This is a genomic window from Methanomethylovorans sp., assembly GCF_041447285.1.
Taxonomy (GTDB): Archaea; Halobacteriota; Methanosarcinia; order Methanosarcinales; family Methanosarcinaceae; genus Methanomethylovorans.
Window position 1 is genome coordinate 57,672 of sequence record NZ_JBGMEB010000014.1, and the last position, 57,671, is coordinate 115,342.

General features: G+C 40.7%; 50 protein-coding genes and 2 tRNA genes (2 of these 52 cut by a window edge). 33 read left to right on the plus strand and 19 right to left on the minus strand.

What is annotated here, in order from left to right; translation table 11 throughout:
• The 3 genes from ACC612_RS08745 to ACC612_RS08755 all read left to right on the plus strand — a co-directional run.
• Positions 1-468: the 3' portion of a YihY/virulence factor BrkB family protein gene (locus ACC612_RS08745; RefSeq protein ID WP_371854145.1), read on the plus strand. Its footprint begins 396 nt before the window's first position; 468 of the gene's 864 nt are visible here — the last part of the coding sequence; its start codon lies beyond the left edge, outside the window; the stop codon is at positions 466-468.
• 113 nt (positions 469-581) lie between these two features.
• Positions 582-947: a VOC family protein gene (locus ACC612_RS08750; RefSeq protein WP_371854146.1), complete on the plus strand. Its 366-nt coding sequence runs from the start codon at positions 582-584 to the stop codon at positions 945-947.
• A gap of 40 nt (positions 948-987) precedes the next feature.
• Positions 988-1,311 (plus strand): cupin domain-containing protein, encoded by a 324-nt coding sequence (locus ACC612_RS08755; RefSeq protein ID WP_371854147.1) that lies wholly within the window; start codon positions 988-990, stop codon positions 1,309-1,311.
• 38 nt (positions 1,312-1,349) lie between these two features.
• Here ACC612_RS08755 and ACC612_RS08760 read toward each other — a convergent pair whose 3' ends face one another.
• From ACC612_RS08760 to modA, 6 genes are all read right to left on the minus strand, one after another.
• A complete protein-coding gene (locus tag ACC612_RS08760; protein WP_371854148.1) occupies positions 1,350-2,270 on the minus strand; it encodes a S16 family serine protease in 921 nt (306 codons plus the stop codon).
• Positions 2,271-2,723: 453 nt separating this feature from the next.
• Complete coding sequence (locus tag ACC612_RS08765; RefSeq protein ID WP_371854149.1) at positions 2,724-3,500, minus strand: ABC transporter ATP-binding protein; 777 nt, start codon at positions 3,498-3,500, stop codon at positions 2,724-2,726.
• On the minus strand, positions 3,491-4,510 hold the full coding sequence (locus ACC612_RS08770) for a FecCD family ABC transporter permease (RefSeq protein WP_371854150.1): 1,020 nt from the start codon (positions 4,508-4,510) through the stop codon (positions 3,491-3,493). The genes ACC612_RS08765 and ACC612_RS08770 overlap by 10 nt, the downstream gene beginning before the upstream one ends.
• Positions 4,503-6,275: a radical SAM protein gene (locus ACC612_RS08775; protein ID WP_371854151.1), complete on the minus strand. Its 1,773-nt coding sequence runs from the start codon at positions 6,273-6,275 to the stop codon at positions 4,503-4,505. Before ACC612_RS08775 ends, ACC612_RS08770 begins: the two co-directional genes overlap by 8 nt.
• Before the next feature lie 2 nt (positions 6,276-6,277).
• Positions 6,278-6,904 carry a class I SAM-dependent methyltransferase gene (locus tag ACC612_RS08780; RefSeq protein WP_371854152.1) on the minus strand — a complete coding sequence of 209 codons (627 nt, stop codon included), beginning with the start codon at positions 6,902-6,904 and terminating at the stop codon, positions 6,278-6,280.
• A gap of 2 nt (positions 6,905-6,906) precedes the next feature.
• Positions 6,907-8,916 carry a molybdate ABC transporter substrate-binding protein gene (modA, locus tag ACC612_RS08785; protein WP_371854153.1) on the minus strand — a complete coding sequence of 670 codons (2,010 nt, stop codon included), beginning with the start codon at positions 8,914-8,916 and terminating at the stop codon, positions 6,907-6,909.
• Positions 8,917-9,260: 344 nt separating this feature from the next.
• Between modA and larB the strand changes: the two genes are divergently transcribed.
• The 3 genes from larB (at position 9,261) to ACC612_RS08800 (ending at position 12,554) form a co-directional block, all read left to right on the plus strand.
• Positions 9,261-10,055, plus strand: coding sequence for a nickel pincer cofactor biosynthesis protein LarB (larB, locus tag ACC612_RS08790; protein WP_371854154.1), 795 nt, complete (start codon positions 9,261-9,263; stop codon positions 10,053-10,055).
• Positions 10,052-11,251 (plus strand): nickel pincer cofactor biosynthesis protein LarC, encoded by a 1,200-nt coding sequence (gene larC / locus ACC612_RS08795; protein WP_371854155.1) that lies wholly within the window; start codon positions 10,052-10,054, stop codon positions 11,249-11,251. Before larB ends, larC begins: the two co-directional genes overlap by 4 nt.
• 142 nt (positions 11,252-11,393) lie before the next feature.
• A complete protein-coding gene (locus tag ACC612_RS08800) occupies positions 11,394-12,554 on the plus strand; it encodes a Coenzyme F420 hydrogenase/dehydrogenase, beta subunit C-terminal domain (protein ID WP_371854156.1) in 1,161 nt (386 codons plus the stop codon).
• A gap of 52 nt (positions 12,555-12,606) precedes the next feature.
• On the opposite strand, the gene ACC612_RS08805 is transcribed toward ACC612_RS08800, so the two are convergent.
• The gene (locus tag ACC612_RS08805) at positions 12,607-13,554 is read right to left on the minus strand and encodes a DUF475 domain-containing protein (RefSeq protein ID WP_371854157.1); all 948 of its coding nucleotides are present in this window, start codon (positions 13,552-13,554) and stop codon (positions 12,607-12,609) included.
• Between the two features lie 152 nt (positions 13,555-13,706).
• On the opposite strand from ACC612_RS08805, the gene ACC612_RS08810 reads away from it, so the two are divergent.
• The 6 genes from ACC612_RS08810 to ACC612_RS08835 all read left to right on the plus strand — a co-directional run bounded on the left by ACC612_RS08810 (position 13,707) and on the right by ACC612_RS08835 (position 18,881).
• Positions 13,707-13,778: transfer RNA gene (locus tag ACC612_RS08810), tRNA-Cys, on the plus strand.
• Between the two features lie 31 nt (positions 13,779-13,809).
• A complete protein-coding gene (gene pscS, locus ACC612_RS08815) occupies positions 13,810-15,186 on the plus strand; it encodes an O-phospho-L-seryl-tRNA:Cys-tRNA synthase (protein WP_371854158.1) in 1,377 nt (458 codons plus the stop codon).
• Positions 15,187-15,188: 2 nt separating this feature from the next.
• A complete protein-coding gene (locus ACC612_RS08820; protein ID WP_371854159.1) occupies positions 15,189-16,484 on the plus strand; it encodes an O-acetylhomoserine aminocarboxypropyltransferase/cysteine synthase family protein in 1,296 nt (431 codons plus the stop codon).
• 3 nt (positions 16,485-16,487) lie between these two features.
• Entirely contained in the window at positions 16,488-17,972 is a 1,485-nt protein-coding gene (locus tag ACC612_RS08825; protein WP_371854160.1) for a homoserine O-acetyltransferase, read from the plus strand.
• A 16-nt stretch (positions 17,973-17,988) separates the two neighbouring features.
• Positions 17,989-18,183, plus strand: coding sequence for a MoaD/ThiS family protein (locus tag ACC612_RS08830; protein WP_371854161.1), 195 nt, complete (start codon positions 17,989-17,991; stop codon positions 18,181-18,183).
• A 134-nt stretch (positions 18,184-18,317) separates the two neighbouring features.
• Entirely contained in the window at positions 18,318-18,881 is a 564-nt protein-coding gene (locus ACC612_RS08835; protein WP_371854162.1) for a hypothetical protein, read from the plus strand.
• Between the two features lie 55 nt (positions 18,882-18,936).
• On the opposite strand, the gene nadA is transcribed toward ACC612_RS08835, so the two are convergent.
• Positions 18,937-19,848 carry a quinolinate synthase NadA gene (gene nadA, locus ACC612_RS08840; protein ID WP_371854227.1) on the minus strand — a complete coding sequence of 304 codons (912 nt, stop codon included), beginning with the start codon at positions 19,846-19,848 and terminating at the stop codon, positions 18,937-18,939.
• A 139-nt stretch (positions 19,849-19,987) separates the two neighbouring features.
• Here nadA and thiM point away from each other — a divergent pair, with 139 nt between their 5' ends.
• The 11 genes from thiM (at position 19,988) to ACC612_RS08895 (ending at position 36,442) form a co-directional block, all read left to right on the plus strand.
• Positions 19,988-20,773 carry a hydroxyethylthiazole kinase gene (thiM, locus tag ACC612_RS08845; RefSeq protein WP_371854163.1) on the plus strand — a complete coding sequence of 262 codons (786 nt, stop codon included), beginning with the start codon at positions 19,988-19,990 and terminating at the stop codon, positions 20,771-20,773.
• 18 nt (positions 20,774-20,791) lie between these two features.
• A complete protein-coding gene (thiE, locus tag ACC612_RS08850; RefSeq protein ID WP_371854164.1) occupies positions 20,792-21,445 on the plus strand; it encodes a thiamine phosphate synthase in 654 nt (217 codons plus the stop codon).
• Positions 21,446-21,580: 135 nt separating this feature from the next.
• Positions 21,581-22,333, plus strand: a complete 753-nt coding sequence (locus ACC612_RS08855; RefSeq protein ID WP_371854165.1) for a ThiF family adenylyltransferase — start codon at positions 21,581-21,583, stop codon at positions 22,331-22,333.
• Positions 22,334-22,712: 379 nt separating this feature from the next.
• Positions 22,713-25,073: a CoB-CoM heterodisulfide reductase HdrA2 gene (hdrA2, locus tag ACC612_RS08860; RefSeq protein ID WP_371854166.1), complete on the plus strand. Its 2,361-nt coding sequence runs from the start codon at positions 22,713-22,715 to the stop codon at positions 25,071-25,073.
• Positions 25,063-26,388, plus strand: coding sequence for a 4Fe-4S binding protein (locus tag ACC612_RS08865; RefSeq protein ID WP_371854167.1), 1,326 nt, complete (start codon positions 25,063-25,065; stop codon positions 26,386-26,388). The genes hdrA2 and ACC612_RS08865 overlap by 11 nt, the downstream gene beginning before the upstream one ends.
• A 70-nt stretch (positions 26,389-26,458) precedes the next feature.
• Positions 26,459-28,372, plus strand: a complete 1,914-nt coding sequence (gene gatE, locus ACC612_RS08870; protein ID WP_371854168.1) for a Glu-tRNA(Gln) amidotransferase subunit GatE — start codon at positions 26,459-26,461, stop codon at positions 28,370-28,372.
• Between the two features lie 718 nt (positions 28,373-29,090).
• Entirely contained in the window at positions 29,091-29,717 is a 627-nt protein-coding gene (locus ACC612_RS08875) for a cysteine hydrolase (RefSeq protein ID WP_371854169.1), read from the plus strand.
• 166 nt (positions 29,718-29,883) lie between these two features.
• Positions 29,884-30,606: a hypothetical protein gene (locus ACC612_RS08880; RefSeq protein ID WP_371854170.1), complete on the plus strand. Its 723-nt coding sequence runs from the start codon at positions 29,884-29,886 to the stop codon at positions 30,604-30,606.
• 270 nt (positions 30,607-30,876) lie between these two features.
• Positions 30,877-31,974, plus strand: coding sequence for a glutamine-hydrolyzing carbamoyl-phosphate synthase small subunit (carA, locus tag ACC612_RS08885; RefSeq protein WP_371854171.1), 1,098 nt, complete (start codon positions 30,877-30,879; stop codon positions 31,972-31,974).
• The gene (gene carB, locus ACC612_RS08890) at positions 31,974-35,201 is read left to right on the plus strand and encodes a carbamoyl-phosphate synthase large subunit (protein WP_371854172.1); all 3,228 of its coding nucleotides are present in this window, start codon (positions 31,974-31,976) and stop codon (positions 35,199-35,201) included. The genes carA and carB overlap by 1 nt, the downstream gene beginning before the upstream one ends.
• A gap of 59 nt (positions 35,202-35,260) precedes the next feature.
• On the plus strand, positions 35,261-36,442 hold the full coding sequence (locus ACC612_RS08895; protein ID WP_371854173.1) for an argininosuccinate synthase: 1,182 nt from the start codon (positions 35,261-35,263) through the stop codon (positions 36,440-36,442).
• Between the two features lie 184 nt (positions 36,443-36,626).
• On the opposite strand, the gene ACC612_RS08900 is transcribed toward ACC612_RS08895, so the two are convergent.
• The 4 genes from ACC612_RS08900 to ACC612_RS08915 form a co-directional block, all read right to left on the minus strand.
• Complete coding sequence (locus ACC612_RS08900; protein WP_371854174.1) at positions 36,627-37,853, minus strand: hypothetical protein; 1,227 nt, start codon at positions 37,851-37,853, stop codon at positions 36,627-36,629.
• Between the two features lie 286 nt (positions 37,854-38,139).
• Positions 38,140-38,358: a dihydrofolate reductase family protein gene (locus ACC612_RS08905; RefSeq protein WP_371854228.1), complete on the minus strand. Its 219-nt coding sequence runs from the start codon at positions 38,356-38,358 to the stop codon at positions 38,140-38,142.
• Positions 38,359-38,665: 307 nt separating this feature from the next.
• Positions 38,666-39,025, minus strand: coding sequence for a dihydrofolate reductase family protein (locus ACC612_RS08910; RefSeq protein ID WP_371854175.1), 360 nt, complete (start codon positions 39,023-39,025; stop codon positions 38,666-38,668).
• Positions 39,026-39,298: 273 nt separating this feature from the next.
• A complete protein-coding gene (locus ACC612_RS08915) occupies positions 39,299-39,436 on the minus strand; it encodes a hypothetical protein (protein ID WP_371854176.1) in 138 nt (45 codons plus the stop codon).
• Between the two features lie 158 nt (positions 39,437-39,594).
• Between ACC612_RS08915 and ACC612_RS08920 the strand changes: the two genes are divergently transcribed.
• Entirely contained in the window at positions 39,595-39,807 is a 213-nt protein-coding gene (locus ACC612_RS08920; RefSeq protein WP_371854177.1) for a hypothetical protein, read from the plus strand.
• A 6-nt stretch (positions 39,808-39,813) separates the two neighbouring features.
• Here the strand turns inward: ACC612_RS08920 and ACC612_RS08925 are convergent, their stop codons facing one another.
• The 3 genes from ACC612_RS08925 to ACC612_RS08935 form a co-directional block, all read right to left on the minus strand.
• Positions 39,814-41,622, minus strand: coding sequence for an ATP-binding protein (locus tag ACC612_RS08925; protein ID WP_371854178.1), 1,809 nt, complete (start codon positions 41,620-41,622; stop codon positions 39,814-39,816).
• A gap of 228 nt (positions 41,623-41,850) precedes the next feature.
• Entirely contained in the window at positions 41,851-42,399 is a 549-nt protein-coding gene (locus ACC612_RS08930; RefSeq protein ID WP_371854179.1) for a pyruvoyl-dependent arginine decarboxylase, read from the minus strand.
• Between the two features lie 165 nt (positions 42,400-42,564).
• The gene (locus ACC612_RS08935; RefSeq protein WP_371854180.1) at positions 42,565-43,248 is read right to left on the minus strand and encodes a hypothetical protein; all 684 of its coding nucleotides are present in this window, start codon (positions 43,246-43,248) and stop codon (positions 42,565-42,567) included.
• Between the two features lie 427 nt (positions 43,249-43,675).
• On the opposite strand from ACC612_RS08935, the gene ACC612_RS08940 reads away from it, so the two are divergent.
• The 5 genes from ACC612_RS08940 (at position 43,676) to ACC612_RS08960 (ending at position 50,578) form a co-directional block, all read left to right on the plus strand.
• Positions 43,676-46,447, plus strand: a complete 2,772-nt coding sequence (locus ACC612_RS08940; protein ID WP_371854181.1) for a PAS domain S-box protein — start codon at positions 43,676-43,678, stop codon at positions 46,445-46,447.
• Positions 46,448-46,485: 38 nt separating this feature from the next.
• Positions 46,486-47,250: a methanol--corrinoid protein MtaC gene (gene mtaC / locus ACC612_RS08945; protein ID WP_371854182.1), complete on the plus strand. Its 765-nt coding sequence runs from the start codon at positions 46,486-46,488 to the stop codon at positions 47,248-47,250.
• Positions 47,251-47,881: 631 nt separating this feature from the next.
• Positions 47,882-48,646, plus strand: coding sequence for a methanol--corrinoid protein MtaC (gene mtaC, locus ACC612_RS08950; RefSeq protein WP_371854183.1), 765 nt, complete (start codon positions 47,882-47,884; stop codon positions 48,644-48,646).
• A 14-nt stretch (positions 48,647-48,660) separates the two neighbouring features.
• Entirely contained in the window at positions 48,661-50,040 is a 1,380-nt protein-coding gene (mtaB, locus tag ACC612_RS08955) for a methanol--corrinoid protein co-methyltransferase MtaB (protein ID WP_371854184.1), read from the plus strand.
• 352 nt (positions 50,041-50,392) lie between these two features.
• Entirely contained in the window at positions 50,393-50,578 is a 186-nt protein-coding gene (locus tag ACC612_RS08960; protein WP_371854185.1) for a hypothetical protein, read from the plus strand.
• Between the two features lie 451 nt (positions 50,579-51,029).
• On the opposite strand, the gene ACC612_RS08965 is transcribed toward ACC612_RS08960, so the two are convergent.
• From ACC612_RS08965 to ACC612_RS08980, 4 genes are all read right to left on the minus strand, one after another.
• Positions 51,030-51,326, minus strand: a complete 297-nt coding sequence (locus ACC612_RS08965) for a hypothetical protein (protein WP_371854186.1) — start codon at positions 51,324-51,326, stop codon at positions 51,030-51,032.
• A 379-nt stretch (positions 51,327-51,705) separates the two neighbouring features.
• A tRNA-Gln gene (locus tag ACC612_RS08970) sits at positions 51,706-51,778 on the minus strand.
• Positions 51,779-51,831: 53 nt separating this feature from the next.
• Positions 51,832-52,233: a hypothetical protein gene (locus tag ACC612_RS08975; RefSeq protein ID WP_371854187.1), complete on the minus strand. Its 402-nt coding sequence runs from the start codon at positions 52,231-52,233 to the stop codon at positions 51,832-51,834.
• Positions 52,234-52,249: 16 nt separating this feature from the next.
• A complete protein-coding gene (locus tag ACC612_RS08980; protein WP_371854188.1) occupies positions 52,250-52,576 on the minus strand; it encodes a DUF2551 domain-containing protein in 327 nt (108 codons plus the stop codon).
• A gap of 174 nt (positions 52,577-52,750) precedes the next feature.
• Here ACC612_RS08980 and ACC612_RS08985 point away from each other — a divergent pair, with 174 nt between their 5' ends.
• From ACC612_RS08985 to ACC612_RS09000, 4 genes are all read left to right on the plus strand, one after another.
• Positions 52,751-53,266: a hypothetical protein gene (locus ACC612_RS08985; protein ID WP_371854189.1), complete on the plus strand. Its 516-nt coding sequence runs from the start codon at positions 52,751-52,753 to the stop codon at positions 53,264-53,266.
• A 1,490-nt stretch (positions 53,267-54,756) separates the two neighbouring features.
• A complete protein-coding gene (locus ACC612_RS08990; RefSeq protein ID WP_371854190.1) occupies positions 54,757-55,893 on the plus strand; it encodes an MFS transporter in 1,137 nt (378 codons plus the stop codon).
• 196 nt (positions 55,894-56,089) lie between these two features.
• Positions 56,090-57,427, plus strand: a complete 1,338-nt coding sequence (locus tag ACC612_RS08995; protein WP_371854191.1) for a sulfatase-like hydrolase/transferase — start codon at positions 56,090-56,092, stop codon at positions 57,425-57,427.
• A 61-nt stretch (positions 57,428-57,488) separates the two neighbouring features.
• A protein-coding gene (locus ACC612_RS09000; protein ID WP_371854192.1) for a metallophosphoesterase crosses the window boundary here: on the plus strand, positions 57,489-57,671 show its 5' end (the start). It continues 660 nt past the right edge of the window; only the first 183 of its 843 coding nucleotides appear in the window; its start codon is at positions 57,489-57,491; its stop codon lies off the right edge, out of view.

The following is a 57,671-nucleotide window of genomic DNA, read 5'->3' on the forward strand; positions in this document are numbered from 1 at the left end:
TTTCTGGAAGATACGTTATTTTCACTGATAACGGTAGTTGTTTTTGGCGGGCTCATCATGGTGAGTACCGTATTGGAAGCCCTGATGCTCACAAGTTCAAGGTTGTTGCACACCTTTCTTCCATTTTCAGGAATTATTCAATATGCTGGAACTGTTACAGCCTTTATAGTCCTTGTGATGCTCTTCGTTTTTATATATCTTGTACTGCCGGATGTTGATGTGACTCTGATGTGTGCAATTGCAGGTTCTACAGTGACTGCTTTTTTGATAACTATAGGGAAATATGCTGTTGTATTCTACATGAAATATAGCGATCTTACTTCTGTCTATGGTATCATTGGCTCTGTGATCGGTCTGTTATTGTGGATATATTACAGTTCCATTGTGATAACCATTGGAGCAGAGTTCACTAAAGTTTATTCCCAATACTTGTCAGATATAAATGTAAATCATACGATGACTTCATAGAGGGGTTATACCAAATAGCTGTCAAATCCAGTTCTCAAAATTCCACTTTTATATCATTTGTATAGGCATAAACTTAAATCATTTTATATGTAACATTAATCTGGAGTGGTTTCATGCCAACAATAGTTCATCTGGATATTCCGGCAGATGATCCGGAAAGAGCAAGCAAGTTCTATTCAAAGCTTTTTGATTGGAACATCGAACTGAATCCTGAATTTGAGTACTATTTGGTCAATACCAAGGGACTGGATGGTGCAGATGGTCCGGGAGGAGGTATTGGAAAGAGGCAGGGAGATCAGAAGATCACAGCTTATGTAGGTGTACCGTCTGTTGACGAATATATCACAAAAGTGGAGGCATTGGGAGGAAAGGCCATTGTTCCAAAGATGGCTGTTCCAGGAATGGGTTACCTTGCAGTTTGTCTGGATACGGAAAATAATACTTTTGGTCTGTGGGAAGATAATCCGGAAGCAAAGTGAACAGTAAGGTTAATACTTCAAGTGAACCCTTTTATATCCCATGTTCTGCAAAAGTGATTCCAATGGTTATCGGGAAGTGCTTCCTGGGATATACATGAAAACAGTTGTCTACGGGGAAAGTACCTTGATGACCGAGTTCAGGTTGAATAAAGGAAGCATCCTGCCTGCACATGAACATATGCATGAGCAGACAGGTTATCTTGTTTCAGGAAAGATGATCTTATCCATAGATAACGACTCTTACGAAGTGGTGCCCGGAGACTCGTGGAATATTCCAGGCGGTGTCCTGCACTGTGCTGAAATCCTTGAAGATTCAGTGGCTATCGAAGTCTTTTCACCCCGCAGGGATGAATATATCCAGTAACTATTACCCAAATCTCTTTTTAGCATGGAGTATGCTCTTTAATTAACAAAGGCATACTGCATGACATCTTCTATGGAATCAACATACTCTACGCGAATTCCTATATTTTCTTCAATATAAGGTTTTGCATCAATGATCTCTGGTATTCTCTCAACAAAGGAAAAGCCACCAATCTTCTTTTCGACATAAGTATATTGCACGAGCTCGCTGTTCTCTCTCGGCAGCAGGAATAGTTGCTTGCCACCATCCTTTGCAGCCTGTGCTTTCTCCAGTACTCCACCAATTGCACCTATGTGACCGTACTGATCGATAGTTCCTGTCAGAGTAACACTATCATTCAATTGCTCGTGATTTATAGCTGATATCATGAGCAATGTCATCAGTGCACCTGCACTGGGTCCGTCAACTTCCGGTATTTCTCCTACAGCAGTTATGCTGAATATGGTATCGCTGGACATAAGATTCACATCTGTCAGATTCTGTGCCACGAAAACTGCTGTGTTGGCTGCATCCTGAAACACTACTCCCATGAGCGGTTTTGTTTCAACAAGCACCCTGCCTTTGCCCGGATTCAATTCCACTGAAATATTCATCAGTGATCCTTCTTCAGTTACTATCTGCCGGATAAAAGGCCCGTCAATAACATTTTCTACTCTCTGGTATACAGCAGGAGCCTGAAGGCTCGCATGTCCTTCATATTCATCTGCAGACATGCCAGCGCTGCTTCCCAATTCGTTCAATTGCTGTCGATAAAAATCGATCTGGGAAGCATATGACTGAAGAGAGACATTATCCTGGCTTATCTGTGCATTCAGATCTTCGTTTTTTTCTTCCAGAGAATTGATACGTTCCTGCAACAGTTGTACCTGATCATCATTTACTGGTTGTTCTACTGCAAGCAGGTAGAGATTTGCACTGATCGATATGATCAAAAGGAAAATTAAAATCCCTTTGCGCATGGTAATGCATACTGTGTTTTCCAGTATATACCCTTTACTTTTGATTGTTAGTATTATGTTTTTCAATAGTTGGACAAATCTCATCATAATGATGACTTCCATATATACTATTTAGGATATATTTTTATAGTTGAATAACGAAGGATGACTTGTTCAGGAGCCATAAGGTGGCAACTGCACAAAAGAAAAAAGAAACATTGAATTGATCGTTGTAATAGTGGTATGATAAAATAAAATCATTTATGAAAAACGAAGAGGTGGAATAAATGATTGCAAAGACAATTAAGTATGGAGTATACGGTTGCATAATTGCTGCAGCAATAGTCTATGCTCAGTTCAATAACAAGTAAAGTGAGATCAGTGGGGGACTCACAATACTTTTTAATTATGACTTCCTTTTCAGCCATTGAATAGTTAAAACAAAGTAAATTATTCATTCAATAGCGCTCTTTTTCACATATAAGGCACGCATACTTTTCTTTTTATATCCTCCATTTCTCTTACAGCTACTTTTACTCCATATAAAGAGGACATTATCTGGCTATTCACAACTGTTTTAACTTCGCCGACAGCAACAAGTTTATTTTCAGTCAGTGCAGCAGCGCTGTTGCCAACTAAAAAAGCATGATCTGGCATGTGAGTATTCATCAGAATGGACATCCCCTTTGCTGCAAGTTTCTGCACCGTTTCCAGAACAAGTATCTGATTCCCAAAATCAAGATGTGCTGTAGGTTCATCCAATAAGAGTAAAGCAGGTTGTTGGGCAAGAGCCCGTGCAATAAGCACAATCTGTCGCTGCCCACCACTAAGGCTGGAAACTGTCCTGTCCGCCAGGTCTTCAACACCCACCATTGAAAGTGCTTCTCTTGCTATATCCATGTCTTTATTATTAGGTGATGAGAACAATGGAATATGGGGTGTTCGCCCCATCACTACAAAATCCAGTACTGTAAATGGAAAAATCACCTCATTTTGTTGAGGTACATATCCTATGCTCCTGGCAATCTCCATTGCTCCAAGAGATGCTGTATCTTCTCCCATTATACGCACCGAACCTGCAGCAGGCTTGAAGATTCCTGCAATACATTTAATTAATGTGGATTTTCCTGCTCCGTTAGGACCAAGGATGCACATAACATCTCCTTTTTTAAGGGAGAAAGATACATTCTCAAAAACAGGTCCATTACCATAGGAATAAGCAAGTGAATCAACTTCCAGCATCAATTCCATCCCATGCGCCCCCTTTTTAAAAGATATGCAAACAATGGAGCCCCCACTAGAGAGGTTATTATTCCCAGAGGAATCTCTGTTAATGTCACGGTTCTTGCAAGATCGTCGACAATTAACATGAAAGATGCACCTATAGCCATACTCATTGGCGTTAATCTATTGTAGTTGGGACCGACTATCATCCTTGAAATATGCGGCACTACAAGTCCGACCCATCCAATAACTCCACTAATGCTAACTGCTGCCGAGGTCACAAGTGTTGCACAGATTATGATTATCAAACGCATATTTTTTACGTTGACTCCCAAAGCTCTGGCTTCTTCATCACCTAGCGACAGGATATTAATGCGCCATCTTAGCAGTAGCAGCACCAGACTCCCAATGAACATGGGAACTATTATCCAGGCAATGTCTTTGTACCTTATATCGACCAGACTTCCCATTAACCAGAAAACAATTGCAGGAAGCTGATCATATGGATCAGCTACATATTTTGCAAGCGATATTAAAGCTGTGAATATGGCTCCTACTATCATTCCTGAAAGAACAAATACCAGAGTACCATTTCCTTTGCTTGCTTTACTCATACTAACAGCAGTAAACATTGCCATAAGTCCAAACCCAAAAGAAGATAACTGTATCACAAGGTGATTTCCACACAATAGTATCCCCAAACATGCACCAAAGCCTGCACCAGACCCCACCCCCAGAATATATGGTGATACCAAGGGATTTCGGAAAACACCCTGGAATGATGCACCTGCTATGGAAAGCGAAGATCCTACCAGTAAAGCTGCGATTATTCTTGGAAATCTCACATTGAATAATACTGTGTGGTCTGTAGACTTTGGAACGGCAGTACCAAACAATAGAGAACTAAAACTTCTAATACTGTCATCCACCACATGAGATGCCGGTACATGATACCTTCCAACAAAAAGGGAAATTACAAGTAACACGATGGGTAATAAATAAATGGCTAAAGTACCATAACGCCTGCTGTCAGGCATAAGTGCACCCCATTATTTTCCTGGGCCAGCCTTGAGATGATGGCCTATGGAATGACCTGTTTGGGCTAGCATCTTCATAATTCATATCGTAGAAGCGCCTGTAGAATTCATTCGCTTCTTTTTTAATATCAATACCCAGTTTTCCGGGATACATTTTATCGGTTATGTAAAGTAGACCCAGTATCCAGCGTGGACTTCCAAAATCCCAGGAAGGTGGTATTTCATAGATCCGTTGTTCCAATACAGCATCTGCTTGAATTCCATTTTGCTGACATAAATAATAGAATTCATTGAAGGGACGGGACAGAAAACCGGAAATGAAAATGGTTTTAGGATTATTTTCATTGATAAACTCAGGCTTTATATTTACGCCAGGCTTGCCTTCTTTCTGGATCAATTTATTGATACTCTCTCCACCGGCAAATGTTACAAGATTATTCTCCATCCTTCCTGCATTAAGTGCAAAAAGGGGAGATCCCATGCAGTAATATACCTTATGTCCTTGGTTATTTTTTGCAATATCCTGGACTATTTCTATACGTTCCCTGATAAAGGATGAAAGCTGTTTTCCTTGTTCTTGTGTACCTGCTTTTTCATATATAAGATGAATGAAATCAAGATAAGAGTATGGCTGTTGTATAAGGTGATGTATCTTCATCAGCGTATCACTGTCCGAAATTTCCTTCCATACTTCCAGCATCTTTCTTTCATCTAGTATTCCCATGCAGGTAAGCACCGCATGTACCATACCAAAGGCCCGGCTTATGCGGTAACCACCCATGAACCCTGACTCACTGAAACTTTCCCTGGCAGTAGATCCTGTAAGTGGAGCAGAATATCCACAGTTGCAGGTATAATTTGTCCAGGGTTTCAACAGCTTGGATCCCATAGGTCCGTAAAACTCTCTTTCTGCTAATAAATTTCCACACCCGGGACAATATGTATGCAGCATTTCTGTACCAGGGGAATTGAACAGATAAACATGAGCGATATGTTCTTTCAAGACCTTGCATAGTTTTTCAGCTTCCCCTACAGAAGGTTCGAGTTCCAGGGGTGCATCCCCGAAGGGAATGAATCTCATAATCTGTACGGGGACTTCAGGAGATATTGCCGAAATAGCCTTTGCAACTTGCAGCACATCATCTTCTTTTCTTCGGGAATACACTACAGAAGTCTCTACATGTACGCCCATATCAAGCAGTCTGGCAATATTGCGGAATACTGGCTCGGAAGAAAAGGCTCCGCAATCTCGGTAACTGGTATTGGAATACCCTTTAATTCCGACATTCACAAAATCCACAAAATTTCCCAGTTCCTGTATAGTATTATCTGTAAAATAACAATTAGTAGAACAACCCACAAGTAGATTATGTTCTTTTGCAAGGACAGCTAATTCCTTAAATAGATAGTAATTAGCAGCAGGTTCATTGAGAGTTGATACAACACCCAGACATTTTTCTTTCAATGCTTTTGACACTACCTGAGAAGGACTGAGTTTAGGCCAACCCAGAGACCTGTTGGATGCCAGCAGTCTTGCTACACATCCCGGACATTCAAAATTGCAACCGGTGCTGAAAACCTGCAGGAATTTTCCATTTGGATAAAAATGAAGCATAGGAACGGTTTCTATAGAAATTGGATAAGCTCCCATGTATCCAATATCAGTGTCTTGAATTATATTTTTTCCATCAATCCGATAAGTTCCACATTTTCCGGAGCTATGCTTACTGATATCACAACCAATTTCACAAATATTACACTTCATTTTTATTCTCCCTTCCTTATTACCACCCAGAATCCAGAATCATCATGTACCGTATGGAAGGCAAGACCGGTATCTCTCCCGGCTTTCTGAATGGTCCGGATATTTTCAGGGCTTAAGCGTTCTTTTGAACTATTTTGCCATTCAGGATCAATGGCAAGCATTTTTTCAGCTATTTGTTCTTTCAGTTCTCTTGTACCGAATCCACCGCCTATCCATGCCTGTCCGTTTGGAGCAAGGATACGGGCAATTTCCCTGAAAGCAATGGGAAGATCTTTCCAGAAAAATACTGATCCACGGCTTACAATAAGATTCGCACAATTATCGTCAAAAGGAAGTAGATGCACATCTGCAAGCACAGGAAAAAGTTTATCGGATACGCCATGACGAATAGCTTTTTCTTTTGATAGGGTACACATTTTTTCTGAAAAATCGATACCATACACCTGCATATCCGTAAGCTCAGCAATTGATATTCCCAGAGATGCGATACCACATCCCATGTCCATACATATTCCTTCTTTTACCCTGCTTTCTTTAATTATGTAGTCTGCAATAACGGGATAAATGGGAGCAAAAATATGCTCCGCAATATAAGGAAATCCCGGGGAATTACTTTTATTCCCATTCATATTTATGCCTCAGTTTCAGGATACAACAACGAGTTGAGTTCCTCTTCAGTGAGATCGTAGTGGAAGAAATCCGAATAGAACTCACTTGTCAGGCTCTCAAGGTCCATATCTGAAAACTGATCAGGATACAGTACTTTTGCAGTCCAGGCAGTTCCCAGGATCAGATGTGCTCCCTGTGGCCTGTCTATCCAGCACATGGGATTCTGAGGTGCAAGATATACTCGCTTGTTTGCTACTGCATCTATATTTGCCCAGAGCGGATCAGAATATACAGAGTTGTAGAACTGAGGATTGGGTGTCAGTATCACTTCAGGGTTCCATGCTATGACATTTTCCATGGAAACTGCTGTCATACCATTTCCTGGGGTAAGGGTGCAGTTTGCAACATTTATACCACCGCAGATGTCTATGACCTGAGAATGCTGCGAACCTGAAGGATCTGTCGCAAGTCCCTTTGGACCTTCTGCATAGTATACATGTACTCTCTGGTCCTCTGGAATGTCCTTTATTGTATTGTTGATCTCAGTAAGGACAGAATCGCGGAAGTCTATAAGTTTATCTGCCTGGTCCTCACAGTCAAGTAAAGTGCCCATAAATTCAATAGTTGGTTCAGATTTTAGTACATAGACTGTGGACCCGGAAACAGCTACCACGGGAATGCTGCCAAAGCTTTCCTGCCTGGGCAGGATCGTATCGTTCAGGTCACCCTGTGTATTATATCCTTCTATTACGATATCAGGGTTTAAACTGATCATGGTTTCGTAGTTTCCGGTCTCTGTACCGTACCAGCCTCCGATCACCGGCAGGTTAAGATATTTGTCGTCCATCAAAGTGTGGTCATAACTATTTACAAAGTTCCATCCTGCAAGCTTGTCAGGCGCAAGCATGTATACAAGAATGGTTGATGGCGGGGATGTGGCTATAACAGAATCGATGTGTTCCGGGACCGTTAACTCTCTGCCTACCATATCGGTTATCTGATTAGTTCCGTTTTGTGTTTCAGTAACGAAACCATATTGCTCCAGTATGGGTTGACCTTTTTCTCCTGTAACGAAATCTATGAACAGCTGTGAATCTTCCTTATGTTGTGTTGATGAAACTACAGCTATTGGATACGTGATCGGTGTGGTTACAGGAACTGAAGTAACGACTTCAATTGAACCGCTCTTTGCAGATGATGCGTCCGTACTGAAAACAAATCCTGCTTCAGCTTCTCCTGTTTCAACATAGACCAGTGCCTGTTTAACATTCTCTGCTAAAATTGTCTTATTTGAAACACTATCCCACAGTCCTGCATTTGTCAGCGCTTCTTTTGCATATTTTCCAGCAGGAACGGAATCAGGGTTTCCAATCGAGATCTTCTCCACTTCGGGATTTGTAAGATCCTGCATGCCTGTAAGTCCGAGTACATTTCCCTTTTGAGTTATCATTACCAGTGAGTTCTTGGCGAAATCCTCTCTGGTATCGTTATATACGAACCCATTGGACGCAAGCTTATCCATCTGGTCCTCAGCTGCTGAAGCAAATACATCAACAGGTGCTCCTCCTTCTATCTGTGTACGAAGTGTACCCGATGCTCCGAAGTTACAAACGACATCTATATCCGGATTCTCTGTCTCGAATTCTTTTTCTATGTTTGTGAATGCCTCAGTAAGACTTGCGGCAGCGGATACAGTTATAGTTTCTTTAGAAGAACTGTCACTCTTCTTCGAAGAGCTGCCACCACTTGAATAATGTGTATAACTAGATGTCGTATTGGTAGTGTTGAGAGAATAAGCAGATGTGGTGTTGTTTGTTGTAGTATTGACGGAATAAATATTAGCATTCTCATTGATTTCGTTGGTACCAATGTCTTCCTGTACACTCATCATTTTACTGTTATTATCATTTTCTGCCACTTGGTCAGAGCCTGATTTGCTTTCATCTACTGAATTGCTATCCACACAGCCACTTAAAAAGACTGCAGCCACCAGCATAATGGCTATGAATACAATTTTGATTTTTTGATTCATATCGTTTCCACCTTTACAGCAGTCTGCATCGAATGGGTTAAGACGACATTCTGCGTCCTACACAACCAGTTGATTTATCACATTCTAAAAGCATAGAATGTTACAACATGGAGCGACAAAAAATCAGAACTTTTATACCCTTTTTCCATTCATTGCAATATCTGTTAGACTTTTACTGTTTTTAGCGTTATGTTTGAACAAACATATTGCTATAAAAAACTATCTTGTTTTTAAGGAGTAGTGCAAAGTATGAAATAAGAGTCATCGTGTGGATTTTTTTGAAGTTTTAGTCTTAGTTACTGGGAAAGCATCTTAAACTTTTACTCCAATATTCGGGTGTGAACATGGACCTAAGAGACATCCTGCTTAAGATAAAAAACAACGAAACAGATATTGATGCTGCTGAATCTTTTATACGTAGCATGGGTTACGTGCCTGTATCCGACATTGCCAAGATCGATACGTGTAGAAGTAATCGTACGGGTATAATGGAAGCTATCCTTGCGGAAGGCAAGGAGCCAGAAGATGTGGTTAGGATAGCGCAAGCACATGTAACTGCATGTGGCAGGGTGCTCATTACACGTCTTAATGAAATTAATGTAAAGCTACTCGAAGATGCCTTTAGCCCCGAAGAGCTGCAATGGGGAAAATATAAGAAAACAGTGGTTGCACATAATGGCACACCTGCACCAAAAACAGGAGGTATGGTCGCGATTATCTCTGCTGGAACTGCTGATATTGCAGTTGCCGAAGAAGCACGTATAGTAGCTTCAGAAATGGGATGTGAGACTATTGCCATCTATGATGTGGGTGTAGCGGGTTTTCACAGACTTGTAGGAGAGATGCTCAAGCTTCAGGAACATAAGCCGGATTCCATTGTAGTGGCTGCTGGCAGGGAAGGCACATTACCTACGGTTGTGTCAGGGCTTGTAGATGTACCGGTCATTGGTTTACCTGTATCTACCGGTTATGGAGCTGGAGCTAAAGGTGAGGCTGCACTGCTTTCTATGCTGCAGTCATGTTCTGTGCTTTCGGTAGTGAACATTGATGCAGGATTCGTTGCAGGTGCTTTTGCTGCAAGGATTGCTAACAATGCTGCTAAGGCGCGTGGTGGAAAAACTGAGGAGATAAAGACATGAGATCAATTATATTTGATGCTTTTTCAGGTGCTTCTGGAGATATGATCCTTGGAACCCTTATTTCTCTGGGAGCAGACAGAGAAAAAGTACGTGAGATCATCGAGTCCTCAGTGGACGTATCAGTAAGGATTGGCGAGGCGAACAAAAGAGGCATTTCTGCGGTAGATGTGCATATAGATGTAGATCATGAAGAACATGAGCGTCATTATCATGAATTGGTTGATATCGTTAAGAATGCAGGTCTGTCTCCAAAGGTCGAACACAGTGCTCTGGCTATTTTTGAGATAATGGCTAAAGCTGAGTCAAAGGTACATGATAAATCTCTTGATGAACTGCATTTTCATGAAGTTGGCCAGAACGATGCTTTAGCTGATGTCATAGGATCCTGTTTTGCTATGCACGAGATAGGTGCTGATGCAATATACTGCCTACCCATTAATGTTGGAGGGGGCAGAGTAAAGGCAGCTCATGGTTCTATGCCTGTACCGGCCCCTGCTACCCTTGAGATCTTACAGCAGACAGGTCTGACCTTCTATGGCTTTGGAAAACGGGAACTTCTCACACCCACTGGGGCTGCTATTCTTGGTCATTTTGCCAAACCGATTGAGAATTTGCCTAGGGGAAAGGTTCTATCTATAGGATATGGTGCAGGAGATGCGGACACCGAGGATCCTAATGTACTGCGCAGCACTCTTATAGATACAGAAGGCGATTTGTCCAGGGATTCCATTGAGGTGTTGGAAACAAATGTGGATGATGTGACTGGAGAAGTGCTGGGTAATCTCTTTGAAAAATTGCTTTCTATCGGTGCCAGGGATGTTGCTATTGTTCCTGCGACTATGAAAAAAGGGCGCACCGGGCATATTATTAAAGTTATCACCAAACCCGAACATAGTGCAAATATTGCACGTGAGATCATGCGGGAAACAGGCACTCTGGGAATTCGTGTGATCCCTACAAAACATCGTTATACAGCCGACAGGCGGATGGATAACGTTAGAATAGTCATACGTGGAAAAGCATATGACATCCCTGTGAAAATCGCTGAAGACGCTAGCGGGGAAATTTTGCATATTTCCGCAGAATACGAAGACTGCAAGAGGGTTGCAAAAGAATGGAATTTGCCGCTCAAGGATATCATAAGAAAAGTGGAAGAGGAAGCCTGGAATATTCATGGGCCTGAAGATATGTTCTGAATATAGCATTATTGATAATTAAAATTATTATCAATTTAAATAATTGTTAATTAAAATAAAAATTAAATATTAGTGCAGCCATTTCAGACCTGCAGATATCACTGATCGAAAAACATCAGGCATCATCATGCAGGTGAATAAGATGCTGACAAGTGCAGATTGTAAACATGTTCCTTTGAGGGACATAGATATTATAAGAGAACGTAGGAGAATAGATCTTAATATGAGTCCGATTTCCTACAACCACTCGATGGATAAGGTCGAAAGGAATGCTATCCGTCTTAAGCGCTCTTTGCAAGAGAAAGAGAAAATCTCTTTTGCAAAACTACGCAATGATATCATCAAGCCCGGAATATGCACATTGTGCGGTGCCTGTGCCTCAACATGTGAATCTATTTCTTTAGATGAAGGAGAACCTAAGCTGACGGGGAAATGTACTGCATGTGGTGTATGCTACAATCAGTGTCCCAGAACAATTACTACAGAAGATGGCTTAATAGGTGCCCTGCGTGAAGCCTATGCAGCCCAGTCCAACCTCAAAGAGATAAAGGGACAGGATGGGGGAGTAGTAACTGCTATGCTTGCATATGGCCTTGAGGAAGGTCTGATCGATTGTGCTGTGGTTACTGCAAGCTCTGAAGAAGAGCCATGGAAACCGGTATCAATTGTGGCAAGAACCTATGATGACCTTCTGCAGTCTTCAGGTAGTATATATAGTCACAGTATGACAATGGATGCCCTGATGAGCGCTATTCGCCAGGGTATGAGCAGTATCGCTTTTGTTGGCCCAAGCTGCAACATAGATGCTGTTTATAAGATGCAAAAAAGCCCCCGTGGTTTCCTGCACATGTTTATGAGGGCAAAGATACTCAAACTGGGTCTATTCTGCATGGACAGTTTTGATTACGGAGGCCTGAAGCAGTTTATTGAGGGCAAGAATATGCGCCTTGGGGACATCGAAGCAATGAAGATCAGAAAAGGTCGCCTCGAGGTTACAACAGCAGCTTCAAAAGAAAGCTTTGATCTTCAGGAACTTGATGCTTTCCGTAGCAGCTCATGCAAATATTGCACTGATATGGCTTCTGAAAATACAGACATCTCTTTTGGAGGTGTCGGAACTCCAGATGGCTGGACATCCGTGCTGACCCGCTCATCCATTGGATATGAGATATTCAATGAAGCTGCAGATTGTGGTTATATCAATGCAAGAGTAATAGAAGAAGAGGAAATGCAAAGGATCCTTAACCTTGCAAAGATGAAGAAAGTACAGATGTATGCTCTGCATCGCAGGCAACAAGGCTGACATTTTTTAGTCAGCCTCTTTGTTTACTTTGATTCTATTTCTGAACTATGTTTTAATTCTGTTTTAATAAGCAACTGGAATCTATTTCAGGAGTAGTTAGTTCCTTGTTTGATTTATAGAAGAAATAGCCCACTATCAAAAATGTTGCCATGGGGGACAGGTATGAGGGAATATGATGTCCAAAACCGTCCATGATCATAAACAGACCAAGGAATAATATAGAATACATTGCTCCGTTCTTTAGATACATATATTTCTGGATCCTATCAATGTTACCTATTGTTAGTTCTCTGACTACAAAGGCTCCAAGTCCGTTCCCGATGATTATCAGTGGCACTGAGAGGGTAAATGCAAAAGCTCCGATAACACCGTCTATAGAGAATGTTGCATCAATAATTTCCAGATAGAATATCTTGCTCAGATCTGACATGTTTTTTTGTACAAGGTCCATTTCGCTTTTTTCTGCATTCTCCTTGAAGCCGTGAGTGATGAAAAAGGCTGTTGAACCGAGTACTGCACTGAAAGCAACAAGGTAGTTAATTTTCAGGCTATACCAGACGATGATAGATAGTATTATTGATACAATTGCAAAGAACCATACACCTTTTTTCATGAAATAAGGCTCTCCACACAACCCGAAATTCTTCTTTTCCAGGAACAGCCAATGAAGGAATAGAAACAGTAGAAACACTCCACCGCCCATTAACAATGCAGGAGCCGCAGTTTCTATTGCTTCTAATACTTTAGGGTCATTACTGAATGTTGCAGTAAGAGCACCAATTGGTCCTAAAGAGGGTGTGCTTGCCCAGACTATAACCCAAGGTAATAGTCCACGGATCACAAAAACCGCAAAAACTAGGCCCCATATAAGAAACCATTTGCGTGCTCTCTCTCCCATTGTAGATAATACCTGTGCATTGATGATGGCATTATCTATACTACTGATGGTTTCAAATAGGCATAAACCACCAATTGTCATGATCATTGATAAAATATCCATGTTTTGTAGATTTACTCTTTATTTATTAAGATATGCCTCTCTTGTTCAGGTTTATGCTGTTTTGATGATAATATTCTGTAATCTTACGACACCTTTAAATACAAATATTGTAATTTAGAATTGCCAATTCACAATTGTGAATTAGCTTGTATGCTGAGATGGCGGAACGGCTACGCAATGGACTGCAGATCCATTTCATCCCGGTTCGAATCCGGGTCTCAGCTTTGGTTTAATCGACCTCTCGCAGTTAATCGAATGATAAATATGGATCTACGCACACAGAAAACATTTGAGGCTCTATTTACCCTTGAGGATATCAGGGAAAGACTCAGGCAGAGGCTTCCCAATACCACAGGTCCGGAAGATGAACGTATTATCCGTGAAGGTGTTAGCAAAGTAAGGACGATATTAGATGATCTTGAAGCCGGTACCGGCACTCCGCAGATTAGGAAAATAGCAGGGACCATTGACATACGGTCCCGTGAGGAGAACTACATCAATATCCAGCCGATACAGGCAGCTGGCAGGCTTACGCCTGAAGCACGCAAGGCACTCATAGCCTATGGAGATGGCTATTCCACATGTGATGCCTGCCGCAAACCTTTCAGGCTGGACAAGATCAGCAGTCCGCCTATTGCTCCATTTCATGAACAACTTGCCAGTTTCCTGAACATGGACGCTGCACGTGTAGTTCCAGGTGCTAGGCGCGGCTTTCAGGCAGTTGCATCCACACTGGTAGGTAAAGGCGATCCGGTGATAGTTTCAGCTCTGGCCCATTACACAGAGTTTTTGGCAGTTGAAGAAGCAGGAGGAATAGTAAGAGAAGTCCCTCTCAACGAGCAAAATCTTGTGACCGCAGATGCCACTGCAGAGAAAATAGAGGCTGTCAGGCGAGAAACAGGCAAACTGCCAGTGTTGGTGATGATGGATCACTTCGATTATCAGTATGCCAACGAGCATGATGTGAAAAGTATAGCAAAAGTTGCTCATCAGTACGACATTCCCTTCCTGTACAACGGGGCATATACCGTAGGCGTTATGCCAGTTGATGGGAAGGAGATTGATGCTGATTTCGTAGTAGGGTCAGGCCATAAAAGCATGGCATCGCCTGCACCATCGGGTGTGCTGGCAACCACCAGTGAATGGGCTCCCAGGATATTCCGGACCACGCAGATGGTGGGCGATATCACTCAGCGCAAGTTCGGTGTAAAGGAGGTTGAGATGCTTGGCTGTACGCTGATGGGTTCGACATTGCTGGGTATGATGGCATCATTCCCTACTGTAAAGGAGAGAGTGAACCACTGGGAAGAAGAAGTAAAAAAATCAAATTACTTCATCGATGGATTGCTCTCCATAGAAGGCAGCAACGTAGCTTCCGAGTACCCACGTAAGCATACGTTGTCCAAGGTTGATACCACGCACAGCTTTGATATGATCGCTCAACGTCATAAACGCAGGGGATTCTTCCTTTCGGATGAACTTTCAGAAAGAGGCATAATAGGGGAATTCGCCGGAGCTACACGTGTATGGAAACTGAACACATACGGACTTTCCTGGGAAAAAGTCCGTTACCTTACAGAAACATTTCAGGATATAGCTGACAAATATGAACTTCAGGTAAAAAGGGGTTAATTATGACAACACAAAATTACAGGTTAGGAACACTTGCACTACATGCCGGACAGAAACCTGATCCGACAACAGGAGCACGTGCTGTACCAATATATCAGACAACATCTTATGTATTCAAGGATAGCGAGCATGCTGCTAACCTTTTCGCTTTAAAGGAGCTTGGCAACATCTACACTCGTATCATGAATCCAACAACGGATGTGTTAGAACAGCGCATTGCAGCCATTGAAGGCGGCACAGGTGCCCTTGCCGTTGCATCCGGTTCAGCAGCTATAACCTATGCCCTGCTGGCTATCACTCAGCCAGGTGACGAGATAGTATCAGGTAATAATCTATACGGAGGGACATACGAACTTCTCAACTACACTTTCCCTAAACTGGGAAGAAAATCTATCTTTGTGGATTCCAGCGATACTGAAGCCTTTAGGCATGCCATAACAGAAAAAACTAGAGCTATCTACATTGAGTCTGTAGGCAATCCCAAGCTGGATATTCCCGATTTCAGGGCAATTGCGGACATTGCCCATGCAGCCGGAGTACCTCTTGTAGTGGACAATACGACTGCTGTTGGACTTGTAAAGCCTATTGAACACGGAGCTGATATTGTTGTACACTCTGCAACAAAGTTCATCGGAGGGCACGGCACCACCATAGGCGGTTCAATAGTGGATTCCGGAAAGTTCGCCTGGAACAACGGTAAATTCCCGGAACTAACGGAACCAGATCCCAGTTATCACGGTCTGAGATATTGGGACACTTTCTCCAACTTCCCAGGACTTGGAAATGTAGCTTTTATATTCAAAGTAAGGCTGCAGCTTCTAAGAGATACAGGTGCGGCAATCTCACCATTTAACTCGTTCCTGTTACTACAGGGGCTTGAAACGCTACATTTAAGGATACAACGACACTCTGAGAATGCTTCAAGGGTGGCTGAGTATCTATCCGGCCATCCGAAGGTATCATGGGTGAACTATCCGGGTTTACCAGATCATCCAAGCCATGAGCTTGCATCCAGATATCTTAAGGGAGGATATGGTGCACTGCTGGGTTTTGGTATAAAGGGTGGTGCAGAAGCAGGAAATAGGTTCATCAATCATCTTAAACTGTTCTCACATCTTGCGAACATAGGTGATTCCAAGAGCCTGGTAATCCAACCGGCTACTACTACTCATCAGCAGCTGACTCCTGAAGAACAGATAGCAACAGGTGTCACACCGGATTATATTCGTCTCTCCATAGGTATCGAGGATATTGAAGACATAATCGAAGACCTTGAGCAGGCTCTTGAAAAGGTGTGATATATGCAAAGATCGGTCGGCATAACAAAAACGGAACACTTAACATTTAATGAGCCATTGATCCTTGAAAGTTGTTCATCCCTTGGTCCGGTTACGATAGCTTATGAGACCTATGGCAGGCTTAACAAGCAAAAGAGTAATGCAATTCTTATTTGCCATGCATTTTCAGGAAATGCTCATGCTGCGGGTTATCATGCTGGTGAAGACCGTCCCGGATGGTGGGATACAGTAATAGGACCTGGAAAGGCATTGGATACAGATGATTATTTTATCATTAGTTCCAACATTCTTGGAGGATGCAACGGGACAACAGGTCCTTCGTCCATTAACCCGAAAACCGGTGGAAAATATGGTCTATCGTTTCCTATCATCACAGTTGGAGACATAGTCAATCTGCAAAAAAGGCTTGTTGACCATTTTGGCATACAACAGCTTCTGGCTGTGGTGGGTGGATCCATGGGTGGCATGCAGGCTTTGCAGTGGTCGGTTTCCTATCCGGAAATGGTACGTAAAGTTGTTGCAATAGCAACAACGGCCAGATCTACTCCCCAGCAGATAGCTTTTAATGAAGTGGGTAGGCAGGCTATCATGGCCGACCCAAAGTGGAACAAAGGAGAATACTCCAACGGCACAATTCCGGAACGCGGCCTGGCACTTGCAAGAATGATCGGGCATATTACCTATCTTTCGGATGCCTCCATGCACAACAAATTTGGCCGCAATCTGCAGAACAAAGAGGTAATAGGATATGATTTCTCAACTGAGTTCCAGGTTCAAAGTTATCTGCATCATCAGGGAGAATCATTTACCAAGCGTTTTGATGCTAATTCTTATCTGTATATCACAAAGGCCATCGATTACTTTGACCTTAGCATCAATGGCTCCTTGTCTGCTGCATTTTCAAAGGCAGGGCCGACCTTTCTGGTGATATCGGTAACTTCTGACTGGCTTTACCCTCCATATCAGTCTGAAGAGATCGTAAGTGCGTTGACTGCCAATGATATTGAGGTCCAGTACTGTGAGATACGTTCGAACTATGGACACGATGCTTTCTTGCTGGAATCAGGCCAGCTGAACTATATGATCAGCCAGTTTCTTGACAGATTGCTGGTGCGTGATGTGATGAAGGACAGCCAGACAATTAGTGAGCACTCTTCTATGAACGATGCTGCCAGGATCATGATAGAAAATGGGGTGAACCATCTGCCTGTCATCGGAGAAGCTGGAAAGCTTGCGGGTATAGTTACTTCGTGGGATATAGCTAAGGCTGTAGCCTGTGGATATCAGAGCCTTGACCAGATCATTTCCCGTCATGTATTTACTGCAACCCCTGAAGAATCGATTGCAAAGGTTGCCAAGCTCATGGAGGAAAAGGCGATTTCAGCTCTTCCTGTAGTTGATGAAAATAATCAGCTCGTGGGGATTGTCTCAAGCGACAGCCTGAGCACATTGCTCGGAAGATGCACGAATCCAAAGAAACACAAATGAAACTAAAAGTGATGTCATGAAAGTCAAATTACCTTCTGGCGAATCCGAAGAGATAGAAATAGAATCTACCCGGCTAGATATTCTGCTGCATCAACTGGGAATTAATCAAAGTTCAGTGATCGTGATAATGAACAATCAGATAATTCCCGAAGATACAACCCTGTGCAATGAGAATGAGCTGCAGATAATCCGGGTTGTTTATGGCGGGTGAAAACACCGTTCTGTGTTCTATTTTTAAGAAAGGAAACTTCATATTGAAAGGTATGTTTATGCATGATTAAATACATTTAAACAATAACAGCTTTATATATAAAAATATTCATAGCTGTATGTATAAGGTGTTTTATGTTAAATGAATCGTTAACTGAATCTTTTTTGAAAGAAGGATTTTCACTTGTCTCTTCACTTTTGTACATAATTGTGGGTGCGTTAGTTGGTTATTACGTGTCTGATAAACAGTGGAAAAATCAAAGATCTGAACAAATGAAAAGTCTTGCTACAGGTTTTTATCATGAAATAACAGAGATTGAGAAAATCATAGATCCTATTATAAAGAAAGAGAATCCAGATTCACACTATAACCCAGGCAAGTTACAGAGTATTATTGGTCCTAAGCAAATTGACTTAGATAAATTCCAATTATACGATCAATTAGGCTTATACTTTCAATTTAGAAAAGAAATTTATATTTTTAATAACCTTATAGTCAAAGATCTTTTAAATTTTTATGATAATTTGCTTTCAGCAGACGAATTTTATAAGATTTATTGTAATTCATTTCCTGGAAAACCAGGAACCACTACTGTATATGATGCTCAGGATAGATTTTTTTTACATTTGCATGAAGCACAAAAGGCAGGGCTAAGCTTGAAAGAAAGTCTTAAATTTTATGTTACATTTGATAACTAAATATCCCTCAGTTCTCCTGAACATTTACTTTTGGATAAAAGGGTATAACCCCCTTTCACACTTCCAGCATCCTTTCTATCGCCTTGCGTGCCCTGTTTGCTACATCTTCGGGTACAGTTATTCTGGGTTGGAGTAATTCCAGTGACTCACAGACTTTAGTTAGATCGGTTCGTTTCATGTTGGTGCATATCGCCTGGGAAGATAATGGATAACATATCTTCTCAGGACATTGTTTTTTCAATCCGTGCAGGATTCCTATCTCTGTGCCTATGATGAATTCTTCTTCCGGTGCTGAACAGACATGTTTGATCATGCCTGATGTGGAAGATACCATATCCGCCATATCGATTACTTCCGGTCTGCATTCGGGATGGACAAGCAATTTTGCATCCGGGTGCGCCCTGCGTGCTTTTAGTACATCTTCAGGTCTGATCCTGTCATGCACAAAGCAATATCCCTGCCAGGGCAGGATCTCTTTGGAAGAGAAACGAGCAACATAACTTGCTAGGTTTTTGTCAGGCAAAAAAATGACCTGTTCTTGATCAAGTGATTCTACGACCTGAATAGCATTTGAGGATGTGCAACATATATCGCTCTCTGCTTTTACTTCTGCAGTGGTGTTCACGTAGCTGACCACAGCAGCATCAGGGAATCTTCTTCTAAGCATGCGCACTTCATCTGCTCTTATCATTGCAGCCATGGGACAGCATGCTTCAATGGAAGGTAAAAGTACGGTTTTTCCGGGGTTCAGGATACAGGCTGTTTCAGCCATGAAATCAACACCGCAAAAAACAATTACATCGCATTCAATTGACTTTGCAGCTCGTGCAAGTTCGAGTGAATCACCTACTATATCAGCTATGTCCTGTACTTCAGGGATCTGGTAATTATGTGCCAGAATCATTGCATTTCGTTTTTGTTTCAATTGTAAGATTCTGTCCTGTAGTTTTTCAGTCATATTCATCAGAGTCACAACCTTTTTGTATTCACAATTGTTAATTCAAGTATATTTCACTATTGTGAACTTTGCTTTTCAATATAGAGTCGTCAATTTAAACTGACATTAATGTACTAGGAACGCCTTAAGCGTGTAACGAGGAGTAATAATGCAGAAACCTCTGAAAAAAATAAAGGAAACAAAACCACTGATACACCATATCACAAACTGGGTTACGATCTATGATTGCGCAAATATCACACGTACCTTCGGTGCTCTGCCTGTAATGGCCCATGCACCTGACGAGTGTGCTGATATGACACGCATCTCATCTGCCCTTGTGATTAACATAGGGACATTAACAAATGAGCTGATCGATGCAATGATCCTTTCTGCGAAAGCTGCAAACGAGAAAAAGATACCTGTAGTTCTCGATGCAGTTGGTGTGGGTGCAACAAGGTTCAGAGATTACATGGCTGCAAAGATCATAGATTCTGTTCATGTTGATATAATCAAAGGCAATTATTCCGAGATCGCAAAACTTGCAGGAGAAAAAGCGCAGACAAAGGGTGTCGAGGCAACTTCCATCAATGCAGACCCTAAACAGATTGCAAAAGAGCTTGCAATAGAGAAATCCTGTACTGTTGTCATGACCGGAAAAGAAGATATTATAAGCGATGGCAAAAAGACATTCGTTGTCAAGAACGGCCATGAACAAATGGGGTCCATTGTTGGAACAGGATGCATGGCTGCTTCAGTGATAGGTTCATTTGCTGCCGTTAATCCTGATCACTGCGATGCTTCAAAAGATGCACTATGCTATTTTGGGATCGCAGGTGAACTTGCAGCTGCGATCTCACGTGGGCCGGGAAGCTTCAAGGTAAACTTATATGATGAAGCATTCAATCTCTCTGATGAGAAAGCAGAAGAAATGATGAATTTAGAAGAATGCTGAATTAATCGAGGAAGACCTATGGTCACTAAAAAGGAACTGCTAATGGAGATCGACTTTTATCTTGTGACTGACTCCGGTCTATCAAAAAAAGGAACGTTGTCCGATGTGCAGGATGCAGTCGTATCCGGGTGTAAAATTGTGCAGTACAGAGAGAAAAAGAAGAGCACAAAAGAGATGATAGCAGAAGCATTGCAGATTAAGGCAATATGCGGTGATGATGCTATATTCCTGGTGAATGACAGAATAGATGTTGCTCTGGCTGTGGATGCAGATGGGGTGCACATTGGGCAGGACGATATGCCAATAGATGTTGCAAGAGAAATCCTTGGCGCAGACAAGATCATAGGTCTTACTGTACATGACATCCATGAAGCTATAGAAGCTGAAAATAATGGTGCCGATTACGTCGGGCTTAGCCCTATATTCGACACAGCCACTAAAAGTGATGCAGGAAAGGGCATTGGCACTGGAAGGATAATGGATGTTAAAAATGCTATCAGTATTCCTATAGTTGCTATCGGTGGAATAAACAAAAAGAACTGCAGGGATGTAATTGAAAATGGTGCTGATAGCCTTGTCGCAATATCCGCAGTGGTATGCAGTGATGATGTGCAACGTGAAACAAAAGAGTTCATTGCTACTATCAGAGAGACTCTTGATCGTATCTCTTGATCGTATCTCTTGATCGTATCTCCTGACACTATCCGATACTAACCACAAAGTTTAAGTCATTGAGTTGTATTCACGATTGTGAAGCAAATGCAGTACTATTGGAGTATGCAAGTAATTTGAAAGAGGAGTGAAATCTTGCTTAGTGAACGGGAATTGCAGCGGTACCAACGTCAGATTATGATGTTCAATGAAGAAGGGCAGGAACGTTTGAAAAGATCCCGTGTATTCATTGCAGGCGGAGGTGGATTAGGTTGCCCCATAGCGCTTTACCTTGCAGTTGCCGGTGTTGGTTGCATTGATATTGCAGACAGAGATGTTGTGGAGCAGACGAATCTGAACCGTCAGGTGCTGCACTGGGAAAAGGACATTGGAAAACCGAAGGTTCTCTCAATCGAAGAAAAACTAAGAGACATAAACCCTGATATCAATGTAATTGCCAGGCATGTGACCATCACTGAAGATAACGTCTTGGAACTTGTCAAGGACGCTGACATCATTGTGGATGCATTGGATAATTTCTCTGCAAGGTATCTACTCAATAATGCAGCTCTGCAGACCAGTATTCCTCTCGTGCACGGAGGTATCAGGGGTTTTGATGGTCAGGTAATGACTGTCATTCCAGGTAAAACTGCTTGTTTAAACTGTGTTTTTCCACATACGCCTCCTGAAGAGGTGTTTCCTGTCATCGGTGTGACCCCTGGTATAATTGGGATGCTTCAGGCAAACGAAGTGCTCAAATGTCTTCTCAGAATCGGAGAACCTCTGGAAGGCCGGTTACTCGTGTGGGACGGGCTCAATAGCAGAATGGATACTTTTGCAGTCAAGCGCAGGGATAACTGTGAAGCTTGCGGGGATCCGACAGACAATTCATCTACAGATCCTGATTGACTTCTTCTTCTTCTTTTATATGGTAATTTATCAATTCACAAGAGTTCCAGTGGAAATAAAGGGGTATTATATTTTTAATGCTTATAAAAACATACTTTTTATTGCTAAATGCCAACTCTCATAATTCTATGTTATATTTGATTTGCAGTGGTATTTGGAATAAGCATACTTTTTGTAGTTGCTCTTTCTGATTCTTCTGTTATTCATATTTACAGTTAGCAATGGTCTGAACCTACCAATTTGGTAGAAATTGGTAGGTTTTGGTAGTTCATTCTTCAGGAAACCCGTGGTTTACATAAAAATTCCGTTTCTCTGTATTCTCTCCATATCCAAAACTATATCTTCAGTAAAATCATCAAGTCTTAGCGGAGCCATCAAGATGCGCATAGGGGTTTATATTTGTCATTGCGGGCTGAACATCGCGCACGTAATCAATGTGCATAGCCTGCAGGAGAAGGTCAGCAAGCTAAAAAATGTGGTGCTTGTGAAAGACCTGCAATTTATGTGCTCGGATTCCGGTCAGGATTCCATAGTTGAAGATATAAAAGAACACGATCTAAATCATATTCTAGTGGCGGCATGCTCTCCAAAGCTGCATGAACCCACTTTCAGAAGAGTGCTGCAAAAGGCCGGGCTTAACCCGTATATGATGGAAATGGTGAATATAAGGGAACAATGTTCCTGGGTTCACATGGAAGAGCCACAGCTCGCCACTCAGAAAGCCTTCGATCTCATACGCATGGGTATCGCACGTTTGAAATTACTGGACCCGCTACAGATCAAGAAAGTGCCTGCAAACAAGGATGTAATGATCATAGGAGCTGGTGTTGCAGGTATAGAAGCTGCTCTTACCCTTGCTGACAGTGGTTATCATGTGCACGTTATAGAAAAGGAGCCAACTATCGGCGGAAAGATGGCATTGCTTAATGAGGTATTTCCCACCAACGACTGCTCCATATGCGTATTAGCGCCCAAAATGACCGATGTGCAGCAGCATCCGTCTATAAACCTCATGACCATGTCTGAGGTTTCTGAGGTTCGGGGATTTGCAGGCAATTTTGAGGTAACAGTAAAAACAAAGCCCAGATATGTAAAAGAAGATCTCTGCAAGGGCTGTGTGGACGAATGTTCAAGAGTATGTCCTGTAGAAATCGCCAACCGTTTTGATATGGGTATGGGAAAAACTAAGGCAATAAACATGCCAATACCCCAGGCTGTGCCCCAGGTAGCTTACATAGATAATGATTATTGTGTGGGCTGTGGCCTGTGCCTGCAGGCTTGCCCTGCAGATGCCATTGATTATAACATGAAGGAAAAGGCATCTTCCTTCAAAGTAGGTGCCATTATCCTTGCCAACGGCTACAAGCTATTTGATGCGACACGCAAGGAAGAATACGGCTATGGTGTCTATCCTGATGTCATAACTAACATGGAACTGGAACGCCTGCTCAATGCATCCGGACCCACAAGAGGAAAAGTGCTTGTGCCTTCCACCAGAGAAGTACCTCGAAAAGTGGCTTTCATCCAGTGTGTAGGTTCAAGGGACGAAACTGTCGGTAACCCATATTGTTCACGGATATGTTGCATGTCCGCTATGAAGAATGCCCAGTTACTAAAAGAAAGGTATCATGATATTGAGATCGTTATCCATTATATCGATATACGGGCTGCAGGCGAGATGTATGAGGAATATTATATCCGTTCCCAATCAATGGGCATCGATTTCATCCGGGGAAAAGTAGCTGAGGTGCAAAGGGATATCAATGGAAAGCTGTTCCTGAGGTTCGAGGATACATTAAGTTCTGAGGTATGTGAAGAACAATATGATCTTGTTGTACTTTCCACAGGTATGGAAGCCCCCGATGATGCAGATAAAACCGCCAGGGTCCTAAATATTTCCCGTCGTGCGGACCGTTTCTTTGCTATTGCCCATCCAAAGATGAGACCCGTGGATTCCCATGTGAAAGGAATATATATAGCAGGCTGTGCTTCCGGTCCAAAGGAGATACAAGCCGCCATCGCTCAGGGAATAGCAGCTTCAGCCAAAACCATGCAATTACTCTCCAGAGGTGAACTGGAAACTGATCCCCAGAGCGCTCATATTGATGAGGAGAAGTGCATTGGGTGCCAGATATGTCAGGATGTGTGCCAGTTCGGGAAAATAAAGATCTACAATGGAAAGGCAACGGTGGATGAGGTTTCATGTCACGGATGCGGTGCATGCAGTGCATCCTGTCCAACAAATGCCATCTGGATGCGTAACAGCACTGATGAACAGATACTCGCCCAGGTGCGTGCAGCCACAGAAGTGAAATCGGAATTCCCCCTCATTGTGGCATTCCTCTGCAACTGGTGCAGCTATACATGCGCTGATCTTGCAGGTGTTTCAAGGATACAGTATCCCACCAACATAAGAGCTATCAGGGTCATGTGCGCAGGACGTGTGGATCCGGAGTTCGTGCTTGAGGCTCTCAAAGGTGGAGCCGATGGTGTGCTGGTAGCAGGGTGCAGGCTTGGTGAATGTCACTACATATTTGCCAACTACAATGCAAAAAAGAGGATGGAATTGCTTCAGGGAGTGCTTGAGGACATTGGCATCAACCCCCATCGTCTGAAAGTGGAATGGATATCAGCAGCCGAGGGTGAAAGGTTTGCTAAATCCATTGAGGCTTTCGTGGATGAGCTTAAGGAGATGGGGCCCATAGGTTCAGAACTGCTGGAGGAGAAAAATGACAGATGAGGGTAATGGCAAGTCCATGTCCATGGAAAAGGAAATGGATGTTGATGGCACTCATTTTATCTATCGGCAGGTAAGTGATCGATCCAGAAAGATACTGGACTATGATTACAAGCGATGTATTGGCTGTGGTATCTGCGTAGGTCTTTGTCCCACAAAGGCTTTGGAACTTGGCCCGATGAAAGAGATTGCCACAGGGCTGGATGTGCCTCCCGTAATTATGGAACTTGATAAATGCACTTTCTGTTCCATGTGTGTCCAGTTCTGTCCCATGCATGCATATTCTATGACTGAGGAGGGAAATTTCCCCACAGATGAGGCTTTTCCTCAATACGATTCTTTCGTGAGGACGAACGAAAAGTGTCTGCCGTGTACCTTATGTGAGGCAGCATGTCCTGAAGATGCTATCAAGCTTGAACTGGATATGCCTACTAAAGCAGAGGTATCTCCTTTTAAGGAAGGCATGGAAGGACAAATTGAAGTTGACACTGAAAAATGTAACATGTGTGGTCTATGTGCCCGGTTCTGCGATGCATTCCTGCTTATAGACAGAGAAAAGACTCCCACAGATGTCTGGCCTTTTGAGCAGTTGCTGGTAGATGAGGATAAATGTGATTACTGTACTCTATGTCAGGATATTTGTCCTGAGGATGCTATTCGTGTGGTAGGCGAGAAAAGAGGGGAAGCTCCTCGTGTTGCTGGCAGGGTACTGATAGATGATAAAAAATGCACTCTTTGTACCTGGTGCAAGATAGTATGTCCTTATAGTGCAATGGATATTAAGAAACCCTTTGAGGGCAAGATCACGCTCATAGCTCCTAATGTGAGCAAATGTGATCCGCAGGGTTGTCATGGTTGCTTTAATGTCTGTCCATCCCACTTGTGGTATGTGTCTAAAGACGGTAAGATTGCCATGCAAGAAAAAATGTGTACCTATTGCGGTGCCTGTGTGAATGCCTGCCCGAAAGATGTGATGCATGTAGAAAGACACTTAGTGCACCACACGGAGATCGTTAATAGTCCCTGGGCTAATCAGTGGAAAGATGCCATTGATTCCATGATCACAGGAAAACGTCTCCATCCGGATGTATCCCGTACACTTGAAGTAGAACCTGAGCCACCTAGAGAACATGTGGATATAGAACCTCCTATAATAGACGGTAACCTTCTGGAACTTGCAAAAGCACGGCTTGAAAAGGTTGCGCCTGCTTTTAGAATCGCTCCTATTAGAAGAATGGTGGAAAAGTCCGAAGAGGTTGAATCTGTGCGGAATCAAATAAGGGAACAGATACTTAAGAACAATAATAGGGAACAATAATTAATACTTGCCTTACTATACGGTCAGAAAGTTGTAGACAAGATCACATTCCTGAAGGGGATTATTTCTCATGGCTGATAACATAGCTGATAAATTAGATTACAGAGCTCTTGGTTTGAAATGCGGACTTGAGATCCACCAGCAGCTGGACTCAAAGCAAAAATTATTCTGCAGATGCCCCACGATCATACGGGATATAAAAGAATCAACTTCTGAGTTTTTCAGATTCCTGCGACCCACAGCCAGTGAGATGGGAGAGACTGACAGGGCTGCCCTGGAACAGTCTAAGCTTAACCGCAAATACTGTTACAAAGCCTATGATTCCACATGCCTTGTGGAAAATGATGATGAGCCGCCTACTGAGGTCAATCCGGAAGCCCTTGACATAGCCCTTGTGATTACGAAACTATTACACATGGAGCCTGTCGATCAGATGCATGTAATGCGTAAGATAGTAGTTGATGGTTCCAATACTAGTGGTTTTCAGCGTACTGCTTTCCTTGCAAAAGGTGGTTATCTGGAAACTTCCCAAGGACATGTGGGTGTGGATGTGCTGTGTCTGGAAGAAGAAGCTTGCCAGAAAATAGAGGATAAGGGAGATGTGGTGATATATTCCCTGGACAGGCTGGGTATCCCTCTTGTGGAAATAGGCACTGCACCGGATATTATATCTCCTGCACATGCGAAGGAAACAGCACAGCAGATAGGCATGCTGCTGCGTTCTACGGGCAAGGTTAAACGTGGTCTTGGTACTATCCGTCAGGATGTTAATATTTCAATAGCAAAAGGTGCCAGAGTTGAACTAAAAGGTGTTCAGGCTCTGGATATCCTTGAGCTGCTTGTGGAAAGGGAAGTAGAGCGTCAGGTAAATCTGCTTGATATAAGGGACGCACTGCTCTCAAAAAATGCATCAGTACATGATGTTATATTTGATGTGACAAACGTCTTTGAAAAGACCACATCCAAGGTTATACAGAAATCCTTGAAGAAAGGCAAGGTGCTTGCTATATTGCTTCCAGGGTTTGCAGGATTCGTTGGCAGGGAAGTGCAGCCTGGCAGAAGGCTTGGTACAGAATTCTCTGACCGTGCCAAAACATCAGGAGTAGGCGGTATATTCCATACTGATGAGCTTCCAAACTATGGAATTACTAAGGAAGAGGTTCTTGAGCTGCGTAAGGCTGTGGGTGCAAAGGAAGGCGACGCAGTCATAATGGTGGCAGATGTCGAGAAGCGTGCCAGGGGTGCTATGGAAAGTGTCATAAAAAGAGCAAAAGAAGCTCTTACTGGCGTCCCTGAAGAGACACGCAAAGCACTTCCTGACGGGAACAGCTCTTACCTGCGGCCGCTTCCGGGGGCAGCAAGGATGTATCCTGAAACTGATGTACCCCAGGCAGATATTTCAAAGGAGCATTTTGATAAAATTCTAATACCCGAACTGCTTACAGAGAAATCAAAGAGGTTTACTGCAGAACTTAACTTAAGCAGTGAGCTTGCGGACATGATCGTATATTCACAGTATCTTCCTCTTTTTGAGGAACTGGTTGCATGTTTCCATGATGGGAAACTCGTAACACCGACACTTGTCTCCAGAATTCTTACGGGTATGCTTCCGGAACTTAAACGTGATGGAGTGGACATTGACAAACTTTGTGATGATCATTTCAGGCAAGTGTTCTCTTTGGTTGAACAAGGTGCATTTTCCAGAGAAGGTATTGACCCGGTTCTTAGGATACTTGCTCAGAAGCCACAAATATCTGCAGAGAAGGCTGCTGCTGAAGCAGGGCTTTCAGGCAGTGATACTGCTGAGATAGAGAAATTTATTGAGGCTATGATCAGCGAAAGGCAGGAATTTGTTAAGCAAAAAGGTCCTGGATCCGTGGGTCCGCTTATGGGTGTGGTGATGGCTGAGTTCAGGGGTAAGGTCGATGGAAAGATATTAAGTGAACTCCTGATACAAAAGATCAACCAATTCCTGAATAGCTGAACTGATTATTGATTAATGGGAAATATATTTTTCAGTATATCGGTTGATTTCCCATATTTTTCTATCTTCTTTTTTTTGATGATTGCCTGAAGGCTACTCTGACTGTGTTGATGCAGGCAGAAGTGCTGTTGCAGGAATGGGCGGTGGGGGGTTGAAGGTGATTTACAGCATTTTAGAGACGTTACATATCTTAGAAATCAGGCATTAGTAGATAAAAAGTTTGAGGAGAAGATTAAGACGAGGCAACCTATTGAAAGATCAAATAGACACATCAAAGGTAGGGTAACCTTTGATGTGAGAAAAATACAGAAGAATAGCAGGGAACTCTATTCAATAGTAAGATTTGTGGCATACCAGTTTATGATACTGACAAATTTACAAAATAAGATTGAGAAGATTAACTTAAACAGATATTTCTAAGAAAATGTTCATCAAATTAGAATGGAGGAAAAGAGGAGCTAATTTGATAATCTCAGTATGTTTAAAATAATCAATGAAATATAATCTGGCAACTCATTCGTATATATAACAGATATCGTAGTGCCGAAAGGTATATATAAAGTTACACATAACACTTATTTTAGGTAATTAAAAGGTACAATACATCTTAATTTAAGGAGAAAGCAGTGGGGCAATGATATCTCCTTTTAATCGGTGGTAACTGTAATATGATGTATTGATTATTCTTGGCACCAATAATATTATAGAGGGAGTGGAAATGACAAAAATAATCAGAAATAGCGCAGCTTTTATCATAGTGGATGCACAGAACTTCGTTCTTCATGAAAAAGGGCTTGCTGCGCAGTGGGGAGCCTGGAAATTCGCCCGGGAAAAAGGGATAGTGAAGAGTACGGTAAAAGCCATAGAAAGGTTTCGGGCAGAGAAAATACCCATAATCTTCGTTATAATGGAGCTGCGGCCGCAGATATCACAGGCTCTGAATGCGAATCTTCCAGATATAGATTTCTGGAAACCGATCAAAGGACTGGATTTTACGAAAATAACCCGTGAAGAAGGAGAATTCCAGGGTAGGGTTATCGATGAGTTCATACCTCATCCTGAAGATATCATAGTTGCAAAACACCACACTATGAGTGGTTTTCATGGCACGGACCTTGACAAAATACTCAGGTCTCTACACTATGATACTCTGCTTTTCGGAGGTGCCATTACGAACCTCTGTGTTGAAGGCACGGTGAGGGGAGCTTTTGACAGAGGATATAACTGTGTTGTGCTGAGCGACTGTGTGACTTCGATCAGTGAAGAAGCCCAGAGTTTTGCTACAGAGTTTGTTTTTCCAAAATTTGGCAGGGTCTGCACTTCTGAGGAACTTGAGATAATGTGAAAAAACATACTCTTAGAAGTAAAAACCAGCGAGTTGAGTATGCATTTTTAAGGGAGTATAGTATGACTCTTGTGTTTCGGGATTGACGGCTGAGTAATGAGGAGAGTGAATCATCAATGACAGAAGAAAATGAATCTAACAAAAAAGTTGTTGGGGGGATTAATTATTGTCGATAAGTAAATATTCAATTTTATTTATCTTTTTGACCTTACTTATATTATTGTCACCCTTAGCTTCTGGTAATAATACAGAATTACTTATTGATAAGGGTATCTCTATATCAGAGCAAATACAAAAAGGACGAGAGTTTTCGATTTTTATAACTATAAGTAATCCATATGACGCTATTATTACAGGAAATTTAAGTTTAATTGTTCCTGCTTATTTCGAAATACAAAGTTCTCCTACCATTCCAATTAATTTGGGACCGCATAGCAGTCAAACATATAGTTTTATTGCACGTCCTACTCTAATTAGGAATAATCTTTTATCTGTTGATTTTTTTAAAACATTTGCAGTTGGTGCATCACCGGGAAAACACAAATTGTATTTTAACATAAATTATGGATATAATGGGACCATTCAAAGCGATACTTATCCTTTTGAGATATTAGTTGTTTCTTCATATTTGTCACTACTTCCAGCTTGTATCATTGGAGGCCTGTTAGGAAGTATTTTAAAAATATTGACAAAAGAAAATGATTTGAAAAAACTAATTAGCAGCGGTATATCAGGATGGAGGCCATTGTTATGGGGATTTATTGGTGCAGTTTTAGCCATTTTAATTCAACCCTTCGGCGAAATTTATAATTTCCAGGGAGCGATATTATTAGGTACTACTATTGGTTATTTGGGGAGCAGTGTTATTGAGGATATTTTGAAAAGGTAAAGAGTCGGTTCTGTAGATAGCCTAATAGATAGTATATATTCCAAAAAAATCCCATCTTATATGAGAGATTATGAAGGTGCGGCAGGTCGGATGTATCTGTATTTGTGATGATATCGGCCACAAAAGGTATTAAAAATCTCTTTTTTCATTTTCTCTGTTGATTCTATTGAGGGATGTGGCAGAAAGGTATATATACTGGTATCATTCGGATGTTACATTACATCGCAATACTTATAGCCTATTCACTTCATGTATACCCAGGTTCTTACGATGAATGCAGTATTAGGATTAGAAGATGGAACAGTTATACAAGGCACCGGGTTCGGTGCTGAAGGCATAGTTTCTGGAGAACTGGTTTTTACTACTCAATATACAGGTTATGAGGAGGCACTTTCTGACCCTTCGTATAAAGGGCAGATCTTGATGTTCACTTATCCACTTATCGGTAATTACGGTGTTAGTAACAATTGTTTTGAATCTGACGGAGTTAAGGCAGAAGGTCTTGTGGTGAGGGAATCCTGCCCGGAGCCTTCTCATTATAAATCTAAACGTACAATTTTCCAGCTTATGGAGGATGAGGGTAAGCCCGGCATAGCTGGAGTGGACACGCGTATGCTTACAATAAAGACGCGTGAATATGGTACACTGCGTGCAGCTCTGATAAATGGCAGTGATGATGGGGAAGAAGCTGTGAGGCTTGCAAGGAAACAGCCCCACATATCTGAATTGGACTACATATCAATGGTAACCTGCAAGACTCCTTACAGGCTGGAAAGTCCCCTGAGAGATCCTTACAATCCAAAACATGTTGTGCTAATGGATATGGGTATGAAGCGCAGCATCACCACCAGTCTGCTCAAGAGGGGCATTGACATTACTGTGGTGCCTGCAAATGCAAGTACCTCAATGATAGAATCATACGAACCTGACATGCTTTTCCTCTCCAATGGTCCAGGGGACCCTCAGCAGGCAAAGAATGCGGTAGAGGCGGTAAAGAAGTTTGCCGGAACAATGCCCATTGTGGGAATATGCCTGGGACATCAGATCTTATCCCTGGCTCTGGGTGCTGAGACCTACAAGCTGAAGTTCGGACACAGGGGAGCAAATCAGCCGGTCAAGGATTTCGAGACAGGTATAGTACACATAACTTCTCAGAACCATGGGTTTGCGGTGAATGGTGATTCATTTGAGTCCGAAGATGTGGTCGTTACTCAGGTCAATGCCAATGATAAAACTGTGGAAGGTATAGCTCACAAGTATCTTGACATGTTCAGCGTGCAGTATCATCCAGATGCACATCCGGGTCCCATGGATACAGAAACGATATTCTTCGGTAAAGTGCTCAAGCTCCTGGAAGGTGAGCAATAATGCCAAAGAGGACAGATATTAAGAAAGTGTTGCTTATAGGCTCAGGTCCTATCACCATCGGACAGGCAGCAGAATTTGACTTTTCAGGTAGCCAGGCATGCAGGTCCCTCAAGGAAGAGGGGCTGCAGGTGGTGCTTGTCAACTCCAATCCGGCTACTATTATGACAGATCCTGAGATGGCAGATGCAGTCTATATAGAGCCTCTTGATCCCAAGACCGTAGCAAAGATCATTGAAAAGGAAAGGCCTGATGGTATTATTGCAGGTATAGGCGGCCAGACCGGTCTTAACATTACCAGTGAGCTTGCTGAGATGGGAGTCTTTGAAAAGTTTGGAGTAAAACTTTTGGGTACACCTCTTCAGGCCATTAAAAATACCGAGGATCGTGAACTCTTTAAGGAAACAATGGAGAGCATCGGAGAAAAAGTACCTCGCAGCAAGGCAGTGTCCACACTTGCAGAAGCAGAAGGGCTCATTGATGAGCTAGGTTTGCCTCTAATTATAAGGCCAGCTTACACGCTGGGAGGTGCCGGAGGCGGTATAGCCCATTCCCGCGATGAACTATTGGAAATCACTGAAAGGGGACTTCGTCGCAGCCGTATCAGCCAAGTGCTTATAGAGGAAAGTGTGCTGGGCTGGAAGGAATTTGAGTACGAGGTCATGAGGGATGCCAACGATACTTGTATCGTAATATGTAACATGGAGAACCTCGATCCAATGGGTATACACACCGGAGAATCCATTGTAGTCACACCTTCTCAGACACTTAACGATGAAGACCATCAGATGCTCAGGACAGCAGCCATTAAGATCATCCGTGCATTGGGAATTGAAGGTGGCTGTAACATACAGTTCGCTGTGAAGGATGGGGAATATAGAATAGTAGAGGTCAATCCTCGTGTATCCCGTTCATCTGCTCTTGCATCCAAGGCAACAGGCTACCCAATAGCAAGGGTCACTGCAAAGATAGCTATAGGCATGGCGCTGGATGAGATCCTCAACGATGTTACCAAGAAAACCCCTGCATCCTTTGAACCCACCATTGACTACATTGTGACAAAGATCCCACGCTGGCCATTCGATAAGTTTGTGACAGCAGATAAAACTTTGACCACTGCCATGAAGAGTACCGGAGAGGTAATGGCCATCGGCAGGACCATTGAAGAGTCATTGCTCAAAGCTATAAGGTCACTGGATATTGACATGTGTCTTGGTAAAGGTGACTGGAATGATAATGAGATCCCGGCACTTCTGAAGACTCCCACAAGCGAAAGGCTCTTTGTTATATACAAAGCTCTTGCCACAGTTTTCTCAGTGGAAGAGGTTACAGAACTTACAGCTATTGATCCTTTCTTCCTCAGGAAGATCAGAAACATCATTGAGATGGAAAATGCTCTTAAGGAAGCTGCTTCTAAGGGCGATCTGTCCATAGACCTTCTCAGGAAAAGCAAGCGTATGGGCTTCATTGACGAGCGCATTGGCGAGCTTACCGACAAGACCCGGGTAGAGATCAATGATCTAAGGCGTAATGCAGGTATCGTTGCCACTTATAAGATGGTAGACACCTGTGCTGCAGAGTTCGCGGCTGCAACTCCTTATTATTACTCATGCTACGAGCAGATGTGCGAGACAAATCCCTCTGACAAGAAGAAGGTCCTTATCCTGGGTGCAGGTCCCATCAGGATCGGTCAGGGTATCGAATTCGACTACTGTACAGTACATGCTGTGACAGCCATCAGGGAAGAAGGCATAGAAGCTCATATCATAAACAACAACCCTGAAACTGTATCTACTGACTATGATACTTCTGACAAGCTCTTCTTTGAGCCTCTGACCCTTGAGGATGTTATGAACGTCATCGAGAGGGAGAAGCCTGATGGAGTGCTGGTGCAGTTTGGCGGCCAGACCTCTGTGAATCTCGCAATACCCCTGGAAAAAGAGCTCAAGAGGCGCACTGATATCCCAACCGTTATCATGGGCACTTCCCCTGCAGACATGGATGTTGCAGAGGATAGGGAAAAATTCAACTTAATGATGAAGAAGCTGGGGATCAACCAGCCGGAAGCGGGTTATGCAACTTCTCAGAAAGGGGCGTTTGAGGTTGCTGCACGTATTGGATATCCTGTACTTGTCAGGCCTTCATACGTATTGGGCGGCAGGGCTATGGAGATAGTGTACGACCAGAACGATCTTGAAAGGTACATGCGCGAGGCTGTCAGGGTATCTCCGCAACATCCGATCCTCATTGATGATTTCCTGGAGAGCGCTTTAGAGATCGATGTTGATGCTGTATGTGATGGCAAGGATGTGCTCATAGGTGCTATTATGGAGCACATTGAGGAAGCAGGTGTGCATTCCGGTGACTCTGCCTGTGTGATCCCGCCTCAGTCATTTGATGAGGAAACCCTGGAAACTGTCAGGGACTACACACGTAAGATCGCACTGGCATTGAACGTGAAGGGATTGCTCAACATCCAGATGGCAAAACAGAACGGTACTGTTTATGTCCTGGAAGCAAATCCTCGCTCAAGCAGGACTGTGCCCTTTGTTTCTAAGGCAGTGGGACTTCCGCTTGCGAAGATAGCTGCAAAGGTTATTATGGGTCATTCCTTGAAAGACATGGGTTATTCACTTGATAAGGAACCCCAGGTGAACCATGTATCTGTTAAGGAAGTACTGTTGCCTTTCGACAAGCTGCCGGGTGCAGATCCGGTGCTGGGTCCTGAGATGAAGAGTACCGGTGAGGTCATGGGCATAGACTATGACTACGGCCGTGCTTTCTTCAAGGCGCAGCTTAGCGCAGATAACCTATTGCCTCTTAGTGGAAAGGTTTTCATGTCCATCCGGGGGGCTGATAGGGTGCAGCTTGTGGAAGTTGCCCGTAAGCTGAAAAATGCCGGAATTGAGCTCATAGGCACTGACGGTACTGCGGAGTACCTTGCAGAGCATGGAATTAAGATGGATATCATCAAGAAGGTGCGTGAGGGAAGCCCCAATGTCATCGATATGATGCGCAGAAACGAGGTGTCCCTTGTAATCAATACGCCTATCAACAAACAGGCTCGTAAGGATGGTTACAGGATTCGCAGGGCTGCCGTGGACTTCAAGATACCGTACATCACCACCATCCAGGCAGCAATTGCTGCGGCCAGAGCCATTGAATCTATGAAAGCCGGTGAGATCATCACCAAGTCCATCAACGAATACCACAAGGATATCCTTAATTAAGGATACCCTTTTTTACTTTTCTTGTCTTATATTTCGAGTATATTCTGAGGAAGGATATCATGTCAAAGAAAGTAGTGCTCGCTTATTCAGGGGGATTGGATACATCCGTATGCATCCCCATACTCAAGGAAGAATACGGTTACGATAAGGTCATCACAGTGTCCGTGGATGTTGGACAGCCAAAAAATGAAGTTCAAGAGGCTGAACAAAAGGCAAAGAAGATAAGTGACGGACATTACACCATTGATGCTAAAGCGGAATTTGTGAAGGATTACATTTTCCCTCTTATCAAAGCCAATGGTGACTATGAGGGTTATGTGATGGGTACTTCCGTAGCCCGTCCGCTCATTGCACGTAAAGTCGTGGAAGTTGCGGAGAAAGAAGGTGCAGTGGCACTTGCGCATGGCTGTACTGGCAAGGGTAACGACCAGCTTAGGTTCGAGGCTGTGTTCAGGCTCACCAGCATGGATGTCGTGGCACCAATGAGGGATATGAACCTAACACGTGAGTGGGAGATCGACTATGCAAAGAAGCATGGTATTCCCGTGGCAGCTACCACCGCCAAGCCGTGGAGTGTTGATGAGAACATCTGGAGTCGCAGTATCGAGGGTGGCAAACTGGAAGATCCCGGATTCATCCCTCCTGAGGAGATCTATCAGTGGACCGTATCCCCTGAGAAGGCACCTGAGGCTCAGAATGTTGTTATCGGCTTTGAGAACGGCGTGCCTGTATCCCTGGACGGTAAGAAACTTGGCGGCGTGGAGCTTATCGAACAGCTCAACGAGATCGCAGGCTCTCATGGCGTGGGACGCACTGACATGATCGAGGACCGTGTGCTGGGACTTAAAGCCAGGGAGAATTATGAACACCCTGCAGCCACTGTATTGCTCACAGCCCACAGGGACCTGGAGAAGCTGGTGCTTACCAGGCTTGAGCTGAAGTTCAAGAAGATCGTGGACGAACAGTGGTCTGAGCTTGCCTATTCCGGTCTTGTGGACGAACCCCTATACCACGACCTGAACGCTTTCATCGACAAGACCCAGGAGCGGGTCACAGGTACTGTCACAGTGAAGCTCTACAAAGGCAGCGTTACACTGCTGGCACGTACATCACCATACGCCCTGTACTCCGAAGACCTTGTATCCTTCAACACTTCTTCCATCGACCAGAAGGACGCCGAGGGTTTTGCCAAGTACCACGGTTTCCAGGCCAGGCTGTACAAGAGATTTGTTGAGAAGTAAGATCGTATGCTTAAGAGGCATACCTTCTTTTGTTCTATTTAATTTTATACAAGACTTTTCAGCACATATTCCTTTCATGAGGAATATTTTCCTATTACTTTTTTGATGGGAAAAGACAGCAAAAATTTGTAAGGTTACACTTTCCTTAAACTCTTAACTGGAGTATTTCAAATGTACGTTTTCCTCAAAACATTGTTATTGGTGTTTTTTTGTTGATTAAATGAACCGATTGACAAGTTTCAAATACATCAATTCCTTCAGTGGACAAGCTATCTTTGATATAATCTATACTGAACAATGTATTTTTAGTTAATATTGCAATTCTATGAATTAACATCCTTTTACTAAGCTTTTCCAGAGTAATTTCACCTTTGAGAATTATTTTATCTGGTTTACTATTATTGTCGTAGCTTAAATTCGAAAGGGAAAAAAGAGGATGATTTTTTGGACTTACAAGAGTATCATTACTATTAGGTGGAGTGATATCATCTGTAAATTGTAGTTTAAAACTTTCTTTGAACAATCCATCCATGATTAATTTGAACCCAGTATACGTCATTACACTACCTGAGTTACTAATATCGAAATAAACTCCGTTTATTTCTCTCCATAACCGAAGAAGTATTGTATATGCTTCAGAGATTACTTTTGGATTGAGATTCTCATGGGGTAACATTATCTTGTTTTTAGAATGAAATAGCGAGCATCTAACGTTTTCGTATTGTGTACCTACAAGAAAGGCAACAGGATCTTTTGTTCCAAATGGAACTATTGTTAAAAGATCAATTTTTATGCTAATAAAGTTTAATGCTCGTTTAAACCATTTTGTTTCAGATTCATCATTATTTTTTGGACATATTTGATTCAGTGTGGACTCAAAGGCTAAGAACAGATTTCTGTATGCTTCATATAAATCAGAACTCATTTGTGATAGACGATAAAATCTGAAAGCAGGTTCCCAACTTAATTGAGGTTGCTTCTGTAATGGTATTACATTTCCATCTTTGTCTTTTTGTATAATATTAACCCCTATTTGAGGGCAAAATTCTAAAATTCCAACCCTTCGTAAGGAATATTGTCCATTGTAGTTTATTACAAGTGTGTGTTCATCTACAGGTTGAAGCGTGTGCATATGAATGTGATTTTGTAAGGAAAGTATATCTAACGATTTTTGACAATACTCAAAACCATTTTTTAATATTTCTTCGTCTGACAAAACTTGCTTGCATCGTGCTACAATTGAATTTTGCCCTTTTCTCATTTCAACTTCCAAATTGCCATTATCGAATGAATATAATATATCTATTTGGCTGTCCAAATTTAGTTGAAAAGCTATACCACTATAAAAAATCTCTTTGCTATTATTTTTCCCTTCACGTCCCCCTAAGTAGATTTTGCCAATTTGAGCCATTTCTCACTTTCCTCTGTTTCAAGCTTAGTTAAATATAGACTACTTAATAAAAAGTTACTTTCTGTTTAATGCATCAAACTGTTAAGGTAGATTATTATATTCAGTACTACTTGGTAGATTCGGGAGAAGAGTACTGTTAACCCACAATGAATCAAATACAACATCTTAAACAATAATCAGTATTGTTTAAGGATATAATATTTATTCTGGGCCCTTACTTTACATTTTCACCGTAAAGATCCTAGGAATAGAAAATACAGCAGTTTTAAAAAGGGATATATAGAGCTTATTTTATGTTCTCTAGAGTTTTATACAAATGTAATCCAATAACATTGTAATGTATTTGCACCATTCCCTTTTCATATGAACTGACTTTAGTCAGTTCCAGTTTTATGTCATCCTGCTCGGTGAACAATGGAATTCCTCCTCCCAGGACTATTGGCAGGATACCTACTATGATCTCATCCACTAAGCCTTTCTTAAGGAATTGATTTATAGAAAGCAGCGTAAAACCCCTGAGTCTTTAGCTCAGGGGATATAAGCGTACACTTTCCATCATAACATCTATATACTATTCTATCTTTCTTTAAATTACATTACAGCTTGCGATAACCAATCGGCTGTTACGATTGAGTTCACCATAAGGCGATAACTGGTCTTGAATTAATCCAATGTTCCAAGTTCGTATTCATGTAAAGCCGAAAAGAACGAATGGACATAACTCAGTAAGGCAGGAGCTGCCTGATTTGAAGCTCATGGAGATGCCGATGGTCATCTGTGAAGTGAGAAGCCACTTAGTCTTTAGCTGAGTGTTAGTTCACTAAATTACTTCCACCCATGATCCAGATGTTGCCTTTGGTTTCAGCTTGGATCCTATTCATGAATGAACTCATGTCCTCATCTGTAAACTCAATGTTCTTTTCTTCGGAATGGACTTTTTTATGGGTGAGCACATAAGACCTTTTTTCAGGATAGGGCCAGTCGATTCCAAACGACATAACCTTTTCATAAGTAGCGGCTCCCATCAAAATGACTTCGACATTTTTGATGAATTCCGGGTAGTAATCATAAGAAGGATCTTCTTCCAGCCAGTCAATATCACCGTTCTTCCTTGAGATAAAACCATCAAGGCTAGTGGCAATATAAACTATTTTCCTGTTCTTTTCAGTCATAATACAGAATTAAAAGAAACTATGTAAATACATTTCCAAGTGCAATTAAAGCAAATTATTTTACTTTTCTTCTTGTATGTTAACACATTTCCTTATATATGTCATCTATAACGACACATTAATTGGTATCGTGAAGAAGTAAAGCAGGGCACGTAGGATTATCCCTGTTTTTAGTTTCTTCCGCGCGCTCTGTTAATATGGAATGTATAAAAGTGAATTAAAAGGGTTAGATGTGACAATAGGAAATTGCCACTTGATTTTTAAACTATTTTTTCAGTAGTAGTATAAAATGTTTTTAAATACTTTCCCTTTTGAGAGAAGATGATCTTGTTTATTCAATATGAATCCATGTAGTACAGGCTTCAGTTTAAGCATTGAGGTTTCTTTTATTGATTCTGTTTTTTCTCTCATGTAATACCCCTCCTTTTATAGGGCAGAATGCAACTACCGTGTTATTGTATATATAGTTACCTATCGATTTGTAAAACAAATATTAATTATTGCAACAGACATTATCCTTAAATAAGGAAAAATCAATCTTTTTCCGACTAATCATATGGGGTAAAACCATGTCCACTAATGGAAAAACCAAAAAGGTATCAAAAAAGGAAAAAGACATAAAAGTTCCTATACTGGAAGAAGAAATCGATGCCTGGTGCGATCTGCCTCCAAAATCTTCTGATTCAAAAAGTATAGCTGATATAGAGATCGATGCCTGGTGTGCAGGTTCTCCAGATCCTGATATTGAGCAGCAGGACAAGAAAAAGAAGAAAGATGAATAGTAATGATCATTTCTCTTTTTTGCTGATGGAGAACCAAAATGCACTACCTTTTCCTGCTGGATTGTCATTCACTCCGATGCTTCCGCCATGCAAATCAATTATTCTTTTTGCAATAGCTAACCCTAGGCCACTCCCTTTGACTCCACCCTTGTGTGCTCTGCTGAATCGATCAAATATCTGCTCCCTGTCGCTTACTTGTACACCTTCTCCGGAATCTATTACAAGTATTTTCCAATTGTTGTCCTCATCTTCGACTTTTATATCGATCTCGCTGTTAGAAGGACTATATTTGATGGCGTTTGACAGAATATTGGAGAATACTTCCGCAATAATAGGATTTATCAGAGCATTATATTCCTGTTTAATTGGCAGCTTCAGAGAAATGTTCTTTGCCTTAAATTGTACCTGGTAGTTGTTTATCACCGAGATTAACAGAGGATAAAGATCAGCTATCTTAAAATCAAGCTCCTCGATGCTCTCAAATTTAGCAAGCTTGGCAGCATTATCTATCAATTCAATGAGTTTAAGATCACTTTGTAATATCTTATCAAGCAATTCTTTTTTTTGGGAGTCCTCAGTAGTTTCAAGTAGGATCTCAGTATAACCTTTTATTACAGATGCAGGGCCGAGAAGATCATGCCTGAGTATATCAGTGAAAAGGTCTTTCATTCTAGTCAATTGCCTGAGCTCATTATTCGACTCGAGCAACATTTCAGCCCTCTTGCTTTCTGAAAGATCTCTTGCAATGCTAATAATAGCATCCTTACCTTCATAATTTATATTCCGGCTACTTAATTCCACAGGGATAAGAGTTCCATCACGACTGACATGTACGGATTCTGAAAAGAATTCATTCTGTTTGAAAACAGCATTGATTTTCTTATCCATTTGTTGGGGTGAATGGTGAAGCATGATTTCCCAACGCTGCATTTTAAGGAGTTCATCTTTAGAATAGCTTAGAGTATCGCATGTTACTTTATTAACTTCAAGAAAATTACCTTTAAGGTCAGTAATATAAATGGCATCATTAACATTATTAAATATTGATCTGAATTTAGCTTCAGATATTTCCAGTTTGTGTTCATGTTCTTTTCGTTCACTTATATAGAACATTTGGAACATTATTATGATTGCTAAAATCAATAAGATTAAATAGATGCTCCCATGCCCAAGAGTTTCCCATAATTTTATGTGGGGACTTAGCATAGAATTTGATGGTAAAGCCCTAAGAAGCATTTCTCGGTTATATATTTTAAGAGATGCAGTTGTAAGAAATTCTTCTGCTGTTATAAACTGGGATTCATAATCTGGAGATATATATACAACTCTTTGGTTATCCATTAACTTAAACAGGATATTGCTATCATTCCCAATAGTTGATTGTTCTGTAAAAAAATCATCTAAAGTAAAGCTAAGTTGAAAAAATGAATTATTTCCATAGGGTACTAATAATGAATAGCAATAGCTTCCAGGTGCAATTTCATATGGTGCGGAAAGATATGGTTTTTCGTTGTGTTTTGCTATTAGCAAAGCTATTTCAAATTGTGAATTATTATCACCATATGCTGCTGGAATACTACTATTGATCGGTACTTTGAATAATTGCTGATTCTCAGTATCGATAAAGTATATAGAAGAAAGAAATGCGTTCTCTTTGAGTAATGGTTCTGTTTTGATTAAGAATTCATATTGGCTCAGTGGTGGTGAACTTGTTTGGATATCATATATTGTAAGAAGTTCTTGTGTAACTTCATCAAGTTCATCCTCAAGGTTCAAACTTATCTGCATGGATTGCATTTCTGTATTTGATTCCATGCTTTTGATTGTATTATCTCTATTTTGTTCAATGGAATAACCTATGAGAAGTGCAAAAATTAAGACACTAAAAGCAAATAATAGGTTCCATCGGTTCCTGCTGACAAAATCATGGAAATGTGAACGCATCAAATCTTATAGTAAGCAAGGACTATAAATCTCTATTCAAAGAAAGTAAATGTGATAAGGCAACTGTGTAATGAGAATAATAAATAATAAAATCAAGGGTTATGGTATAATAAACACCATTGCTGCTACTACTGTAGTCCATTTTCCTTCTTTATCACCTTTTGCACACTGACAGATATGGAGTGAGTCAAAAATATGGCCACTTGCTTTGTAAACCTGTTCACGCTCGTGCCATGCAGACTCTACATTAAATTCAATACCTAATGTAGTTGCCAACATGGTTGCAGCCAGATCTTCTGCATATTCTCCGGCGGTAATCTCATCTTCTCCAAAAGAGTGATGTTCTGAAATGTATCCATATTGTTCCTCTGCAGCCACAGGGATGGCAGTACCAATTGCAGCAGCTGTCAGACGTTCAGGTTCATTTGTTTCATTTCTTGCCAGAACACAATGAACTATAGCTCCTGGCTTGAGTTCAGGAAGACCTTCTTCCTTTTTTACGATTTTACAATTAGGAGGTAATATACTTGAAACAGATACGAGATTAAATTTCTCAATGCCTGCATTCCTTAAGGCTAATTCAAAAGATGCGAGTTTGTCTTTATGAACACCAGCGCCTTTGACCATAAAAGCTTTTGTTGGTATCATACTCACTTTAAACACAACCAAATATATTAAGCCTTTCCATTTTCGATAACCTGAGTGCGATTTTTGTAATAATTTTTTCCACTATAATGCCAATCGATGAAAAAAAAGTCTGGCCTAACCCAGATATCTGGATTAGGCTACTATTCCCGGCCAGGATATCTTGAATCAAACAACTTCCATTGTCTTTGGGAATTCCCCATCGAAATGAAGCTGGCCATCTTGAATTTCAAGAGTTTCTATATTCAGGCCCGGCATCTTTGCAAGATTTGAATTGATCAGGGCCTCAAAAGCTTGCTCACCTTTGTCAGCACTTCCATCTGGCATAGGCAGCATGCCTACTTTTGCTTCATCTATGTCTATGCTGACAGTGGAATCACTGGATTTCTCAAAGCGTCCTGAAACATATACAGGTCCTTTGAAGTCATATCCGTAATCTTTAAGGTCAACATAAGCTGACATTTCTGCTTCGTTGTCATCACCCAATTTGACCTGTATCTGTTTAATAGCACCTTCGTTATTAGTAGCCTGCAGGTATGAGCTCAATTGAGAACTGGAAAGTGTGATATCTAGTGGTGCCGGGTCAGAATACTGTATATTGTTTGTAAGTTGGTATTCGGAAACCGGTGATTTAAGAGTTATGCCATTTTCTTCTACCATTTGATCAAAAAGAACTGGATCAACTTCAACACCCAGATCTTTAGCTTCATCTGTACCTAGTGCATGGGTTAATATAGGAATATTTACTAGTCCACTTGCAGCTACAGTTGTAAGTAATATAAATACTAATACAACAACTCCGATTATTATTAAGTTCTTTTTACTTTTGACAGCAGTTCCCGAAGAATCCATTAAAACCACTCCTTGGAAGATTTTTATGTAACTCTCATCAACTATCTGTACGGTAGGTAAGACCCTGATATTCTGACAAGGATTCAGTATTTCAGGACTATTTGTACAGTATATTGTTTACTAAAACAGAATATTATTTGTCTTTATATATATAAATGTGCATGAGTAATAATAAGAAAATCGTAGCTCACACCTTCGAAATACTCCTTAGTAGATTGGATCGAAGGAAGGAAGTACTACTCTTAGATGCGAGCTAATATATAATGTATAATCATTGTATTTAATATTCTCTTTTGAACTAACAGACCTTTTTAATTATAGTCAATAGCTTGATTAATACCAATGTATGTATTCAATACCTACATTACCATCAGTTGAGAGGCATTGTAAGTGAAAGCGGGTATATCCGTACTTAAAAATAGTATTCATGTTTGAAATTGCAGGTGCAAAAATGGACTTGACCCAAAAGCTTGGAACTACATTTTGCAATAACGTTGTATTTACTTTCTCGTGGAAAAACGAGGATAATTGGCCAGTAGTTTCAGTTTCAGAGAACATAGAGCAACTTGGGTACGCACCAGATGAATTTATTTCAGGAGACCTTAGTTATTCGGACATAGTGCATCCGGATGATAAAGATAAACTGAAGGCTCTGATCCAACAATGGGATCAAGAGGATGTACCATGTCTTTTTTTGGAATATAGAATACTGGATAGTAAAGGTAATGTGCGCTGGATTGCAAAATTTGTTCATGCGCAATACGATGAACAAGGTTTCCTTAAACAATTGAATGGAACAATTGTAGACATCACGGAAAGTAAAAGGGCAGAATTGTTCTTGCAGCCACAAAATGGTTATCTGAAGAGTGTTGTAAATACTGTAAGAGAAGCTCTGTTAGTTCTTGATACTAATTTTAAAATCATATTTGCAAATCTTTCATTCTACAGGTTGTTTAGAGCAAACCCATTAGAAACTGAAGATCGGTTTTTATACGATATTGAAAACGGACAGTGGAATATTCCGGCTCTGAAAAATAGTATGATAACACTTTTAGAAGGCAGTACAGAGTTCAATGATCTTGAAATAGAGCAGGATTTCAAGAAGATAGGACACCGGGTGTTGCGTGTCAATTCCAGAACAATGGATACTTTCAATGGTAAAGATAAAATGATCTTACTTGCTGTTGAAGATGTCACCGAAAGCAAAAAATCTTCTATGGAACTGAAGGCATCAGAGGCAAAATATTCTGCCCTTGTGGAACAAGGGAATGATGGCATAATTATAATACAGGGAGAATCTCTAAGATTCACTAATTCCAAGTTCCTTGAATTTACGGGTTACAACAAAGAGGATATCATCAATACTTCATTGCTTGAGTACGTTCCTATTGATTTCAGGCGTATGCTTTTAAAACGTTATAGTAAAGCATTAAGGGATGAGCGCAGTATAAAGCGCAATTATGAAGTGGATTTTATTAGAAAGGACGGGTCTACTTTTCCTGCTGAAATTAGTCTTTCTTTCATCTATTATGAAAATGGTCCAGCTGTAATGATAGCTATAAGGGATATAGCGGAACGTAAAAAAGCAGAGATGGAACTTAAAGATTCTGAGAAGAAATATTCCACTCTTGTGGAGAAGAGTAATGATGGGATTGTAATATTACAGAATGATCAGCTGGTATTTGCCAATAATAAATTTATTGAGATAATTGGTTATACTCGTACGGAAGCTATTGGTAAGCCATTTGCAAGTTTCCTGACAATCGAATACCGTCGGATGATCACTGGCAAGTTTAAAAGGAAGATGGAAAAAAGGCAATTAACACCTCCTAAATATGAAATAGAGCTTCTTTCAAAAACTGGTCAAAAAATTCCTATAGAAATTAGCTCCTCCATAATAGAACATGAAGGGAAACCAGCTTACATGGCTATAATCAGAGATATTACAGAGCAGAAGAACAGAGAAAGAGAACTTCTCAAGCTAATTGAAGTTCAAAAGGTTCTTGAAAACGTTATTGAGAGCAGTCCTGCAATTGTTTTCTTCTGGAAGCCTTATGAGAACTGGCCTGTAGAGTTTGTATCCGAAAACATTTCTCAGTTTGGATACACTGCAAAGGAGTTTATTTCAGGTAAAATGCTTTACAGTGATATGGTTCATCCTTATGATCTTGAGAAAATGAATAATGAAACTCTAAGGTGTATTCAAGAGGGAGAAAAAAATATTTCTCTTGAGTATCGTGTCCTCACAAGATCAGGTGAAATTCGATGGATAGATGAACGCTCTGTTATTAAAAGGGATGCAGAAGGCAGGATAGAATATATTCATGGTATAATAGTTGATGTAACAGAACGTAAAAACGCCAATAATTTTATGCGAATAGGCTCAGAACTAGGTACCTTGTTCACTCCTACGGCTGACATAAAAGAACTATTTCAGCAGTTCCTTGAGCTTATCACACAGGTTAAAGGGATTGATTGTGGTGCATTATATCTTGTAGATGAAACTACAGGCGATCTAAACTTAGTTGCTTATAAAGACCTTTCATTTAAGTTCGTGAACAGTATCCGCCAATATTCTGCAAATTCTTTACATGCTAGGATACTTAAAACGCAATATCCGATCTATAAGCTCTATTCTGAGATAAGCTCCATGACTTCTGAGAAAGATGTTAGTTTTGAAGGGCTCGAGGCGACTGCTATATTGCCTCTCAAATACGAAGGCAATGTTGTAGCAGTTTTTATGTTGGCATCCCATACAGAATATGCTATTTCTCACAATACTCGAAGTGTACTTGAGAGTATTGCTTCTCAAGCGGGTCCTTCTATAGGGCGCATAAGGGAACAGGTCCATGTGCAAAAAGACATAAACAACCTGCAGGATCTATTTGACAATATAGAGGATTTTCTATATGTGCTTGATACTAATGGCTGTATATTGCACACGAATAGTTTCCTCTGTAAACGTCTGGGATATTCTCATGAAGAATTACTTGGTCTGAATATAGTTAACCTGCATCCACAGAAAAGAGCTATAGAGGTAGCCACTTTACTTGCTGAAATATTAGCCGGAAAAAAATCTATAGTGAAGATCCCGTTTGAATCATATGATGGAGAGCTGATACCTGCAGAGATAAAGATCAGCCGGGGAGCATGGGATGGAAATTCAGCTCTTATTTGCCTTGGACGGGAAAATAACTAAAAACTAAGGCTTTGTAAAAACAGGACGAAGGAATTGACATGATAAACATTAATCCATCTGGGATTCTGGTAAGATATAATGTAAAGGCTGAAAAGGAGTTAAGTCCCGAAGAGGTGGCAAGAGAGCTATATCCAGAAGACGTGGTGATAAGGCCGATAGTTGAGGCTGTTTTTGAAGGTGATGAGGATGATGTAATCAATGCATTGGAGGATGCAATCAATGCTGGAAGGGATCCTTTATCCCTCATTGATGATGCTCTGATGCCAGGTATGAGTATTGTATCTGAACTCTATGATGATGGCATTCTTTTCCTTCCAGATGTTATCATATCTGCACATGCAATGACAGATGGAATTGAATACTGCAAGCAGAAATCTAATTCAACTCATGAGTTCAAAGGAAAGGTAGTGTCTTTTGTTGTAGAAGGAGATATGCATGATATTGGCAAGAAGATAGTCACTGTTCTTCTGCGTGCGAATGGTTATGAAGTCATAGATCTTGGAAGTGACGTGCTGGTTAGCGAAGTGATCACTGCCGTCAAGAAAGAAAAACCTATCATGCTTTCTGGAACAGCTTTAATGACAACTACCATGTATTCATTTAAAGAAATCAATAACCTCTTGCTTGAGAACAATATTAGTATTCCCTTTATATGTGGTGGAGGAGCTGTAAAACAGGATTTTGTATTTGGCTATGAACTTGGAGTTTATTGTGAGGATGCGGCAGATGCCCCAAAGATAGCTGATGAGATCCTGAAAGGTGCTGGTGTGGAAGAACTAAGAGATAAATTCCACAGACACTAATCGCACGCTGGGCTCCTCGCGCAGACAATATTTTGCTTGATTCATACATTTCTTTAATATATCTACTTTTTTATTTGAGATGATTAGTTCGCAGATAGAGTTATTTTTTCTATGGAATTCTAGATATTATTTAGTTATAAGATGTTATGTTGAACTAATCTCTGTTCTTTTTTAGTATGTCTTAATGCCTAGAACATTACTAGTACTTAAACATGTTGATACTTCTTAGTCTACATTTAATTCTAACTAAAAGTTACACAAAAAAACGCAATTGGTAGGTGTTAATGTGACTTCCAATTAATTTTCAATACAATTTATTGTAAATATCTTTTTATACTTGTATAGTATAGAGGATTCTAGTTGATAATATATAATCATTGTTACACATAAATGGATATATCTCTTATATATTATCAGGGTCAAGAAAATAAACGCAATCAATTGACTTCTTTTTTCTGTGTTTTTTCAGGTAAATTGTATATGGTCATGTCGAAATCTTTATATATTGTATCTAGCAAAAGCAAAAGTTTATATACGTGCGGAAGAGTTGCATGATTAGGTCGAAAGACCTCTAAGGTAGATTGGATCAAGGCTTATTCAAGCCTTAATAATAAATTGAAGGAAGTGTAGTATGCTAAAAATAGACTACAAGGATATATTAGTAAGATACAACGTAAAAATGGAAAAATCAATGACCCCAGAAGATGCTGCAGCAGAGCTGTATCCAAAGGATGCTCTCATTCGCCCAATTGCTGAAGCAATTTTTGAAGGTGAAGAAGATGATGTAATTGCAGGTCTCGAGAAGGCCATTGCAGCTGGAAAGAGTCCTATTTCCCTTATTGATGATGCCCTGATGGTTGGTATGGGTGTAGTAACAAACCTGTATGACCAGGGTATAATCTTCCTGCCAAACGTTATGATGTCTGCAGATGCAATGCTCGATGGTATCGAGTACTGTAAAGAGAAGTCTGGTGAGTCTCCAGAGTCAAAGGGCAAGATCGTTGTCCACGTAGCAGAAGGAGATGTCCACGACATCGGTAAGTCAATCGTTGCCGCACTCCTGCGAGCAAACGGTTATGAAGTAATCGACCTCGGAAGAGATGTGCCAGCAGCAGAAGTACTTGCAGCAGTTAAGGCACACAAACCAATAATGGTAACCGGTACTGCATTGATGACAACCACCATGTATGCATTCAAAGAGGTTAACGACCAGCTCCTTGAAGCAGGATTCAAGATCCCATTCGCATGCGGTGGCGGAGCAGTTAACCAGGACTTCGTTTCAACATATACACTCGGTGTCTATGGTGAAGAAGCAGCAGATGCACCAAAGATGGCAGATGCAATCCTGACCGGTGCTGGCGTAGACAAGCTTAGGGCAATGTTCCACAAACACTAAACGAGGTGAAAAAAATGGCAGTAAAAAGATACACACAGATGGCTTATGCAAATGCAGATGAGATGGTATTTGGTCGTTCAAAATATCCGGTAAAGGCAGGACTTGGAGTAGAGATCGGTGCAGGATGCACTATTGCTGAAGTTAACTACGCACCAAGACCAGAGGCAGGAGCTTCTAAAGAGAAACTGGTCAACGAGTACCAGAGAATTACAAAAGACATTCTTCAGAGAATGGTCCAGGTAGGTTTCCCTGCAGTAGTACTCGAAACAGAACACGTGCAGCAGATGACCAACAATCCTACATGGGGTGGCGAGGTCGCACACGCTCAGAAGACTATCATGGAAGAGTACTATGAGGAATATGGCCTGAAGTCCGCACTGAGGCACACCCCTGGTGACATCAGAGAGAACAAGGACTACATGGACCTCCGGGGAGACAAGTACTCTGTCGTTATGGAATCATTCGAAGCTGTTGCAGAAGGCGGAGCAGACCTGTTATCCATTGAGTCAATGGGTGGAAAGGAAATATTTGACTATGCAATTCTGAGGAACGACATTGGCGGCATGCTCTACGCAATTGGTGTATTGGGCAGCATGGACATGGAATACCTCTGGCAGGATATCACAAAGGTAGCCCAGAAGAAGAACGTTGTTTCAGCTGGTGACACCGACTGTGCACAGGCAAACACTGCAATGTTCATTGCAGGTGGACTTCTCGACAAGAACCTGGCACACACTCTTGCAATCATCGCAAGGAGCCTGGCAGGAGCAAGGACACTCTCCGGATATGAAGCCGGTGCAGTAGGTCCAGGAAAAGACTGCGGATACGAGAACATCTTCGTAAAGGCAATCACTGGTATGCCAATGGCCTTTGAAGGCAAGACCTCTACCTGTGCTCACTCTGATGTAATGGGTAACCTCATCATGCAGTGCTGTGACCTCTGGTCTAATGAGTCTGTTGAATACCACTCTGAATTCGGTGGTACCACAGTCCAGTGCTGGTCTGAGACACTCAGCTACGACTGCGCATTGATGAACGTTGCACTCAAGTCCGGAAACGAGAAGATTCTCAGGGATCTGCTGGTAGCATCTGACAAGTACAGAGACCCACAGTCCTACATACTTGCATACGACAACGCATACAAGGTCGGTCAGGCAATTGTAAAGGACGGTAACGACCTGTACCTCCGTGCAAAGAACGCTGCTCTGGAATGCTGCAACCTGCTGACCTCCGCAGAAGGCCTTGAAATGACAAGGTTCGAGATCAATGCATTGCAGAAGGCAAAGGGCGAACTGGAAGCACTCACTGCAGACGCAGATAAGTTCATGAGCGACTGCATGGACAAGTACAAGGCCGAAATAAAGGTCTTCAAGCCAGAGAACTACGGTCTCTAAATACAATATGTAAGGGTTTCACTTCAAACCCTTACTTTTTATTCCCAAAAACAAAAACGAACTTTCCAAAAATTATGATTATACAAAGGCTTGCAGAAAAACTTGTTTGGGGTCTATAGTCTGATCAGTTTTACCTCCTTCCTATCTGATCAATCTACTAAACAGTCAAGTTTCTGTAAGCCCTTTCTCCATAAAATATGGTTTATTCACTCCACAGTGTTTTAGTTTATAAAGGCTCGTCTATTTTTTCGAAAGATTTTTTGTGGATAATGACAATGATACTAGTAAAATGCTGTTCAAATGTGCAAGCATTCAATGACTCTTGTAAAGGTATAAGATTGAGTTCTACCACTTGGCACCCTTTATTCTTCTCATTTTTGGATTCTTTCGTGTGGTGATATCCGGCGAGCCCCTGGGGTGGGTTCAGAGGCTTCAATTGAAGGACATAGAGACACCTGTGCAATTATCTGATCTTCTTACACAGGCTGAATTTGAACGTCTCATGGGGCCTGTAGACATCCTGGGGAAAAGGCATTGATAGCTGTCTTGCTGATTCCGGTATCCTTGCAGAAGCTCTGGTATCCTGCAGAATAAAGCACGTGAATTTCAACCAGTAAGGTGCTATTATCTATCTCTCCGAGGTCGGAAAAGCCAACAAGACAACGCCAGCAAAGGGGATACCACTTATATTGTCAACAGATCACCTTAATCAATGGTTGGTTATACGTCCTCTCCATGGAGATTCTGAAGCCCCACTGCGGATAAACATAGCTATGGATCGAACACCTATGAGTAATCAAAGTGTCCTTCATAACTTATGAGAAATGTGGACTTTAGATGAAGATAAGAAGCGGTAACTCTTAAGAAATGTCCACGCTGTAACAATTTATTATTAAGGCTCATTCTAACTTTAGATATCATTCAGATGATCTAGAAACACAAGTTGGCTTTGTTAGGTGAGTGGAGAAAAGTTAAGACAAAAGTTCTTTTCAAAAGCCTCTGTTACTTCCAATCGGATGGATTTCTCTGTGCAATTCGCTATCATCGATAGAAATCAAACTGGTCAAACTATTATTGAGGTGTGTCATATCAGTTATACATCTATCCTCACACTGATATGGCAATTTTTTAAAAGCTTCCAGTATATCATCTGTTACTCCATTTCTAACTCGTACTATGGCATGACATAATTTCAGGAAAGCTTCCTTGTGTTCATCCGTCATAATATCCCCAGACTCGTTAAGCTCGCGTTGAGCTCTGTAATATCTGATATTCATCCTACTCATATTCATCCCTTTTCAAACGACCAAGAGGAAAATATCATTATACAATATCTCATATAAATGTACTTATTGCAATCTACTGTTGGCGTTTTTACTATATTTTTATATTTGAAATTACTGGGATTAGAAAACATAAAAAAGAAGTCGACCTTATTCAGAACAATTATACTATTTTTAGGGGCAATTCTTTGAACAACATATTATAAATGACAAAGAGAAGTCAAAAGATGGTAGATTTTGGGTAAGAAAACCATAAATGGATTTCAAAATGTAAGAACATGCAAAATAATGTCTTTGGGGCAAATCCTTAGACGCTAAAAAATTGGATGTGGAGATAGAGTAAAAAAGCAGTAACTGTTTAGGACTGCAATATAATATTTAGTAGCCCGGCACGGATTCGAACCGAGGTTGCGGGATCCAGAGTCCTGCATGATTGACCACTACACTACCGGGCTGCAGTGAATGCATCTCCTTAATTGTAGATTTCGTATATTAATGTATCGCTTGATTACAGGCTATCGGGATTTTCATTAAGAACCGCTGTCCACCACCATCTTGCCATATCCAGCAGGTCTTTACTGAATTGGCCAGAAAGGCGGTATTCTCGGTTACGATTAGAGATCAGGCCAGCTCCTAATAACTTATTACGCATGGAATAAAAGGAACCGCGATCAACTCCAAGCTGTTCCATGATCTCTTTCCATTCATTTGATTTAAGAGGGTTACCACTCTTCTGTCTTTCTTCTATCATCAGAAGAAACTTCTGCCCTCGTATGGCTGTAGTTTCTTCCTGGAACAAACGCCTCATCAAGCTATAATACGGATCTCTTGAATGGGTGATCCTTGTATTAGAGTCGGATCTAATCACAATGGTAGTTGATGTCCTTGGTGCGTCTTTTACAATGGACATTTCATTAAGCTATCTCTCAGATTCCAGCTATCTGCTTGTTTTTTGATTCAAGCTCAGTACGCAACATTTCTGCATATTCTTCTTTAAGGGAATATACAATTGGTGTTTTGTACGATTCTTTGTAGGATCTGAGTATACCGAGTTTGGAATAGATATACCCTACCATAGAGGCAACTGCACTTCTAGATATCTCAAATTTTGACGTGATCTTCTGATGCAGTTCATCTATTGTGGTCTTTTGAACCTGTAAGAACACAGATAGTATATGGCTGCGTAGTCCATCGACATCCAACTCGATAAAAGTCTGCAGTCTACGTTTTATTTTGGATTTTATTGAATCCATAGTTACACCTCTGCCAAAGCATTATACAGTTATTATTGATTATAGTATAAAAATGTTTGTAATAAATGAGTAGAAGATGCACAAATATGGCCAAAGCTGCTTAAGTGAGAGCGAGTAATATCGATAAAGTTATCAATAAAGATTATGATATCATCCTCTGAATGTGGTAGCATCATGCTTTTTAAATACGATTCTTCTAATAATTTCTTGCAGGTGGACAATACTATCTTTCCATCTTATGATCTGACGGAAAACCCTATTGGTTCATGTAGTTTCTGCGATGCTCAGATAATAAGTAAAAGTTATCATGATCTTGGTGCTAATATAGCAGTTGTTGCTTATTGTGAAAAATGTGGTGCTCCTTTTGTTAATTTATATGATCGGGAATGGAACTGGCTAAACGAACAACCTATCTCTCACTTTTTTTTATACCAGGACTCGGACGTACAGATTAGAGATGTTGCCAACAATGAAGACGCTCAGATGGTTGAAAACTTAGCTGTGGATCAGTATTTTAAGGATGTTTCTAAGGTACCTATGAATAAACTTACTACTATATTCTCTCCTTCTGAAATCGAGGCCATGATCTCAAAATCTCTTGGAGAAAAATATGTAAGGCAATACTTGTATAGGGCTCGCAAAAAGTATCCAAAATTCAGGGATGTATTTGGGATCACTTTGGACATCTAAAAAACTCTCACTTTTTTAATACTCCGTTTTATGACTGTTGCAATGGCTCATTTCAAAGATTTTTCAAAAATCGCATTTTTGACATTTTATATTCTTTGTCCATCCGAGTTATTATTTTAAACTGTATATCGATGTCAACAATTGGCTTTATTCACGCAAGTAACTGTTAAATGTTACGTCAAGTTTTATTTCTACATATGCCTTAATTTTTAATATGTGTATCGTAGATTAGTTACATACTAACTTATAAAGTTTATTTTTAATTATTGAAAAATAAACTAAAAGATTGTATTTGTACACTTTTTTTACCAGTTATTGTAATAGTTATATTTATTAACCTATGCTATAAAATAATTTATGTAAATAATAAGTAACTAACTTCTTGCTTTTCTATAAATTTTGTGTTAAATATCACTGTAAGTAATATTTTATTAGAAGTTTTAATTGTGTTTGTCTATTTTAATCATGTCCACTCATTTAGTTGAACTTGTACGCTGGATTTATTGTGGTGGTCAGAGCATGGAAAGGGGGTAATATCTGTTCATATAGTATATGTGTTCAATTCTCTCAAGTAGAAAATAAGTACATTTTTCTCAACTCATCAATTACAAAGACTATGTGAATATGGGGGTTTTGACCTGCAACCCCCCCATTCTCTACATGATTTACCTCTCAATTCGATTAGATGGGGATTCAACAATACTATTCATATAGTACTTATGAACAAGTGCCGTGTTATGTATTCTAATACTAAATTCAGGTCTAATTCCTATTTTTACATGTGTGTTTCTTGACAGTTTTGATCCACTGAGGGTAGACTAAACGCTCGGAAAAATATATTATAAATATAGTTGAATAAAATTGAGATTTTGTGCTTCGTGTGCTGGAAGAAGAAGGCGACAAAAATGAAAAGTGAGTGTTCTTTTCATGGTACCTTTCATCCATCACTGGTAGACTAAACGTTTCAAAAAACATATTATAAATATAGGTTAATAAAAATCACATTTCTCAATTATGTCTTGAGTGTATAAACAAGTAAGTCTCATTTTACTCTTTACTTATTATTCTTTTGTCCTATTCTCTTTCTAGCAATTTAGAATGTAGTAAATCGATTGCTCTTCATAATTACTTCTAAAAAAGCCATTTTATTTAGTTCCTCGGGTCTTTTTTTTTAAAAAGTAATCCTCCACTGTATAGTGTATATTTTATACAATATGTGTTGTAACTTTAGCGTATGTTTAACTATATACTTTTGAGTATCGTTATTATCCTATATGTTTATACATTGTGTCGGCTGAACTATCTACTCAATAGTATACTTAATTGTATATTATTCAACTTAAACATTTTTCCATCATATCTGTGAAAAAACTTTAATTAAATATTGAAAGTTTAAATTTGAATTTATTTAACACTTAATATCAGCGGAATAATTATAAATTCTGAGTACATTGCACTTTTACGGTTCACTTTTGAGGTATGAATACTCCATGAAAAAAGATAGATATTTTGTATATGCTACTGTGTTCCTGATAATGGGTTTATCCAATTCAGTCATACCTGTGTTGCCAGAGCTGGCAGTATTAGATCATTCGTCTCATAGCGCTTTAGCTTCATCCTTATTGTTTTCGGCATATTTTATTGGTGCATTACTCACAATGCTACCATTTGGTTTCCTTTCTGACATATACGGTAAAAAAAAGCTAGTGGTTTTCAGCATGCTACTCACATCTGTTGCGGGAATAATGCTGCTGGAAATGAAGGGGATCTATTGGCTCATTCTTGCAAGGTTGATAGAAGGTACGGCATGTGGTGCTTTTTTCCCATCAGCATATTCTTTACTTTCAGAATATGAGGAACGAAACAGATTATTTGGTGAGTTTAATTTTCTGCTCAACGCTGGCCTTGCAGTGAGTATTATTATCTCCGGCTATATTGCACACCGGTACATAAAAGGAGGAATTTTCCTTTTTACTGTACTTTCTATAATCTTACTTTTGATTGGATTAAGAGATCAAAAATCTACCGAAAAAGTGAGAGATAGAAACAAGAAAAAATCAGCAAATAGTGATATCCAAACACTTTCAGGCATAAAGAGTATAATATTCAAGCAGAATTATCTGAGAATATGGTCCAGTTCATTTTTGTTGTTTGGTGTTACAGGAGTTGTGCTTGCTCTATATCCTGATTATAGTATTGATTTTTTGAGCAAGAAAGAACTTAGTATAGCAATTGCAGGGATGTATGCCAGTTCAATGATCACTAATATTATTGCAGGAAGACTTCGGCTACATTATAATAATATGATCCGAAATGGGCTTATCTTTGCTGCACTGGGTACAATGCTTACGATATATAACCCAATAGTCGGTTTCATTCTTGTAGGCATAGGATCAGGCATCGGTTTGATAGGTATACCTGTTGCTGTATCTCTTATGCATAATAATAGAGGGCTTTTGATGGGAATCTTCAACACATACACTTATGCAGGCATGGGGTTCATGCCCATTATCGCGGGTGCTCTTATATCGGAATTGGGCTTCAAATTGGTATTTGTCCTTTGCGGCCTTGCCCTTTGTCTGCCAATATTCATGGCCAACAAACTGGAAAGTGAGAGTAAAATGTAGTACATCGTATTTATGGGATTATCCTCATCGCAAAATAAATAGAAACTTTATTATATAATACGTCTGATTGAAATGCATGGTTAACTTGTTAACAGCAACAGTAAACAATAGAAAAATTAGTTCATGCAATTTATTGTTCATATTATCCTTTTATTGTCTTTGCTCAGCAATTCCTGCATCTGCATATACTGAGGTTATGGTAAATCCAATTCCTACTCCTTCTGGTATGGTCCTTGTGATCGTAGATGGGCTGGGAGCACCTTATATTTATGCTGAACACACACCATATTCTCTGGATGGTAAATCCCTTCAAGTTCCTTATTTTCACAATTTATCCATATTAGGAACAACCGGAGCTAAGATATCTGAGATAAGAGCTCCTCAAACATACACAGAAGCAGGTCATTCAGTGCTTGTTACGGGAAATTCTCAGGCACTTTCGGATACTGTTAGTGTACCAATGTCCACAATATATGATGTTGCACACGATTATGGGTATCTGGCTTTCGGAATTATGGAAAAAGGTGACTCTTCAAGCATATGTGCTGAACATGATGTGATAGTCCATGATGCGTCAAATTCCATGAATAATCCTGGTCTGGTGGTGGAATCCTCGATAACCGCTTCATCTGACATTGTTTGCAAGGATATCAAGAGGATTATGGAACAACAAGCCTTGAAACTTCCCATTCAGCTACAGGAATCAAAACAAACTTCTCAGGAAAGATATAATATCTACGATAAATGGGCTTTGGAAACAGCTTCACAAGTCGTAGATTACATGGCCGAAGAAGCACCTGAACAGAAATACATCCTTACAGTGAATGTAGGGGCAGTTGATGCAGCCGGACATTACAGAAAATATGATGGCTACATTGGCACTATACAGAGTCTTGACAGGGATATTATACCACTGTATCAGACATGCATGGAAAATAACATCGCATTCATATTCACAGCTGACCACGGAATGGGTTTTACAACATCTGACAGCAAAGGAGGACATCAGTCAGATACATATTCAGGAATGGGTGAAACTCAGATGATACCTTTTGTAGTACATGCACCTGATGTGCCTACGCAAGTTCTTCGTGAAGAATATAACCAGCAGGACATTGCTTCTACAATTCTGAGCATACTGAACCTGCCAAACGGACTCAGGAATTCCGATGGTATTCAGATGCCCTTAAAGGAACATATTACCCTGGGAGTACATGGACCCTCCCCAGGTGCAGTTGAGCTCTGGACTGAGGGAAAACTGATAACACAGGCTTCAAATGATGAGAATTATGTATTCATTGGATTGGACAGAGAGAAAAATTATACTGTAAAGTTTATCACTGATGATACTTCTGAGATCTTCCAGAAAGAAATAGAACCTGCTTCAGAACAACTTGTCGTCTTCAATAAGGACACTTCTGATTCAGATTCAAATCAATACTGGAAGCCTAGATATATAATAGGAGCCCTAATTATTATATTGATCAATGTAGTGGGACTTGTATACATTAGGAAAATACTGAAGGATGATTAATTAGCATATCATTAATGCCATCGGCATTATTGTCGGTTACAAATTATCCGGGGTGGGGAAAATGCCTGTAGGGCTTATGAAATTATCCGGAATGCTACCAGCAATGGAGAATATTCTTGCCTTGGAAAAACCTGTAATAACCCTCAGACTACCTTGTATGGTGGTAGGCGATCTGCACGGCAACAAGAAAGCTCTTGACTTCATTATTGATATGTGGGGATCATTTAGATGTCCACAGTTACTT

Bases quoted from the DNA above. Each gene is read 5' to 3' on its own strand.
- ACC612_RS08750 (WP_371854146.1), top strand. From the start codon at position 582: ATGCCAACAATAGTTCATCTGGATATTCCGGCAGATGATCCGGAAAGA.
- ACC612_RS08755 (WP_371854147.1), top strand. From the start codon at position 988: ATGTTCTGCAAAAGTGATTCCAATGGTTATCGGGAAGTGCTTCCTGGG.
- ACC612_RS08760 (WP_371854148.1), bottom strand. From the start codon at position 2,270: ATGCGCAAAGGGATTTTAATTTTCCTTTTGATCATATCGATCAGTGCA.
- ACC612_RS08765 (WP_371854149.1), bottom strand. From the start codon at position 3,500: ATGGAATTGATGCTGGAAGTTGATTCACTTGCTTATTCCTATGGTAAT.
- ACC612_RS08770 (WP_371854150.1), bottom strand. From the start codon at position 4,510: ATGCCTGACAGCAGGCGTTATGGTACTTTAGCCATTTATTTATTACCC.
- ACC612_RS08775 (WP_371854151.1), bottom strand. From the start codon at position 6,275: ATGAAGTGTAATATTTGTGAAATTGGTTGTGATATCAGTAAGCATAGC.
- ACC612_RS08780 (WP_371854152.1), bottom strand. From the start codon at position 6,904: ATGAATGGGAATAAAAGTAATTCCCCGGGATTTCCTTATATTGCGGAG.
- modA (WP_371854153.1), bottom strand. From the start codon at position 8,916: ATGAATCAAAAAATCAAAATTGTATTCATAGCCATTATGCTGGTGGCT.
- larB (WP_371854154.1), top strand. From the start codon at position 9,261: ATGGACCTAAGAGACATCCTGCTTAAGATAAAAAACAACGAAACAGAT.
- larC (WP_371854155.1), top strand. From the start codon at position 10,052: ATGAGATCAATTATATTTGATGCTTTTTCAGGTGCTTCTGGAGATATG.
- ACC612_RS08800 (WP_371854156.1), top strand. From the start codon at position 11,394: ATGCTGACAAGTGCAGATTGTAAACATGTTCCTTTGAGGGACATAGAT.
- ACC612_RS08805 (WP_371854157.1), bottom strand. From the start codon at position 13,554: ATGGATATTTTATCAATGATCATGACAATTGGTGGTTTATGCCTATTT.
- pscS (WP_371854158.1), top strand. From the start codon at position 13,810: ATGATAAATATGGATCTACGCACACAGAAAACATTTGAGGCTCTATTT.
- ACC612_RS08820 (WP_371854159.1), top strand. From the start codon at position 15,189: ATGACAACACAAAATTACAGGTTAGGAACACTTGCACTACATGCCGGA.
- ACC612_RS08825 (WP_371854160.1), top strand. From the start codon at position 16,488: ATGCAAAGATCGGTCGGCATAACAAAAACGGAACACTTAACATTTAAT.
- ACC612_RS08830 (WP_371854161.1), top strand. From the start codon at position 17,989: ATGAAAGTCAAATTACCTTCTGGCGAATCCGAAGAGATAGAAATAGAA.
- ACC612_RS08835 (WP_371854162.1), top strand. From the start codon at position 18,318: ATGTTAAATGAATCGTTAACTGAATCTTTTTTGAAAGAAGGATTTTCA.
- thiM (WP_371854163.1), top strand. From the start codon at position 19,988: ATGCAGAAACCTCTGAAAAAAATAAAGGAAACAAAACCACTGATACAC.
- thiE (WP_371854164.1), top strand. From the start codon at position 20,792: ATGGTCACTAAAAAGGAACTGCTAATGGAGATCGACTTTTATCTTGTG.
- hdrA2 (WP_371854166.1), top strand. From the start codon at position 22,713: ATGCGCATAGGGGTTTATATTTGTCATTGCGGGCTGAACATCGCGCAC.
- ACC612_RS08865 (WP_371854167.1), top strand. From the start codon at position 25,063: ATGACAGATGAGGGTAATGGCAAGTCCATGTCCATGGAAAAGGAAATG.
- gatE (WP_371854168.1), top strand. From the start codon at position 26,459: ATGGCTGATAACATAGCTGATAAATTAGATTACAGAGCTCTTGGTTTG.
- ACC612_RS08875 (WP_371854169.1), top strand. From the start codon at position 29,091: ATGACAAAAATAATCAGAAATAGCGCAGCTTTTATCATAGTGGATGCA.
- carA (WP_371854171.1), top strand. From the start codon at position 30,877: ATGAATGCAGTATTAGGATTAGAAGATGGAACAGTTATACAAGGCACC.
- carB (WP_371854172.1), top strand. From the start codon at position 31,974: ATGCCAAAGAGGACAGATATTAAGAAAGTGTTGCTTATAGGCTCAGGT.
- ACC612_RS08895 (WP_371854173.1), top strand. From the start codon at position 35,261: ATGTCAAAGAAAGTAGTGCTCGCTTATTCAGGGGGATTGGATACATCC.
- ACC612_RS08900 (WP_371854174.1), bottom strand. From the start codon at position 37,853: ATGGCTCAAATTGGCAAAATCTACTTAGGGGGACGTGAAGGGAAAAAT.
- ACC612_RS08910 (WP_371854175.1), bottom strand. From the start codon at position 39,025: ATGACTGAAAAGAACAGGAAAATAGTTTATATTGCCACTAGCCTTGAT.
- ACC612_RS08915 (WP_371854176.1), bottom strand. From the start codon at position 39,436: ATGAGAGAAAAAACAGAATCAATAAAAGAAACCTCAATGCTTAAACTG.
- ACC612_RS08920 (WP_371854177.1), top strand. From the start codon at position 39,595: ATGTCCACTAATGGAAAAACCAAAAAGGTATCAAAAAAGGAAAAAGAC.
- ACC612_RS08925 (WP_371854178.1), bottom strand. From the start codon at position 41,622: ATGGAATCAAATACAGAAATGCAATCCATGCAGATAAGTTTGAACCTT.
- ACC612_RS08930 (WP_371854179.1), bottom strand. From the start codon at position 42,399: ATGATACCAACAAAAGCTTTTATGGTCAAAGGCGCTGGTGTTCATAAA.
- ACC612_RS08935 (WP_371854180.1), bottom strand. From the start codon at position 43,248: ATGGATTCTTCGGGAACTGCTGTCAAAAGTAAAAAGAACTTAATAATA.
- ACC612_RS08940 (WP_371854181.1), top strand. From the start codon at position 43,676: ATGTTTGAAATTGCAGGTGCAAAAATGGACTTGACCCAAAAGCTTGGA.
- mtaC (WP_371854182.1), top strand. From the start codon at position 46,486: ATGATAAACATTAATCCATCTGGGATTCTGGTAAGATATAATGTAAAG.
- mtaC (WP_371854183.1), top strand. From the start codon at position 47,882: ATGCTAAAAATAGACTACAAGGATATATTAGTAAGATACAACGTAAAA.
- mtaB (WP_371854184.1), top strand. From the start codon at position 48,661: ATGGCAGTAAAAAGATACACACAGATGGCTTATGCAAATGCAGATGAG.
- ACC612_RS08965 (WP_371854186.1), bottom strand. From the start codon at position 51,326: ATGAGTAGGATGAATATCAGATATTACAGAGCTCAACGCGAGCTTAAC.
- ACC612_RS08975 (WP_371854187.1), bottom strand. From the start codon at position 52,233: ATGTCCATTGTAAAAGACGCACCAAGGACATCAACTACCATTGTGATT.
- ACC612_RS08980 (WP_371854188.1), bottom strand. From the start codon at position 52,576: ATGGATTCAATAAAATCCAAAATAAAACGTAGACTGCAGACTTTTATC.
- ACC612_RS08985 (WP_371854189.1), top strand. From the start codon at position 52,751: ATGCTTTTTAAATACGATTCTTCTAATAATTTCTTGCAGGTGGACAAT.
- ACC612_RS08990 (WP_371854190.1), top strand. From the start codon at position 54,757: ATGAAAAAAGATAGATATTTTGTATATGCTACTGTGTTCCTGATAATG.
- ACC612_RS08995 (WP_371854191.1), top strand. From the start codon at position 56,090: ATGGTAAATCCAATTCCTACTCCTTCTGGTATGGTCCTTGTGATCGTA.